The organism is Embleya sp. NPDC001921, from assembly GCF_053594475.1.
In genome coordinates this window covers 56,617-114,287 of the sequence record NZ_JBSFEO010000041.1, presented here as the reverse complement: position 1 = coordinate 114,287, position 57,671 = coordinate 56,617, and the positions used below count along the sequence as shown (strand labels likewise).

40 protein-coding genes and 1 pseudogene (2 of these 41 only partly in view) are annotated in these 57,671 nt (G+C 72.7%); 15 read left to right on the top strand and 26 right to left on the bottom strand.

What is annotated here, in order from left to right; all coding sequences use genetic code 11:
* Both ACWCPW_RS37610 and ACWCPW_RS37605 read right to left on the bottom strand, forming a co-directional pair.
* Positions 1 to 939: pseudogene (locus ACWCPW_RS37610) on the bottom strand (Fe-S oxidoreductase); its annotated part reaches 39 nt to the left of the window's first position; the annotation flags it as partial.
* Positions 940 to 1,228: 289 nt separating this feature from the next.
* Positions 1,229 to 1,906 (bottom strand): DUF4386 domain-containing protein, encoded by a 678-nt coding sequence (locus ACWCPW_RS37605; RefSeq protein WP_449766074.1) that lies wholly within the window; start codon positions 1,904 to 1,906, stop codon positions 1,229 to 1,231.
* Positions 1,907 to 2,110: 204 nt separating this feature from the next.
* Here ACWCPW_RS37605 and ACWCPW_RS37600 point away from each other — a divergent pair, with 204 nt between their 5' ends.
* Positions 2,111 to 2,803, top strand: coding sequence for a TetR/AcrR family transcriptional regulator (locus tag ACWCPW_RS37600; RefSeq protein ID WP_449766073.1), 693 nt, complete (start codon positions 2,111 to 2,113; stop codon positions 2,801 to 2,803).
* Between the two features lie 148 nt (positions 2,804 to 2,951).
* Here ACWCPW_RS37600 and ACWCPW_RS37595 read toward each other — a convergent pair whose 3' ends face one another.
* The 4 genes from ACWCPW_RS37595 to hglS all read right to left on the bottom strand — a co-directional run bounded on the left by ACWCPW_RS37595 (position 2,952) and on the right by hglS (position 10,195).
* Positions 2,952 to 3,509 carry a GNAT family N-acetyltransferase gene (locus tag ACWCPW_RS37595; protein ID WP_449766072.1) on the bottom strand — a complete coding sequence of 186 codons (558 nt, stop codon included), beginning with the start codon at positions 3,507 to 3,509 and terminating at the stop codon, positions 2,952 to 2,954.
* A 551-nt stretch (positions 3,510 to 4,060) separates the two neighbouring features.
* On the bottom strand, positions 4,061 to 6,796 hold the full coding sequence (locus ACWCPW_RS37590) for a tetratricopeptide repeat protein (RefSeq protein WP_449766071.1): 2,736 nt from the start codon (positions 6,794 to 6,796) through the stop codon (positions 4,061 to 4,063).
* Between the two features lie 405 nt (positions 6,797 to 7,201).
* The gene (gene amaB / locus ACWCPW_RS37585) at positions 7,202 to 8,740 is read right to left on the bottom strand and encodes an L-piperidine-6-carboxylate dehydrogenase (RefSeq protein WP_449766070.1); all 1,539 of its coding nucleotides are present in this window, start codon (positions 8,738 to 8,740) and stop codon (positions 7,202 to 7,204) included.
* Between the two features lie 54 nt (positions 8,741 to 8,794).
* Complete coding sequence (hglS, locus tag ACWCPW_RS37580; RefSeq protein WP_449766069.1) at positions 8,795 to 10,195, bottom strand: 2-oxoadipate dioxygenase/decarboxylase; 1,401 nt, start codon at positions 10,193 to 10,195, stop codon at positions 8,795 to 8,797.
* A 787-nt stretch (positions 10,196 to 10,982) separates the two neighbouring features.
* Here hglS and ACWCPW_RS37575 point away from each other — a divergent pair.
* Together ACWCPW_RS37575 and ACWCPW_RS37570 are read left to right on the top strand one after the other, a co-directional pair.
* Positions 10,983 to 11,870 carry a hypothetical protein gene (locus ACWCPW_RS37575; protein ID WP_449766068.1) on the top strand — a complete coding sequence of 296 codons (888 nt, stop codon included), beginning with the start codon at positions 10,983 to 10,985 and terminating at the stop codon, positions 11,868 to 11,870.
* 138 nt (positions 11,871 to 12,008) lie between these two features.
* Positions 12,009 to 12,608 (top strand): N-acetyltransferase family protein, encoded by a 600-nt coding sequence (locus ACWCPW_RS37570; protein WP_449766067.1) that lies wholly within the window; start codon positions 12,009 to 12,011, stop codon positions 12,606 to 12,608.
* 33 nt (positions 12,609 to 12,641) lie between these two features.
* Here ACWCPW_RS37570 and ACWCPW_RS37565 read toward each other — a convergent pair whose 3' ends face one another.
* From ACWCPW_RS37565 to ACWCPW_RS37525, 9 genes are all read right to left on the bottom strand, one after another.
* Positions 12,642 to 13,601: a LysR family transcriptional regulator gene (locus ACWCPW_RS37565; protein WP_449766066.1), complete on the bottom strand. Its 960-nt coding sequence runs from the start codon at positions 13,599 to 13,601 to the stop codon at positions 12,642 to 12,644.
* 306 nt (positions 13,602 to 13,907) lie between these two features.
* On the bottom strand, positions 13,908 to 14,756 hold the full coding sequence (locus tag ACWCPW_RS37560; protein WP_449766065.1) for a hypothetical protein: 849 nt from the start codon (positions 14,754 to 14,756) through the stop codon (positions 13,908 to 13,910).
* Between the two features lie 498 nt (positions 14,757 to 15,254).
* Entirely contained in the window at positions 15,255 to 15,698 is a 444-nt protein-coding gene (locus ACWCPW_RS37555; protein WP_449766064.1) for a nuclear transport factor 2 family protein, read from the bottom strand.
* Positions 15,699 to 15,795: 97 nt separating this feature from the next.
* Positions 15,796 to 16,989, bottom strand: a complete 1,194-nt coding sequence (locus tag ACWCPW_RS37550; protein ID WP_449766063.1) for an amidohydrolase family protein — start codon at positions 16,987 to 16,989, stop codon at positions 15,796 to 15,798.
* On the bottom strand, positions 16,986 to 17,990 hold the full coding sequence (locus ACWCPW_RS37545; RefSeq protein ID WP_449766062.1) for an ABC transporter ATP-binding protein: 1,005 nt from the start codon (positions 17,988 to 17,990) through the stop codon (positions 16,986 to 16,988). The genes ACWCPW_RS37550 and ACWCPW_RS37545 overlap by 4 nt, the downstream gene beginning before the upstream one ends.
* Positions 17,987 to 19,015 (bottom strand): ABC transporter ATP-binding protein, encoded by a 1,029-nt coding sequence (locus ACWCPW_RS37540; RefSeq protein WP_449766061.1) that lies wholly within the window; start codon positions 19,013 to 19,015, stop codon positions 17,987 to 17,989. The genes ACWCPW_RS37545 and ACWCPW_RS37540 overlap by 4 nt, the downstream gene beginning before the upstream one ends.
* Before the next feature lie 5 nt (positions 19,016 to 19,020).
* Positions 19,021 to 19,935, bottom strand: coding sequence for an ABC transporter permease (locus tag ACWCPW_RS37535; protein WP_449766060.1), 915 nt, complete (start codon positions 19,933 to 19,935; stop codon positions 19,021 to 19,023).
* Positions 19,932 to 21,053 carry an ABC transporter permease gene (locus ACWCPW_RS37530; protein WP_449766059.1) on the bottom strand — a complete coding sequence of 374 codons (1,122 nt, stop codon included), beginning with the start codon at positions 21,051 to 21,053 and terminating at the stop codon, positions 19,932 to 19,934. Before ACWCPW_RS37530 ends, ACWCPW_RS37535 begins: the two co-directional genes overlap by 4 nt.
* The gene (locus tag ACWCPW_RS37525; RefSeq protein WP_449766058.1) at positions 21,034 to 22,656 is read right to left on the bottom strand and encodes an ABC transporter substrate-binding protein; all 1,623 of its coding nucleotides are present in this window, start codon (positions 22,654 to 22,656) and stop codon (positions 21,034 to 21,036) included. The genes ACWCPW_RS37530 and ACWCPW_RS37525 overlap by 20 nt, the downstream gene beginning before the upstream one ends.
* A 465-nt stretch (positions 22,657 to 23,121) precedes the next feature.
* Here ACWCPW_RS37525 and ACWCPW_RS37520 point away from each other — a divergent pair, with 465 nt between their 5' ends.
* The 5 genes from ACWCPW_RS37520 to ACWCPW_RS37500 are packed head-to-tail and all read left to right on the top strand — an operon-like array spanning position 23,122 to position 27,855.
* A complete protein-coding gene (locus ACWCPW_RS37520; RefSeq protein WP_449766057.1) occupies positions 23,122 to 23,658 on the top strand; it encodes a helix-turn-helix domain-containing protein in 537 nt (178 codons plus the stop codon).
* Positions 23,659 to 23,710: 52 nt separating this feature from the next.
* Positions 23,711 to 24,631 (top strand): dihydrodipicolinate synthase family protein, encoded by a 921-nt coding sequence (locus ACWCPW_RS37515; RefSeq protein ID WP_449766056.1) that lies wholly within the window; start codon positions 23,711 to 23,713, stop codon positions 24,629 to 24,631.
* Positions 24,631 to 25,800, top strand: a complete 1,170-nt coding sequence (locus ACWCPW_RS37510; RefSeq protein ID WP_449766055.1) for an NAD(P)/FAD-dependent oxidoreductase — start codon at positions 24,631 to 24,633, stop codon at positions 25,798 to 25,800. Before ACWCPW_RS37515 ends, ACWCPW_RS37510 begins: the two co-directional genes overlap by 1 nt.
* 13 nt (positions 25,801 to 25,813) lie before the next feature.
* Positions 25,814 to 26,335, top strand: coding sequence for a (2Fe-2S)-binding protein (locus ACWCPW_RS37505; RefSeq protein WP_449766054.1), 522 nt, complete (start codon positions 25,814 to 25,816; stop codon positions 26,333 to 26,335).
* The gene (locus ACWCPW_RS37500; RefSeq protein ID WP_449766053.1) at positions 26,335 to 27,855 is read left to right on the top strand and encodes an FAD/NAD(P)-dependent oxidoreductase; all 1,521 of its coding nucleotides are present in this window, start codon (positions 26,335 to 26,337) and stop codon (positions 27,853 to 27,855) included. Before ACWCPW_RS37505 ends, ACWCPW_RS37500 begins: the two co-directional genes overlap by 1 nt.
* A gap of 149 nt (positions 27,856 to 28,004) precedes the next feature.
* On the opposite strand, the gene ACWCPW_RS37495 is transcribed toward ACWCPW_RS37500, so the two are convergent.
* The gene (locus ACWCPW_RS37495; protein WP_449766052.1) at positions 28,005 to 28,907 is read right to left on the bottom strand and encodes an aminotransferase class IV family protein; all 903 of its coding nucleotides are present in this window, start codon (positions 28,905 to 28,907) and stop codon (positions 28,005 to 28,007) included.
* A gap of 186 nt (positions 28,908 to 29,093) precedes the next feature.
* On the opposite strand from ACWCPW_RS37495, the gene ACWCPW_RS37490 reads away from it, so the two are divergent.
* A complete protein-coding gene (locus tag ACWCPW_RS37490; RefSeq protein ID WP_449766051.1) occupies positions 29,094 to 30,032 on the top strand; it encodes a helix-turn-helix transcriptional regulator in 939 nt (312 codons plus the stop codon).
* A 243-nt stretch (positions 30,033 to 30,275) separates the two neighbouring features.
* Here ACWCPW_RS37490 and ACWCPW_RS37485 read toward each other — a convergent pair whose 3' ends face one another.
* Positions 30,276 to 30,917, bottom strand: coding sequence for a hypothetical protein (locus tag ACWCPW_RS37485; RefSeq protein WP_449766050.1), 642 nt, complete (start codon positions 30,915 to 30,917; stop codon positions 30,276 to 30,278).
* Positions 30,918 to 31,385: 468 nt separating this feature from the next.
* Positions 31,386 to 32,774, bottom strand: a complete 1,389-nt coding sequence (locus tag ACWCPW_RS37480) for an aminotransferase class V-fold PLP-dependent enzyme (RefSeq protein ID WP_449766049.1) — start codon at positions 32,772 to 32,774, stop codon at positions 31,386 to 31,388.
* Positions 32,775 to 33,306: 532 nt separating this feature from the next.
* On the opposite strand from ACWCPW_RS37480, the gene ACWCPW_RS37475 reads away from it, so the two are divergent.
* Entirely contained in the window at positions 33,307 to 34,548 is a 1,242-nt protein-coding gene (locus tag ACWCPW_RS37475) for a sensor histidine kinase (RefSeq protein ID WP_449766048.1), read from the top strand.
* Between the two features lie 90 nt (positions 34,549 to 34,638).
* On the opposite strand, the gene ACWCPW_RS37470 is transcribed toward ACWCPW_RS37475, so the two are convergent.
* Positions 34,639 to 36,777 carry a serine/threonine-protein kinase gene (locus ACWCPW_RS37470; protein ID WP_449766047.1) on the bottom strand — a complete coding sequence of 713 codons (2,139 nt, stop codon included), beginning with the start codon at positions 36,775 to 36,777 and terminating at the stop codon, positions 34,639 to 34,641.
* Between the two features lie 252 nt (positions 36,778 to 37,029).
* Between ACWCPW_RS37470 and ACWCPW_RS37465 the strand changes: the two genes are divergently transcribed.
* Positions 37,030 to 38,706 (top strand): FAD-binding dehydrogenase, encoded by a 1,677-nt coding sequence (locus ACWCPW_RS37465; RefSeq protein WP_449766046.1) that lies wholly within the window; start codon positions 37,030 to 37,032, stop codon positions 38,704 to 38,706.
* Between the two features lie 664 nt (positions 38,707 to 39,370).
* Positions 39,371 to 42,196: a BTAD domain-containing putative transcriptional regulator gene (locus ACWCPW_RS37460; protein WP_449766045.1), complete on the top strand. Its 2,826-nt coding sequence runs from the start codon at positions 39,371 to 39,373 to the stop codon at positions 42,194 to 42,196.
* A gap of 159 nt (positions 42,197 to 42,355) precedes the next feature.
* Here the strand turns inward: ACWCPW_RS37460 and ACWCPW_RS37455 are convergent, their stop codons facing one another.
* From ACWCPW_RS37455 to lanKC, 3 genes are all read right to left on the bottom strand, one after another.
* Positions 42,356 to 44,281 carry an FAD/NAD(P)-binding protein gene (locus ACWCPW_RS37455; RefSeq protein WP_449766044.1) on the bottom strand — a complete coding sequence of 642 codons (1,926 nt, stop codon included), beginning with the start codon at positions 44,279 to 44,281 and terminating at the stop codon, positions 42,356 to 42,358.
* A gap of 10 nt (positions 44,282 to 44,291) precedes the next feature.
* A complete protein-coding gene (locus ACWCPW_RS37450) occupies positions 44,292 to 46,094 on the bottom strand; it encodes an ABC transporter ATP-binding protein (protein ID WP_449766043.1) in 1,803 nt (600 codons plus the stop codon).
* A gap of 254 nt (positions 46,095 to 46,348) precedes the next feature.
* The gene (gene lanKC, locus ACWCPW_RS37445) at positions 46,349 to 49,072 is read right to left on the bottom strand and encodes a class III lanthionine synthetase LanKC (RefSeq protein ID WP_449766042.1); all 2,724 of its coding nucleotides are present in this window, start codon (positions 49,070 to 49,072) and stop codon (positions 46,349 to 46,351) included.
* Between the two features lie 1,089 nt (positions 49,073 to 50,161).
* On the opposite strand from lanKC, the gene ACWCPW_RS37440 reads away from it, so the two are divergent.
* Together ACWCPW_RS37440 and ACWCPW_RS37435 are read left to right on the top strand one after the other, a co-directional pair.
* Entirely contained in the window at positions 50,162 to 51,148 is a 987-nt protein-coding gene (locus tag ACWCPW_RS37440) for an aldo/keto reductase (protein ID WP_449766041.1), read from the top strand.
* Positions 51,149 to 51,290: 142 nt separating this feature from the next.
* Complete coding sequence (locus ACWCPW_RS37435; protein ID WP_449766040.1) at positions 51,291 to 52,784, top strand: amidohydrolase family protein; 1,494 nt, start codon at positions 51,291 to 51,293, stop codon at positions 52,782 to 52,784.
* A 219-nt stretch (positions 52,785 to 53,003) separates the two neighbouring features.
* Here ACWCPW_RS37435 and ACWCPW_RS37430 read toward each other — a convergent pair whose 3' ends face one another.
* The 3 genes from ACWCPW_RS37430 to ACWCPW_RS37420 form a co-directional block, all read right to left on the bottom strand.
* Complete coding sequence (locus tag ACWCPW_RS37430) at positions 53,004 to 54,311, bottom strand: sensor histidine kinase (protein WP_449766039.1); 1,308 nt, start codon at positions 54,309 to 54,311, stop codon at positions 53,004 to 53,006.
* A gap of 429 nt (positions 54,312 to 54,740) precedes the next feature.
* A complete protein-coding gene (locus tag ACWCPW_RS37425) occupies positions 54,741 to 55,547 on the bottom strand; it encodes a CmcI family methyltransferase (protein WP_449766038.1) in 807 nt (268 codons plus the stop codon).
* Between the two features lie 76 nt (positions 55,548 to 55,623).
* Positions 55,624 to 56,007, bottom strand: a complete 384-nt coding sequence (locus tag ACWCPW_RS37420) for a MerR family transcriptional regulator (protein ID WP_449766037.1) — start codon at positions 56,005 to 56,007, stop codon at positions 55,624 to 55,626.
* Between the two features lie 147 nt (positions 56,008 to 56,154).
* Between ACWCPW_RS37420 and ACWCPW_RS37415 the strand changes: the two genes are divergently transcribed.
* Positions 56,155 to 57,087, top strand: a complete 933-nt coding sequence (locus tag ACWCPW_RS37415; protein WP_449766076.1) for a hypothetical protein — start codon at positions 56,155 to 56,157, stop codon at positions 57,085 to 57,087.
* Here ACWCPW_RS37415 and ACWCPW_RS37410 read toward each other — a convergent pair.
* Positions 57,064 to 57,671, bottom strand: the 3' portion of a protein-coding gene (locus tag ACWCPW_RS37410) for a TetR/AcrR family transcriptional regulator (RefSeq protein WP_449766075.1). The gene runs 34 nt beyond the window's last position; the window shows 608 of its 642 coding nt (coding positions 35-642); the start codon falls outside the window, past its right edge — the gene reads right to left on this strand; its stop codon occupies positions 57,064 to 57,066. The two genes, ACWCPW_RS37415 and ACWCPW_RS37410, sit on opposite strands and share 24 nt — an antisense overlap.

Genomic DNA, 57,671 nt, shown 5'->3' with positions numbered 1-57,671 from the left:
CCACGCCGGACACTGCGACTGGCACCGACCACACTCGGTACACGTGGAGAAGTCCAGCAGACCCTTCCACGTGAAATGCTCGATCTGCGACACCCCGAACACCGCGTCCTCGGCCGGGTCCTCGAAATCGATCACCTCGCCACCCGAACGCATCGGCGCCAACGCACCCAACGCGACACCACCATCGGCATCACGCTTGAAGTAGATGTTGAAGAACGCCAGGAACCGATGCCAGGCCACACCCATACTCGGCTTGAGTCCGATGGTGATCGCCCACGTCATCGAGATGACGATCTTGACCGTGGCGACGATGTAGATCAGGTTCTCCAGGGTGCCGTCGGAGAGGTCCGCGAACGCGACCACCAACGGGTAACTCACCCAGTAGCCCGGCTCGTACGCGTCTACTCCGGCCAGCGCGCCCTCCAGGCCGCGCAACATCATGATGCAGACGCCCACCGAGCCGACCACGAACTCGACGAAGTACGCCTGGCCGAAGTTGGATCCGGCGAACCGGCTCTTGCGACCGGGCCGGCGCGGGTGGGACGACTGCCGGATCGCGATCAGCACCAGGATGCCGACGATGGTCATCAGGCCCATGAACTCGGTGAAGACCTCGAACACGTCCCAGTGCCCGAGGCCCCACAGCGCGAATTCCGGCGAGAAGAGTTGGCCGTACGCGTTCACCAGGGTCAGGATGAGTGCGCCGAACCCGACCATCACGAACCAGTGCGCGGCGCCGACGACGCCCCAACGGAGCATCCGGGTGTGCCCGATGGTCTCGGTGAGCATCGTGCGCAGACGCGTGCCGGCCGCGCTGGTCCGGCCGCGCACGGGCTGCCCGAGTTTGACGAACGAGTGGATGTAGGCGGCGGTGCGCCCGAGTAGGGCGAACCCGATCACGCTGATCAGCAGCGAGATCACGATCCCTGCGAGTTGCATGCTGTTCGGCTCCTCCGGTGGGACGTCCCTTCCGGGGCGTGTATCGGCCGACTGGGCAAGGCCGCTCAAGGCGCCCTACCCACTGGTAACTTGACCATTGCGTCGATGATATCGGCCCGCCCGACACCACCGGCCTCGCGGGTTTCGCCCGCTTCGCCCGACCCGCGCCGCACGCTCCGATCCGACCGGCCGGCTCGCCAGTTGTGTGACGCACCGTCAGATCAGTCAGCATGCATGCTGCCATGCCGAAGCGCCGAAATCCGCAACAGGTCCCGGCATCGTGCCGTGATCACCCGGGAACGGGATCGAAACCCTTGGCGATCAACCGGACGGCGAGCGCCAACTCCCAGGCGAACACCGGAATCGCCGCGATCGACCCCACTTCGGAGACCTGCTCGTAGAGCCCGAACAACACCGCGGTCGCCGAGACGCAGATCAACGGCCCCCCGATCAGCCCCAGGACGGCGATGGGCCTCGGCACGAGCCGCGAGCCGTACATCAGGGCCGCCAGCACCACCGAGTTCGCCCCGAGGACGAAGTTGGGGCCGAACAGAAAGGCCCAATCGTGGATCGCCACGAGGGACTCGCCGACCAGCGCGGCGGCCGGGGCATCGGCGTCCGGGGTTCCCGCCAGGTCCTGTCGCAACGTCACCACCGAGAGCAGGCCGAGGGTGCCCACGACGATGATCGCGGCCTCGAGAAGGCGTCCGCAGACGTAACCCAGGGCCGCCCCTTCGTGCCGCCGCTTGATCACCGGGTACAGCGTGACCGCGCTGCCGATGATCGCCATCACCAGGACCAGTTCGCACAGCGCCCCGGCGAACACGCGACCGTCGGCACCCGCGCCGACGACATACCGCGAGCCGTCCAGGACGGGCTGATAGAGCAGCACACCCGCGATCGCGGCCACCTCGGTGACGAGGAAGAACACACCCGCGACTATCGCGGTCCTTCTGGTCGAGTCCACGCGGACTCCCTTCCTGCATGTTTCCGAACTTCCGGATTTCCGGGGCATCTCGGATGTCGCGGACTTTCCTCGGCGCCCGGCCCTCGGACCGGCCCGACCCGCCCGAGGTGTACGTCGTACACCTGTGCTCAAGCTAGGCGTACGCCGTACACTCGTCAAGCACGAAAGCCGGTCACCGATCGATCACCGGGGAGAATTGCCGAGATGGTCCAGCAGCCGGAGACCACCCGCCGGGTGCCCCTGAGTCGGGATCGCGTGTTGCGCGCCGCCGTCGCGCTCGCGGACGAGGGCGGGATCGAATCGCTCAGCATGCGCAGGCTCGCCCAGCAACTGGGCGTGGTGCCGATGGCGCTCTACAAGCACGTGGCCAACAAGGAAGAGTTGCTCGACGGCATGGTGGACGTCGTCGTCGGCGAGATCGATCCCCCGGATCGCGGATCGCACTGGCGGGAAGCCGTGCGCGCGCGGATCCTGTCCGCGCGCCGGACGCTGCTACGCCACCGCTGGGCGGCCCGGGTGATCGAATCCCGAGCCAGTCCGACACCGGTGGTGCTCGAGTACATGGACTCGGTGATCGGGATGTTTCGGCACGGCGGCTTCTCCGTGGACCTCACACACCACGTGATGCACGCGCTCGGCAGCCGCATGTGGGGCTTCACCCAGGAGTTGTTCGACGAGTCGCCCGATCCGGACGCGCGGGCGCCGTCGGCCGTTGCGCACGAGATGGCGGAGAAGTACCCGCACATCGCCGAGATGGTGATGGCCAAAGCCCACGACGCGTCGTCCACCGTCGGTCCGGGCTGTGACGATCAGTTCGAATTCGAGTTCGCGCTGGATCTGCTCCTGGACGGCTTCGACCGACTTCACCGGCGGGGATGGACGTCCGCCGGGAGCTGATCCGGACGCGATCCCGGCCAAGGGCGTCTCTCGGCAGGGGCACCTGCGGACAGGTGCCCCTGCTCGGGGATCGCGGGCGGGAATCGCGGGCGGTGTCCTGCGGGTTCGCGCGCCGATGCCGAAGCCGATGCCGGTTCGGCCCCTGTGGTTACCGGGTTTCGTGGACGGCCGGCCACTCGGGGGCGAGGACCGACCAGATCTCGGTGTCCTGCCGGACGCCTCGATATGGGTAGTTCTGCCGCTGGACTCCTTCCCGGCTCATGCCCAGGCGCTTGGCCACGTTGATGCTCGGGGTGTTCTCGGCGGGCACCAGCCACTCCACCCGGTGCATGCCGCGTTCCCGGATCGCCCAGTCGATGATCACCCGGGCCGCGCGGGTGGCCAGTCCGCGACCGGCGACGGTCGGTTCCAGCCAGCAGCCGGCCTCGCAGTTGCCCGCGGCCACGTCGAACCTCGGGAACAGCACGCCGCCCACGAGGAGCCCGTCGACCCAGATGCCGTACACCCGACCGGCGTCGGCGGCGGTCTTGTCCGCGTACGCCTGGAGCCACTTCCGTGCGGAATCGAGGTCGGCCGCGGCGTCGGGGAGGCCGACGTATCGGCCGATGAAATCCCGGCCGCGGTCGATGTGGGCGAGGAACTCCTCGGCCCGCCAGGGCTCCAATGGCCGCAACTCGGCTCCGTCATCCAGGGATATCGCGAACATTCTCGTCCTTCCGCAATGACCGTGCAGGATTGCTGATCAACCATTCGGATCCTAGCGCCGAGAGCGGAGACCTTCACGGATCTCGGCGGGAAACTGCTCGGGGGAGCCGTGCGGGTGGGCCCGCCGGTGGCTGTTTCGGCAGCTCGCGGGGGTGCGGTCACCTCCGGTTCGGCTCCGTGGCGACTCCCGGAGCGGGGCGAAAATGCGATTACCGAACGAGGTGAGCAAATGCGGATGATATCTCTGCCGGTGCGCCGGAATACGCGCCCGAGCCCCAATTTCGTGTGCGTGACGCCCAGCGGAACCGAATGGGAGTATTTACGAAATCCCAGTCCCGACCGGGGTGTTCGGTGGTTCTTCCCACGCGAGGGGCGGGAGGATTTGCGTATGCCGAATTCTCCGACAACGCGTGGATGGCGGAGGTGACGGCGGGCCCGGCCCCTGGAAACCGCCCTGCGGCCGGGCCCACCCATCAGCGGCCCGCTGTCACCCCGACCGCCGCACGCACGTGTGCGCTTGCCGCCACCCGCCGGAATGGATCCTCGGCCACCTCACAACGCCGGAGCCTCCTCGACCACCGCATCACGACCGACCACGAGGCACACTCGCTCGATCGCGGAAGCCGCGCCCGCCTCCCCCGCGTCGAACGCCCGGCGGAAGAACGACAGCGCTTCCTCGTACCGACCGACCCCCTCACACAAACGACCGAGCCTGTTCAGGGCACCGACGTCACCGGCGTCGACGGCACGAAGGAACTGCACCTCGGCCTCCACGATCCGGCCGGCCTCCTTGTACAGGACGCCGAGGTCGGTCATGGCCTTGGTGTCGCCCGCGTCGGCCGCGCGACGGTACTGCTCCTCGGCCTCCACGATCCGGCCGGTCTCCGCGTACAGGAAGCCGAGCATGCGCATGGCTTCCGTGTTGCCGGCGTCGGCGACACGAAGGATCGGTTCCTCGGCTTCCGCAGTACGCCCAGCCTCCTTGTACAGAATGGTGAGGTTGGTCATGGCACCGATGTGGCCCGCATCCGCAGCGCGACGGTAGGCCTCCTCGGCCTCCTCGACACGCCCCGCCTTCCCGCACAGGACACCGAGGTTGAACATGGCCGCGGCGTCACCGGCGTCGGCCGCACGGCGGAACTGCTCCTCGGCCTCCGCCATCCGCCCGGCCTTCCGATACGTGCTGCCGAGCACACACATGGCTTGCGTGTCACCCGCGTCGGCAACCGGAAACAACAACTCCTCGACCTCCGCGATACGCCCCGCCTCTTCGCACAGGATCGCCAGGTTGACGACGGCACTCCTGTGACCCGCAGCCGCAGCACGGCGAAACAACTCCTCCGCCTCCGCGGTACGCCCCGCCTCTTGACACAGACAGCCGAGGTTGAACACGGCAGCGGCGTCGCCGGTGTCCGCCCCGCGGCGGAACAACTCCTCGGCTTCCTCGGTACGCCCGACCTCTGCGCACAGGTAGCCGAGGTTGAACACGGCCGCGGCGTCGCCGGTGTCGATGGCGCGGCGGAAACGTTCCTCGGCCTCCTCGGTACGCCCGGCCTCCATGTAGACAAGCCCCAGGCGGTTCATCGCTTTCGTGTCACCGGCGTCGGCGGCACGGCGGAACAGCTCCTCGGCCTCCTCGGTACGCCCGACCTCTGCGCACAGGACGCCGAGGCTGAACACGGCACCGGTGTCGCCGGCGTCGGCGGCGCGCCGGAACTGCCTCTCGGCTTCCGCGATCCGCCCGGTCATCCGGTACCGGCTGCCGAGCACGCGCAGGGCTTTCGTGTCACCGACGTCGGCGACACGAAGGAACAACTCCTCGGCCTCCTCGCCACGCCCGGTCTCTTCGTACAGGACGCCGAGCTTGTACATGGCATCGACAACACCCGCATCGGCCGCGCGTCGCCACTGCGCCTCGGCTTCCGTGATCCGCCCGGCGTCCAAGTGCAGGTCGGCGAGGTGGTTCATGGCACCGGCGTGGCCGGCGTCGGCGGCACGGCGGTAGGCCTCTTCGGCTTCGGCGGTCCGGCCGGCCAGTTCGGACAGGACGCCGAGGTTGAACATGGCAACGCTGTCGCCGGCGTCGGCCGCCCGGCGGTACTGCTCCTCGGCTTCGGCGGTGCGTCCGGCCTTCAGGTACATGACACCGATGTTGAACATGGCTTTGGCATCGCCGGCCTCGGCCGCGCGGCGGTATTGCTCCTCGGCTTCCGCCGTACGCCCGGCCCGATGGTGCAGGACGCCGAGGTGGTACACGGCACGGGAATTGCCGGCGTCGGCCGCACGGCGGAAAACCTCCTCGGCTTCCGCGATTCGCCCCGCCTCCGCGTACAAGATCCCCAGGGTGTCCATGGCCGTCGGGTCGCCGGCTTCGGCGGCACGGAGGTACTGCTCCACGGCGTCCGCCGTGCGCCCGGCCTCCAGGTACAGCGCACCGAGGTTGTACATGCCCGAGGAGTCACCGGCGTCCGCGGCGCGGCGGTATTGCTCCTCGGCTTCCGCCGTACGGCCGAGCCTTCCGTACAGGACGCCGAGGTTGACCATGGCATCGGTATCGTCGGCCTCGGCGGCGCGCCGGTATAGCTCCTCGGCTTCCGCGATCCGGTCGGCCCGTTCGTACACGAAGCCGAGGTTGAACATGGCTCTGCGGTTGCCCGCGTCCACGGCGCGGCGGAACTGCCGCTCGGCGTCCGCCGCGCGCCCGGCGTCCAGGTACAGGACGCCGAGGTTGTACATGGCGAACGCGTCACCGGCATCGGCGGCGCGGCCGTACTGCACCTCGGCTTCCGCCGTACGCCCGACCCTTTGGTACAGGACGCCGAGGTTGAACATGGCAACGCTGTCGCCGGCGTCGGCCGCGCGGAGGTATTGCTCCTCGGCTTCCGCGTTCCGTCCCTGGTCCGCGTACAGAAGGCCCAGGTTTCCCATCGCCCGGGGATGGCCCGCGTCGGCGGCGCGGCGGTAGAGCTCCTCTGCTTCGGCGGTCCTGCCGGCACTGCCGTACAGGTCACCGAGGCCGGTCATCGCCCGCTCGTGACCGGCGGCCACGAGGGGCCGGTACAGCGTCTCGGCCTCGGCGGGACGTCCGTGGTCCCGCAACCAGCGGGCGAGGTCGCAGACGTGCTCGGCATCGCCGCCCTGTGCCGCGCGGCGGAGTCGCTCCTCCTGCTCGCGGTCCGTGGTCGGCGCGTTGGAGAGTCGGCGCAGCGCCTCCGTGTACGCGATCTCCTCGGTCGCCGCCAGCTTCCGGGCCGCGCGCTTGAGCCCGTTGGATCCGTATCTCGTCACAGCTCATCCGTCTCCGGCGGGTACCCCACGCCTCCGCCGACGAGTACTCGGAGCTGGGAGAAGGCTTCCACCGCGGGCCCTTCGAGCCTTGGCCGACAATGCCGTCCCTGGCGTGGGCAGGGAATGGCAACGGCGATCGGCCTGCGCGTCCGGCCGAAGGCCAGGTTAACTCGACCTCCCGGCCGATTTGTAGCCTCGACCGCCGATGTGCGCGAAGTGGCCAATCGCCGGCGCGAAACGAGTCGGGCCGGCCGGGTGGTGTGTCGAGTGCGCGGCGAGGAGGAATCGCCCTGGGGCGTGTCTTCGATCCCCCGCCGAGCTCCACGACGCCCGGCACCGCATCCGCCCTTCGGGCTCCTCGCCGCGCTCACGCCGCGGAGCCCGAAGGGGGATCGAAGGCACGCCCTAGCCGAAGTCGACGCCCTGGGCGAGCGGGAGTTCGTCGGAGTGGTTGACCGTGTTGGTGGCCCTGCGCATGTACGCGCGCCAAGCGTCGGATCCGGATTCGCGTCCGCCGCCGGTCTCCTTCTCGCCGCCGAACGCGCCGCCGATCTCGGCGCCCGACGTGCCGATGTTGACGTTGGCGATGCCGCAGTCGGAGCCGTCCGCGGCGAGGAAGCGTTCCGCCTCGCGTTGGTCGCGGGTGAAGACGCTGGAGGAGAGGCCCTGTGGCACCTGGTTGTTGAGGTCGATCGCCTGGTCGAACGCACGGTAGGTGAGCACGTAGAGGATGGGCGCGAAGGTCTCCTCCCGCACGATGTCGGTCTGCCCGGGCATCCGGACGATCGCCGGTCGTACGTACACGGCGTCGGGCGCCTCCGGGCGGGGCAGGTGCTCGCCGCCGACCACCACCTCGCCGCCGTCGGCCCGGGCCCGCTCCAGCGCGGCGTCCATCGCCGCCCCCGCCGCGGCGCCGATCAGCGGTCCGACCAGGGTGCTCTCCGCCAAGGGGTCGCCGATCCGCAGCTCCGCGTAGGTCCGGGCGAGCCGCGCCACGAGTGGCTCGACGACGTCCTCGTGCGCGATCACCCGGCGCAGGGTGGTGCAGCGTTGTCCGGCGGTGCCGGCGGCGGCGAAGACGATGCCGCGTACCGCCAGGTCCAGGTCGGCCGACGGGGCGACGATCGCGGCGTTGTTGCCGCCGAGTTCCAGCAGGCAGCGGCCGAATCGGGCGGCGACGCGAGGGCCGAGCTCGCGGCCCATGCGGACCGAACCGGTCGCGCTGACCAGCGCCACCCTCGGGTCGTCGACCAGGATCTCGCCGACCGCACGACGACCGAGCACCAGGCGGTGCAGGTCGCTCGGCGCCCCGACGTCGACGGCCGCCCGGGAGAGCAGCGCTGCGCAGCCGAGGGCGGTGAGCGGGGTCAGCTCCGACGGTTTCCACACCACGGCGTCGCCGCAGACCAGCGCGAGCGCGGTGTTCCACGACCACACCGCCGCCGGGAAGTTGAAGGCGGAGATGACGCCGACCACGCCCAGCGGGTGCCACGACTCGGACAGCCGATGGCCGGGCCGTTCCGAGGGCATGGTGCGCCCGTAGAGCTGCCGGGAGAGGCCGACCGCGAACTCGCAGACGTCGATCATCTCCTGAACCTCGCCGCGCGCCTCGGTCCGGATCTTGCCCGCTTCCAGGGTGATCAGCTCGGCCACGTCCTCCCGGTGCTCGGCGAGCAGTTCGCCCAGGCGTTTCACCAGTGCCCCGCGCACCGGCGCCGGTGTCGTGCGCCAGGTCTCGAAGGCCCGCCGCGCGGCCGTGACGGCCTCGCCGACCTGCTCCGGCGTCGAGGAGGCGAGCCTGCGCAGCACGCCGCCGGTGATCGGGGTGCGCACGACCAGATCCCCGGCGTCGGGTCCGGGCGCCACCCCACAGCGGCGCAGGCACGCGTCGGCTCGCGCCCGCAGCCCCTCGGTGTCGGGGAGGCGGGTGGCGGAATCGGGCATGTCGTCTCCTGATCGGGGCCGCGGCCGGTTCGCGGCGTCGCGGGTGTGCGGGAATCACGCCGGTGCGGCGGGCGGCGCTGCCAACTCGGTGCGGGCCTCGGCGAGGGACGTGTCCCGCTGTGCGGCGTAGAGGTCGACCGGGTCCTGTACGGGTCGTCCGATGGTCTCCGCAAGCCAGGGCCGGTCGTAGTGCGTTCCGGAGCGGGTGGCGTCCCGGGTGCCCGCGTCGGTCAGGTTGGATTGGAAGATGCCGGCGGCGGAGCGCGGCAGGAAGTCCTCGTACACGATCGGCTCGGCCTCGATCCAGCCTTCGTCCAGGAGCGCGGCGAGGTCCCGCGGCGGCTGCCGGTCGGTCGGGCGTCGCTCGGGTGCGGTCGCCCGGTAGGTGAAGAACGCCTGCTCGTTCACCGCCAGTTCGCGCTCGGTGCGGGGGAAGCGCGCGGTCCAGACCTCACGCGCGAGCTCGGCTCGGTCCGCCGCCGTGACCCCGGCGGCCCGCCGGTCGGTCTCGGTCATCAGGTCGTCGTACAGCGCCCGGCCGGTCGTGGTGAGCGCGATGCCGCGGGCCTCGACCTCGCCGAAGCGCACCCGCAGTGTCCCGAACTCCGTGCCGCCGTCGGCGGAGCGGAACCGACGCTTCTCCTCCAGTGCCCGGAAGGAGGTCTGCCGCAGCAGCACGTCGGGTCCGTCCCAGCGGGGTGGGCCCTGGATCTCGTCGATCATGGTGATCCCGCGCCGGCCCATCTCCGCGTAGAGCCGGTCGATGTCCAACACCCGCGGCGTGAGGTGGTTGATGTGTGTACCGCTCACCCCGCCGATGTCCGCGGCCACCGCGGACACCCGGGCCAGTTCCCGGTACCAGGCTCCGTCGATCGGGTCGGAGGACAACCGGAAGGCGTCGACGGCCAGGGTCAGGAATCGTTCGGCCGGCTCCGGGTCGAGCCCGCCGTCGCGCTCGGCCCGATCCGCGAGTTCCAGGAGCTCGGCGGGAAAGAGTTCGCGCCGGGCGAGGAAGGCTTCCAGCCGTGCCTGGAGATCCTCGTCGAAGAAGCGGCGGTCGGCGGTGGTGAGCAGGGAGGTGAAGACCCGGAAGGGATTGCGGGCCAACTCCGCCGGTTCGGTCGGCCGGAACGCGGTGGACACCACCGGTACCGAACTGCTGCTCGCCTCGCGCAGGTCGTAGAAGCCGACCGGACGCATCCCCATCGCGCCGAAGATCGCCGCGACCTGCCGCAGTTCGCCGGGCGTGCCGACCCGGATCGCCCCGTGCCGCTCCGCCGCGACCCGCTCCACGCCGCCGAGTCGGCCGGCGTCGCCGTCGACCCGCGAGACGTCCTCGTTGATCTCCGCGACGGCGGCCGACAGCGTGGTGTAGGCCGGGACTTCGGTCCCGTACATGTCCGACAGACGGCGGGCGAAGGCGGCCCGCAAGCGCCAGGCGGGTACGGTCCCCATGAGTTCTCCTCGATCGGTCGGCGGCCGGAGCCGGGTCGGCGCCGAGGTCGAGACCTCGCGCCGTGGATCATCAGACCTCCCAGTCGTACCCACGCGCCGGGCGTGCGCACTCCCACCATCTCGCCGCCACGTCCGCCCCGGCGCACGCCACGCCCGCGGGCCCGGCCGTGGTGCTCCGACCGGGCGAAGCGATCGCGACGCGGCGGCCTGGCGGCGACTTCGCGGCGAACGCGCGGCGCCGGCACCGCACGGATTTGACAAGACACGGAGAGTGCGCCCTCGCGCAACGGGGATTTGTCGCTTGAGCGACGACCAGACAATCACCGAAGGCCTTCGAGCGAGCAAAAACCCGTGCACCATCGATCAATTTCGCTCTTCGGCGGCCCGATGCCCGGAACAGGCATCCGGACACGCGTCGGCGGGGTCACTCGCAGGGGTGATGGTTCGCCTCGTTGGGATGAATGCGCGACGGTCGGCGTGTGTCGGGCACGGGAGCCTCGTTATCCGCTCCGGAGCCGATCCGCGACCCACGCGCTTCGACTCGAGGAAGCACCCGGGGCCGGCCTGCGCACGCACCGACTTCGGCGGTCGTACGAACCAGGAGCCGATCACGCCACGCACGTCGAAATCCGCATCCGGCCCCGCCCCGCACGACGCACCGCGGTCCGCCCCCGTCCGTCCGCGCCCCGTCGTCCTCGCGGCCGCCGCCCTCGGCGCCGCCGCCGTCGGCATCGCCGTCGCCTGGACCCAGGCCGCCGGCCAACCGCGATCGGGCACCCTCGTGCTCGTGCTCGCGGCCGTCTCACTCGTCGTACTCGCGCGCTCCAAGCTGGGATCGACGCCGCCGCGGCTGACCGCCCAGGGTCTCCTGGCCATCGTCGTGGGGACCCTGCAGACCCTGTCGTACCCGCCCGCGGCCACGCCCGCCCGCGCCTTGTCGTGGCTACTGCTCGCCTTCCTCGCGATCGCCCTCGCCATCACCGTAGGGGCCGCGGTCCGGCAACTGACCGTCCTCGTCCGCATCGAGGGCGCGTGCGCGCGCCGGCTGCGCACGGCCCTGGACACGTGGTTGATCGGCGCCTCGGTGCTCGCCCTGGGCCAGGCCCTCGCCCGCCACTGCGCCGCCGGCGAACACCGGCACGAACCCACCGCGGCGACGTGGGTGATGGCGGGGTGGTTGTGCGTCGACATGCTGCTGTTCTGCCTGGCACCGGTACTGTGCGCCCGGCCCGTCCGAGGACGCCGAGCCGCCGCGACCCTGGTCGCGCTCGTACCCGCCGTGGTGATCGGCGTCGAGGGCCTCGACGCGCTCGGACACGCGACGGCCACCTGCACGGATCGGCTCTCGGCGGCGACCCGGATCGCCGGGATGCTGATGATCACATTCGGGGCCTGCCTGTGCACCGGCACCCGAACCGCGATCACCGTGCGCTGCCGGGCGGCCACCGGTGCGCTGACCGTATGCGTCCCGGTGCTCGCGTGTGTGGCCATCGTCTGCGTCCACGCGCTCGCCGGCCACCGACCCGACCGGGTCACCCTGGGCATCGCCGGTTCCATCGTGGTCGCGTTGTGGATGCGCCAATGCCTGACCCACGCCCGCAACCTGCGGCTCGCCGAGCAACTCGCCGCCCGCAGGCCGCACATCCCGCGCCAGACGACCCGGCGAACGCGCTGACGAACACCGCCGCCGGATCGCCCCGAACACGCCGGCGCAACCGCCTCGGGCCACCCGGCACGCGCCGGGCACGACGCCCGCCGCCGCACCTCGGGCCGGTGTACGCCCGCGGACGTCGACTCGCGAGAATGGGCGACCATGGCACCGAAGATCGAACTGCTCCTGCCCACCGATGCCGACCCCCGGCTGCGCACCGAGGTCCATCACGTCTTTTACGAGGTCGCGCGTCTCGGTGGCGCGATCGGCTACCTGACGCCGCCGGCCAAGCCCGCCACCGACGCCTGGCTCGAGGACGCCCTCGCCGCCGTCCGGGCCGGCGACGCCGCGTTCGTCGTCGCCCTGGTGGACGGCACCGTGCGGGCGACCGGCCTGTGGCGGCGCAGGCCCGAGCCGGTCTTCGCGCACACCGCCGAGGTGGAGAAGGTGATGGCGCACCCGGCCGGCCGCGGCCTGGGCCTGGGGCGCCTGCTGATGACGGCCCTGATCGCCGGCGCGCGCCGGGCCGGAATCGAGACCCTCGCGCTGGGCGTCCGGGGCAACAACCACGGCGCGATCGAGTTGTACGAGGAACTCGGCTTCACCGTCTGGGGTCGCCTGCCCAACGTCATCGAGATCGACAACGAGCGCTTCGACGACATCCGGATGGCCCTCTCCCTCGGCCACGGCCCCGACGTCGTGCTGCGCGGATCCACGCCCGGCGGACCGGGCTCCTCGCCCCGGCGCCCGCTCACGCCCTGAGCGACCCGAGACCGCGGCTCGGCCCCGCCCGACTCAGGACGGCGCCGACGCGGACTCGTCGTCGGCGCCGCGGGGCGCGGCGATCGTGCCGGGTACCGCGAGCCCGGGCGCGATCTCCAGGATGACGTCGGCGAACGCCCGGATCCGCGTGTCGGCGTCGTCGCGGGAACGCCACACCAGTCCGTGCTCGATCGGCGGCATGTCGGGAGCCGGGACGAAACAGACCTCGGGGTGTTGGTACAACAGCGGCAGTTGTGCGTCACCGGGCACCATCGCCCGCCCGGCGGCGACCTGCGCCAGTGCTTGGGTGTACGTGGCGCACGGTTCGCCACGCCGCCCGATCGCCCGGCCGGCGGGAGTCCGGCGGGGCGTATGGAAGTCGGCCCAGGCCGCGGGGACCGAATCGTCCATGGTGACGAACGCCTCCCCCGCCAGATCCTCGAACGAGAGCGCGTCGCGTGCCGCGAGGCGGTGCTTCGCCGGCAGTGCCATGTACCTGAGGCTGCGCGTGATCACCGGGCCGATCGTCAGGTCGGGCTCGTCGACCGGCAGCGTGATCAGCAACAGATCGGCGCCGCCGTCGCGAAGTTGTCCCACGTGATGGTGCAGGAGGGTCTCCACGACGTGCACCGCGCAGTCCGGATTGCGCCGCTCGAAGACCTCTCGCGCGGCGGTCACGAAGCGCCCCGCCTGGATGCCCATGAATCCGACGGTGAGCGTGCCGGTGATCCCGCGCCCGGCGAGTTCCGCGCGGTCCATCGCGCGCCGGATGCCCTCGTACAGCGGCACCAGGTCGTCACGCAGCCCGCGTCCGACGGTGGTCAGCTCGACCCGCCGACTGGTGCGCTCGAACAGGGTGACGCCGAGACGGCGTTCGATCTTCTTGATCGTGGTGCTCACCTGCGCAGTCGACACGTACAGGCGCGTGGCGGTGCGCCCGAAGTGCAACTCCTCGGAAAGGGTCAGAAATATCTCCATCTCCGCGCGTTCCATCGTCCCCGCCCATTCCCCCGGATCCATCACCTGACGTAGACAATCCTGCCGCATCGTTCACACAGCATGAACAATGGGGGCATCGGTCGCGAGGGAGCGGGCGGGCGACGGCCACGGTGGCTCGCGCGCTCGGGTGTTCACGCGGCTCGCCGCTCCGCCTCGGCCCGGGGGCGGGTGGTGGCGACCGGCACGGCACCGGCCCGGTCGCGCGGGCGGTCGGGCGGCTTCCGAGCGCCGTGCGGTTGCGCCGGTTTCGGGAATGCGACAGGGGCCCCGACGGCGGTCGGGGCCCCTGTCACCGCTTGCTCAGCGGACCAACTCGCCCGCCCCCGGCAGCCGGCGCTCCGGGACCAGGGCATCGAAGCGCTCCGGACCCCCCGAGGCACCGATGCCCCGACGGCTGGGCTGTTTCCGGACCCGGCCGAGGTACGTCGCCGCGCAGCCCACGGTGATCAGGCCCGCCGTCGCGATGATCAGAGCGTGCGGGTCCAGCCAGTCGGTGGGGCCGTCGGCGGGCCGCCGGGACGCCAGGTAGGTCGCGATCGTCGCGCAGCCCGCGACGAAGGACGTCGCCCGTGCGGTACGACCCGCCTTCACGGCCACCACGCCGGCCAGGAACAGGCAGACCACGGCCAGCACCATCAACCACGTTGCCGCGAAGGGTGGTTGACGGATGCTGGACGGGATCAGCGCGGCGGACGCCAGGCCCCCGACGGCCAGGCCGGCGGCCATCGGCCATCGCAGGTCCACTCCGGCGACCACCCCCGACCCGGTGAACCAGGGCCTGCCGCGCGGCTTGCCCACGGCCGATCCGAACTGCGCCCGCGCGGCACCGGCCGGCCCGGGAGGCTCCCCCGCACGCGAAGCCGGCTCCTCGGTCCTGGGCTCCGGAGGGCGTCGGCCCTGCTCGGCATGAGTGGGATCGCTCAGCAGCTCCGCGAGCTGCACGAGATCGCTGACCGGTCGCTTCAGCGCGGCCTCGCGCAGGGCGTCGTCGGCACTCACCCCGGAGCAGTCCTCGATGATCGCCAACATCCGCGCGACGTCCGGTACGGGTCGGTTGACCACCGCCAGCCGCAGGAGTTCGTCGGCCGGGCGCGCCGGTGGGACGACTCCGACGGGAACGGACGGGGCGGGGGCGGGGGGACGCGGCACGGCCGGAGCGGGTGGGGCCGGCACGGACGGATCGTGGACGGACGGTTCGTGGTTCGGCGGCGACGAGGGATCGAAACGCGACAGAGGGGACGGGGAATCGAGGTGGGGCGGGGGTGCCACCGACTTCGAGTCGGACGAGAATGCCATGACGCTATCTCCAAGGTCGACCTGCGGAACCGTCGCCGGCACGCGATCGCATCGAACGCGTCCCCGAGCACCGGACACCCTCGTGTACCCGACGTCCGAAAACTCACTCGATCGTGGTGGGGGCGCACGCGTCACGGGTGCACCCGCGCCGGCGCCCGGCACGATCGCACGCGGCCGTTCGGCCTCTGCCCCACCTGCGGTCTTGTTCCTCGGCGTTCCTTCGACTGGCCGAGCGCACCACCCCGCGCCGCCGCGCTCCCGGCGGTTTCCGAGCGCGGTCGGGGGGAGCGCGTCGGCGGGCGCCCGATCGGCTCCCGGGAACGACCCGATGCCGGCCGGGCGTCCCCGCGCCTACGCGAGCAGGTCCTCGTGGTTGTGCACCACCAACCAGGTCTGCTCGAACCGTCGGGCCACCGCCGTGTTGCGGATGTGTTCGGCGGGCGGCGTCGAGCCGTCGGCGGCGGGAGCGAAGTCGACCCGCAGCGTGTAGCGGGCCAGCGCGGTGTCGCCCCAGACGTCGATCACCTCGTCGCTCGCGTGGATCCCGGTGACCACCGGCGCGTCCGGGCCGACCGGTCGCGCGGCGCGGATCCGGTCCAGGTCGGCCCGGCCGAAGAGGAGTTCCGGCGCGGACGAGTCCCAGATGGTGGCCTCGGGGTGGATGCGGGCGTCGATCCGCTCGCGGTCGCCGGCCGTGAAACCGGCGTAGATGTCGAGCAGGGCGCTCCAGACGGCGGCGCGGTCCTCGGCCGACCCTGCGGGTCGGTGCGTGTCGCGCGGGGCGGCGTCGGTCATGGCACGAATGTCCTTACGTCGGGAGTGGGTCGGGTCGCGGACGCGGCGACGGGTGGGGGCCGGCGAGGTGTACCCACCGGAAGGCGTCCGCGACGGGTCAGGCCGCCAGGTCCTCGCGGACGATCCGGCCGCCTTGCATCACGAACGACAACCGGCCGAGCGCCGAGATGTCGTGCAGCGGGTCGCCGTCGACGGCGATCAGGTCGGCGGTGAAGCCGGGCGCGACCTGTCCCAGGCGGTCCTCGGCCTTCACCAGCCGTGCCGCGGTGGTGGACACCGACTGGAGCACGCGCAGGTTGTCCAGGCCACCCCGGGCCATCAGGAACATCTCGTACACCGCCGCCGGCACGCCCTCGACCAGGTCGGCGGGCGGGATGTCGGTGCCGTTGACCAGTTGTACGCCGGCCGCCACCGCGCGGCGGAAGCTCTCCTGATGCGGTTCGATCGCGTTCTGCGCGTTGGCGATCGAGGCCTCCTCGAAGCGGTTCTCCCGCATCCAGCCCACCGAGTTGGTCACGCACAGCGTCGGGGTCACGAACGCGCGCCGGTCGGCGAGCAGCCGCGCGGTGTCGTCGTCGAGCGCGTAGGCGTGCTCGAAGGAGCGCACGCCCTGGGCCAGGGCCGCGCGGATCGCGGCCGACTCGCCGGAGTGGGCGACCACGTACGCGTCGTGCTCGTGGGCGGCCTTGACCGTGGCGGCGATCTCCTCGTCGGTCATCTCGGCGTGTTCGAAGTCCTCCCCCTCGCGGGCCAGACCGGAGTTGATGAAGATCTTCAAGTGGTCGGCGCCGGCGGCCAGTTCGCCGAGTGCGGCGCGGTAGAAGCCGTCCGGGCCGCTCGCGTAGGAGCAGTCCGCGCCCTCGCCGTGCCCGTGCGGCGTGGACAGCGCACGGCCGGCGCCGAAGATCCGCGGCGCCCGGATCCAGCCGCGCCGTTGCGCGTCGCGCAGCACCAGGTCGATCTGGTTCTGTTCGTGCACGCAGCGCAGCGTGGTGATGCCGGCCCGCAGCGCGTCGTGCGCGCGCTGGGCGGCGCGGAACGCGGTCAGACCGGGCGACTCGTCCTCGCGCGTGTCGGAGAACGGGAAGACCACCGACAGGTGCGAATGGCAGGAGATCAGCCCCGGCAGCAGGTACCGGCCGCCCAGGTCGTGCGCGTTCGCGTTCGGCGGCAGTGCGGCGCGCACCTCGGCGATGGTCGAGTCCTCGACCCGCACGCTGCGGTCGCGCAGCACCTCGCCCGTGACGACGTCGACGATGTGACAGTTGGTCAGCCACACGAGTGCGCTCACCCGACTTTCTCGAGGTTCGGCGCCAGGACGGAGCACGCGGCACGCCGGCGCGGAAGGAACTCGACCAGTGCGGGTTCCTCGTGGGCGCAGGCGTCGACGGCGATCGGGCACCGGGGGTGGAATCGGCATCCGGCCGGCGGGAAGGCCGGGTCGGGCACGTCGCCGGGCAGGTCCACGGGCAGCTCGCCGCTGCCGTCGGCGCGCGGTACGGCCGCGATCAGCGCCTTGCTGTACGGGTGGCGCGGCTCCGCCCAGACCTGGTCGGTGGGACCGCTCTCCACGACGGTGCCCAGGTACATCACCGCGACCGTGTCGGCGATCTGCCGCACGATGGACAGGTCGTGCGAGATGAACAGCATGCCCACGTTGCGCTCGCGGGCCAGTTCGAGCAGCAGGTTGGCCACCGACGCCTGCGCGGAGGCGTCCAGCGCGGCGATCGGCTCGTCGGCGACGATGCAGGTGGGTTCGGCGGCGAGCACCCGGGCGATGGCGATGCGTTGGCGCTGGCCGCCGGAGAACTCGTGCGGGAAGCGGTCGGCGAACTCGCCCGGCAGGCCCACTCGTTCGAGTAGTTCTCGGGCCACGCCGCGGCCCTTCTCGCGGGTACCGCCGGCCAGGACCACGGCGTCGGAGATCTGTTCGCCGACCCGGCGGCGCGGGTTCAGCGACGCGTACGGGTCCTGGAAGACCATCTGCAGGCCGCGTTGCGTCGTCGGGCGTGAGCGCAGTCCGAGGGGGACGACCGGGCGTCCGTTGAACTCGACGGCGCCGGAGGAGGGCTTGAGCAGGCCGACCGCGGCCTTGCCCAGGGTCGACTTGCCACAGCCGGATTCGCCCACCAGACCGACCACCCGGCCCGGTTCCACCCGCAGGCTCACCCCGGCCACGGCGCGCACGGCGGGGCGACCCGGCGAGCGGTAGGACACGCTCAGTTCGCGCAGTGTCAGCCCGATGTCCTTGGAGGTGACGGCGATGGTGGAGGTGACGGAGGACAGGGTCATCGGCTATCCACCTTCGAAGCGGCGACGGCGAGCGGGTCGATCGGGCAGGCCCCGGCGTGGGTGGGGGTCAGCGCCAGCAGTCGCGGGCGCTCCTGTCGGCAACCGTCCACCGCGTGCGGGCAGCGCGGGTGGAACGCGCATCCGCTGGGTGCCCGGCCCAGCTTGGGCGGCGCGCCGACGATCGGCACGAGTGCCGCGGTGCCGCCGTCGGGGTGCGGCAGTGCGTCCAACAGGCCCCGGGTGTACGGGTGTCGCGGTTCGCGCAGCACGTCCGCGCGCGGCCCGCTCTCCACGATCCGGCCCGCGTACATCACGCTCACCCGATCGGCGAGCGCGGACATCACACCGAGGTCGTGCGTGATGATCAGCACCGACAGGCCGTTCTCCCGGCGCAGCCGGTCCAGCAGGCGCAGAATGCCCGCCTGGACGGTGACGTCGAGCGCGGTGGTGGGCTCGTCGGCGAGCAGCAGCGCCGGGTCGCAGGCCAGCGCGATGGCGATGGCGATGCGCTGGCGCATGCCGCCGGAGAACTGGTGCGGGTAGCGGCGCAGCGCCCGCTCGGGGTCGGGGATGCGCACCGTGGTGAGCAGTTCCACCGCCCGGGCGTTGGCCGCGCGCTTGTCCAACTTCTTGTGGTGGCGCAGGTGTTCGGTGAGTTGTTTGCCGATGCTCAGCATCGGGTGCAGCGAGGTCATCGGGTCCTGGAAGACCATCGCGACCCGGTTGCCGCGCAGGTCCCGAACCTGACGCGGGGTCATGGTCAGGACGTCCTGGCCCTCGACGAGCATCCGCCCGCTCGCACTGCCGCCCTGGGGCAGCAGCCCGAGCAGGGCGAGCGCGGTCATCGTCTTGCCGGAGCCGCTCTCGCCGGCCAGGCCGACGATCTCGCCGCGGCCCACGGTCAGGTCGACGCCGTCGATGGCGCGCAGTCGTTCGCCGTCGGGTCCGGGCAGTTCGACGACGAGGTCGCGGATCGCCAGGAGCGGTTCGTCGGCGGCGACCGGCGGGGTCGGGGTGTCGTTCATGTCCGTCACTTTCGGATCGCCCGTGCCGTACGCGGGTCCAGCGCGTCCCGCAGGGTGTCGCCCAGGAAGTTGAAGGCGAGCACCGAGAGCAGGATGGCCGCGCCGGGGAAGACCGCGACCCACCACGCGTCGAAGTTCGCCGAGCCGGCGTTGACCATCGCGCCCCACTCGGCGGCGGGCGGTTGTGCGCCCAGGCCCAGGAAGGACAGTCCGGACAGCAGCAGGACGGCGTTGCCCAGGTCGAGTGCGGCGAGCACGGCGACCGGGCCGGCCAGGTTGGGTCGCAGGTCCACGGCCAGCACCCGCCATCCGGAGGCGCCCAGGAGTCGGTCCGCCTGGACGAAGTCGGATTGACGCAGGGTCAGCACCAGCCCGCGGACCACGCGGGCGTAGGTGGGCCAGCTCACGATCACCACCGCGAGCACGGCGTTGGTGAGGTTGGGGCCCAGTGCCGCGACCACGGCCATGGCCAGGATGATCGCCGGGAAGGCGAGCACCAGGTCGGCGCAGCGCATCACGACCATGTCGATCCAGCCGCCGAAGTAGCCGGCGACCGCGCCGAGCACGGTGCCGATGACCATGGCGAGCACGACCAGCAGCAGTGCGAGCGGCAGCGAGATGCGGGTGCCGTGGATGACCCGGGAGAGGATGTCGCGGCCGAGTTGGTCGGTGCCGAACCAGTGTTCGCCGGACGGCGACTGGTACTTGGGCCATTTCTGGGCGAGCGGGTCCTCGGGCGAGATCACCGACGCGAAGATCGCCGCGATCAGGAAGACGCCGATGATGACCAGGCCGGTCATGGCCAGGGGGCTGCGCCACGGCGACTTGCCGGGGCGGCGCTTGCGTCGCGGGGCGGGGTCGTCCGTGCCGGTGCGGTCGGCTCCGAGCCGATCGCCGAGGAAGAGGCGCGTGGCGTTCACGAGAGGCGAATCCTCGGGTCGATGACCCCGTAGAGCAGGTCCACGAGGAGGTTGATCACGACGTACACGACCGCGACGAACAGGCAGACGCCCATGATGGACGGCAGGTCCAGGTTGAGCGCGCTCTTGTACGCGTACTGGCCCAGGCCCGGCCAGGACAGCACGTTCTCGACCAGGACGGTGCCGGCGAGCATGCCACCGAAGGTGAGCCCGGCGACGGTCAGGATCGAGGTGAGTGCCGGTCGCAGCACGTGCCGGCGGATCACGGTGGACTCGGGCAGGCCCTTGGCCCGGGCGGCGCGGACGTAGTCGTTGCCGAGGGCTTCCAGGACCGCGGCGCGGGTGAAGCGGGTGAGCACGCCGATGTTGAACGCGGCCAGCACGCACGCGGGCAGGATCAGCCGGGAGAAGGCCTCGCCGAAGGTGCCCGTGTCGCCGGTGAGCAGCGAGTCGAGCGTGTACAGGCCGGTGATGTCCTGGGGTGGGATGGCGCCGGGTGACAGTCGCCCGCCGGCCTGGATCCAGCCGAGTTTGAAGGAGAACAGGTAGAAGGCGACCTGGGCGAGCCAGAACACCGGCATGGACACGCCCGCGAGGCTGACGACGCGGATCACCCGGTCCGGCCAGCGGTTGCGGGTGACCGCCGCGACGATGCCCAGTCCGACGCCGATCACCAGGGCCAACACGATGGCCACCAGGGCGAGTTCGAGGCTGGCGGGGACCCGGTCGGCCAGGTCGTCCCAGACCGGTCGGTGGGTCTGCTGGGAGGTGCCCATGTCGCCGTGCAGCAGGTTGTTCAGGTAGGTGCCGTACTGGGAGGGCAGGGACTCGTCGAGCCCGTTCTTCGCCTTGAACGCGGCGACCGCGGCCGGGTCGTTCTGGGCGCGGTCGCCGAGGTTGGCGGCGACCGGGTCACCGGGCACCGAGTGGGTGAGCACGAAGGCCAGGATCGTGATGCCCACGCACAGCAGCAGGCCGACGGACAGCCGCACCAGCACGAAGCGGGCGAAGGGATGGGAGCCGCGCGCGGCCCGGGGGCCGGGGGCCGCACCCTTGCGGGGTGCGGCCGTCCGGGGGGTGCCGCGGTCGACCGTGGGGTCAGCCGAGCTTGTCGACATCGATGTACCAGATCGGGTTGTAGTGCAGGTTCTTCACCGAGTTGTTCGCGGCGATCACCTGTGCGGGCTGGAGGAGCGGGATGAACGGGCCGGTCTTGTTCATCGCTTCCTGGAGCTGCTTGTAGAGCTGGACGCGTTCGGCGTCGGAGGTGGCGACCTTGGCCCGCTGGGCGAGGGCACTCACCTCGGCGTTGCCGTCCGCCTTCCAACCGGCGCGCTTGGCGACCAGTTCACCCGGGGTGAACGCGAGGTAGTCGCTGGCGTCCGGGTAGTCGGCCTGCCACCACCAAAGGCCCATCGCCTCGGTGCCGTTGCGGTAGGAGTCCAGCGCCGTCTGGGTGGGGGCCGGCTTGAGGTTGACGGTGATGCCGACCTCCTTGAGGTTGGCCTGGACCCGCGCGCCGAGGTCGCCGAAGTTTATCCCGTTGATGGTCACGTCGGAGGCGTAGTACAGGTCGACGCTGGGGTTGTTCAGGCCGGCCCGGGCCAACGCGGCCTTGGCGCGCGGGACATCGCGCACGATCGCCTTGGCCGGGTCGAGCGCGCCGGTGAAGAAGCCGGGCACGATCCCGGCGGCCTGCGCGGAACCGGCGCCGGCCACGTCCAGCAGGCTCTTGTAGTCCACGCCGTAGCGCACCGCCTCCTGGAAGTCCTTGTTGGAGGTGGTCGGCGAGATGGCCGGGTTGTCGTTGGTGAACAGGAACGCGGTGGTGGGCGTGGGCTGTTGCAGCACCTGCGCCTGGCCCTTGACCTTGACCGCCTGGTCCGGCGACATGTCCAGGGAGACCTGGCTCTCGCCGCTGAGCACGTTCAACTGCTGGGTGTTCGCGGGCACGTTGCGCACCACGACCTTGGCGTACTTGGGCTTGGCGCCCCAGTACTTGTCGTTGCGGGTGAGGATGACCTCACTGCTCACGTCGTACTTGGTGATCTTGTACGGACCGCTGCCCTGCGAGTCGCTGTTGAGGAACTGCTCGGCCTTGTCGCCCTGGTCGGCGCCGGCCGCGTCGGTTCCGCCGTGCGCGGCGACGGTCGTGGAGTTGACCACGCCGAGCGCGGGGGTGGCGATGCGGAACGGCAGCGCGGGGTCGGCGGCCTCGGTGGTCAGCACCACCGTGTGCTCGTCCTTGGCGGTCGCGGTGACGCCGTCGAGCAGGAAGGCCGGGTTGCCCTTGAGGTTCTTGACCCGGTTGAACGAGAACACCACGTCCTTGGCGGTCACCGGCGAGCCGTCGGAGAACCTGGCCTCCGGGCGCAGCGGGAAGGTGAACGTCTTGGCGTCCGGCGCGGCCTCGTAGGACGCGGCGAGCAGCGGCACCGGCTTGGTCACGTCGCCGCCCGCGAAGGTCAGCAGCGTGTCGTAGACGGGACGGGTGACCAGGATCCCGGTGGGCTCGAACGTGCGGCCGGGATCGGCGGTCTTGAGACTGAACGAGGTGTCGACGACGAGCGTGCCGCCGCCTTCCGCGTCGCCGGACTGCTTCTTGGCTCCGCCGCACGCGGCGAGCATCAAAGCGGCGGCGACGGTGACCGCCAGTGGGGCGGCGGCCCGGCGTACGGCCTTGGCCCGGCGACTGTCCCCGATGGGGTGATTGCCCTGCATGGCGCACCTTCCTCGAGCCACCCGATCGGCCGATGACGGAACCGAGTGTTTGATCTGGCTGAACGGTGGGCTCGAAAGTAGGCGTGGCCGAGCGTGATGGTCAATGACTTTCTCGGCCGTCTCGGAATTTGGGACCAAAGATCATTTCACCGTGATCGAACGTCCACATGGAGCGACGATTTTTCGCCTTGATAACGGTTTGATGACTGCTCAGAGCCCTCTCGGGGACCTCCTGGACGTCATCTGCCCCACCCGTCGGCGGCGTTGGCCCAGGCACTCGGATGTCGGGATCCACCCGGTCCACCCCGCCGGCCATCACCCGGGCGGCGCAGTGATCTTGACGGGGAGTCAGCTTCGTGCCTATGTTCGCCCCGAAGCGTTCAACCACATTGAACACGTCATGAAGCACAAGCCAGGATCCGCGAGTCGAGGGTGCTCGGCACCGGAGCGAACGGGGATCGGACCATGCTGGGTGACCGACTGCGCGAGCTGCGCCAGGCACACGATCTGACCTTGCGTCAGTTGGCCGTCCAAGCCGGGATCTCGGCGGGCATGCTCAGTCAACTGGAGAACGGCGCCGCGGAACCGAGCCTGAGCACCCTGCGCAAGCTCGCCCGCGTCTTCGACACCTCCATCGCGACCCTGTTCGACGATCCGGACGTACCGCGCGTGGCGGTGACCACGCGCGAGCGGCGCATGCGGCTCGGCGCGGCCCGCCAGCACATCACCTACTCCAGGCTCACCCCCGGATCGGGCGATCTCGAAGTGCTGGAGGCCGACATCGAGCCCGGCCAGGCATCCTCCGACGAGCCGTACAGCCATCCCTCCACGGAATGCGCCACCGTGCTCGCCGGCCGGCTCGACGTCGAGGTGGACGGCCGCGTCCACCACCTCGAGGAGGGTGACGCGATCACCTTCGACTCGCGTCTGCCGCACCGGTTCGTCAACACCTCCGACGCACCCGCGCGGCTGCTCGTCGCGGTGACGCCGCCGATGCCGTAACCGGCGCCGCGTCACCCGGATCCCGCGTTTGTGCCCCGAAAGGACCGAGGGCATGGACCGCACCACCGTCGACTGGCACGGCTACATACCGGCCGTGACAACCCCCTTCACCTCCCAGGGCGACCTCGATCTCGCGGCTTGGGACGAGCAGTTGGAGTGGTTCGCCGCCGAACGCGTCGACGGCGTGATCATCGCCGGCACCACCGGCGAGTGGTACACCCTCACCGCGACCGAACGCGCCGCCCTGTTCACCCGCGCGGCCCGCCGGGTGCGTGGCCGCTACACGCTGCTCGGCGGTTGCAACGCCTACACCGCGTCCGCCGCGATCGCCCACGCCCGCGCCGCGCGCGCCGCCGGCCTCGACGGCATCCTGCTCACCCCACCGCCGTACGTGGTGCCCAACCCGCGCGAGACCGCGGCCTTCTACCAGGACGTGTCCACCGCCGTCGACATCCCGATCTGCGTGTACAACTGGCCCCGCGGCACCGGCCTGGACCTGGACACCGACACCCTGTGCACGCTGGCCGAGGTGCCCAACGTGGTCGCGATCAAGAACTCCACCGGCGACTTCGGCGCCTTCGTCAAGGGCCTGATCGCGCTGCACGACCGGGTGCGCTACTTCGGCATCACCACCGACCAGGTCGGCCTGGCCCTGATGCGCGGCATCGGCGGCGACGGCCTGATGGGCGCCGGCGCCGTGCTCGGCCGCGACCACGCCGCGTTCTTCACCCACCTCGCGGCAGGCGACGAGGCCGCCGCGCTGGCCGTCGGCGCCCGCGACCGGGTGCTGATGCGGGCCTGGTTCACCGCCGACTACGGACCCCGCTTCGGCAGCGCGCCGGCCATCCTCAAGCACGCGCTCACCCTGCGCGGGGTGCCCGCCGGCCACCCCCGCCGCCCGCTGCTTCCGTTGAGCGTCGCCGAGGCCGACCGGGTACGGGCCACCGTCGCCGAACTCGGGCTCCTGGCCTGATGAACCGCACCGAAGTCCTGGTCGTCGGCGGCGGGTTGCTCGGCTGCGCGCTGGCCTACCACCTCGCCCGCGCGGGCGCCGACGTGCGGGTGATCGAGAAGGATCAGCTCAACCGGCACGCCTCCGGCCAGAACGCGGGCAGCCTGCACTTCCAACTCGAGTACCGGATGATCCAACACGGCCCCGCGGTCGCCGCGCGCGCCGCCGAGGCCCTGCCGCTGCACCTGGACGCCATGCGCTCGTGGGCCGCTCTGGAGGACGAACTCGGCGAACCGTGCGGCGTGCGCCGCGGCGGCGGCCTGATGCTCGCCGAATCCCCCGAGGACATGGCCCTGCTCGCGCACAAGGCCCACTTGGAGCACGCACACGGACTCGACGTCGAACTGCTGGACGCGCGCGCCACCCACGAACGTGCCCCCTACCTCTCCGATCGGGTGATCGGCGCCGCCTGGTGCCCCGGCGAGGGCAAGGCCGACCCCCGCCTGGTCACCCACGCCTACGCCCGCGCCGCCCGTCGGCACGGCGCCCGGATCGACACCGGCGTGCGGCTGACCGCGCTGCGCCACGACGGGCGGCGGTGGCTCGCCGAGACCGCCGGCGGTCACCGCCTGACCGCGAACGCGGTCGTGGTCGCGGCCGGCGTGTGGACCGGCGAGGTCGCCGCGATGGCCGACATCCGCCTGCCCGTGGTGCCCGTCGCGCTCACCATGACGGTCACCGCCGCCACGCCGCCGCTGATCCCGCACCTGGTCCAGCACGCCGGCCGCCGACTCTCGCTCAAGCAGACCCGCGAGGGCAACGTGCTCATCGGCGGCGGCCGGGCCGCCAAGTTCGTCCAGCACGCCGGCGCCCTCGACCTGGACGCGCGCCCGGAACTGCGCCTGGACTCGGTGTTCGCCGGCGCCGACGCCGCCCGCGTGGTGCCGGCCGTCCAGCGCCTGCCGGTGCTGCGCGTGTGGTCGGGCGCCACCTCGCTGGCCCCCGACCAGCTCCCGCTGCTCGGCCCCGTCCCCCGCCGTCCCGACTTCTACGTCGCCACCGGCGGATCCGGCTTCACCCTCGGCCCCACCTACAGCCGCCTGCTCGCCGAACAGGTGCTCACCGGCAGCACCGGTCTGCCCCTGGACGACTACTCCCCCGCACGGTTCGGAGCACTGAACTTTGTCTGACCACCCGGCACAGGTGTCCATCACGCTCGACGGCCGGCCGCACACCGTGCCGTCCGGCCGCTCGCTGGCCGCCGCCCTGATCGCCACCGACCGACCCGTCACCCGCTACGACCGGGCCGGCCGCCCCCGCGCCCCCTACTGCGGGATGGGCGTGTGCTTCGACTGCGCCGTCACCGTCGACGGCACCCCGCTGGTCCGCGCCTGCCAGGAACCGGTCCGCACGGGCATGCGCGTGGACACCGGCCGCGTGGCCGGCACGGACGCGCGGGACGGGGCCGGCGCGCACGCGCGGGACGGGGCCGGCGCCGGCACGCGAAGCGAGCGCGGCACGGGCACGCCGGACGAGAGCGGCACGGAAGCGCGGAACGAAAGCCACACGGGCACGCCGGGCGAAGGCGGCACGGGCGCGCCGGGCGAAGGCGGCCAGGAAGCCGTCATGGGTGTGCGGGACGACACCGGCGCGAAGACGCGGGACCATACCGGCCGCGAAGCCCGCGCGGACATGCGCGGCGACGCCCGCCCCGAGGACGTGTGATGAGCGTCGTCGAACCACAGGTGTTGATCGTCGGTGCCGGTCCGGCCGGCCTCGCCGCCGCGGTCACCGCCGCCCACCACGGCGCGCAGGTGCTGGTCGTCGACGAACAGGCCCGCCCCGGCGGGCAGATCTGGCGCCGACCCGACCCCGGCGCGGGCGGCCCCGACCCGCTCGCCGGTCCCGCCTACACCGCCGGCCGCGCGCTGCTCGCCCGGGCCGCCGCCCATCCGCGGATCACCTTCGCGCACGACACCACCGCGTGGGGCGTCTTCGGCACACGCACCACCCCCGACGGCTTCGCCGCGCCCCCCGGCACACCCGTGCCCGAGGGTCCCCGGGTCGCCGTGCACGGCCCCGGCGGGGTGGAAATCCTGCTCCCCCAGGCCCTGTTGCTCACCGCCGGCGCCTACGACCTGCCGGTTCCCATGCCCGGCTGGACCCTCCCCGGCTTCTTCACCGTCGGCGGCATCCAGGCCCTGCTCAAGGGCCACCACACGCTCGCCGGGCGCCGCATCGTGCTGGCCGGCGCGCACCCGCTGCTGCTGATCGCTGCCGCGCAACTGGTCCGGGCCGGCGCCGACGTCGCCGAAGTCGCCTTCGCCCAGGGCCTGCCCGGCCCCGCCGAGCTGACCCGCGCACTCGCCGCGCTGCCCGGCAACCGGGCCAAAGCCGCCGAGGGCATGGCCGCCGTGCGCACCCTGCGGCAGGCCGGCGTACCGATCCGCGCCCACACCCTGATCCTGCGCGCCGAGGGCGCGGACCACGTCACCGGCGCCGTACTGGCCCGGGTCGATCGGAACTGGCGGCCCCTACCCGGCACGGAGCGCACCGTCGCCTGCGACACGGTCGGCACCGGCTACGGCTTCGTCCCCTCCACCGAACTGGCCCGCCAGGCCGGATGTGCCGCGACCTGGAACGGCCCCGCCGGCGGCTGGGTCCTGGTCCACGACCGCGCCATGCGCACCACGCTCCCGCACATCTGGGCAGCCGGCGAACTCACCGGCATCGCCGGCGCCGAACACGCGGTCGCCGCCGGCCGACGCGCCGCGCTGGACATCTGCCTCAGCCTCGGCATCCTCACCACCGCCGATCACGACCGGGAACTCCCGGCTGTGGAACGTGAATTGGCCACGACCATGCGAATGGCCGAACTGCTGGAACACACCTGCGCCCCCGATCGCGCCGCGCTGAACGCACTCGCCGAGGACGACACGCCGCTGTGCCGCTGCGAGGAGGTGAGCTACGGGCAGATCCGCCGCACCCTGCGGGACAACCCCGGCCTGGGCACCGCCGACGCGGTCAAACTCCTCACCCGGGCGGGCATGGGCCCCTGCCAGGGCCGCATGTGTGGGCCCGCCCTCGTCGAACTCCTGCACCAGGACACCGACATCCCCCGGGAAACCCTCGGCCCCTTCACCGCCCGCCCCCCGATCAAACCCGTCCCGGTGGCAGCCCTCGCCGAAGCCCACGACGCCACCACCCGCATACCCACACCGCCGATCGACACCGACATGTCCTAGCGCCTGCCCTCCGTCGACCCGTGCTTCGCCACTACTTCGCCAACTCCCCTGCGCATCACGGGGATTCATCGGCGCCACCGCCGCGCGGTTGGGCAGGCGCAGCGCGGGGCCGAGACAGGGCTCCAGCAGCGGGGACTTCACGGTCCTCCTCACGGCGCGGTGGGCGGCTCGGCCCGGTAGGCGCGGTGCAGCAGATCCATGAAGGCCGGCGACCCGGGCAGGGACACGTCGCCGATGCGGAGCACCTCGACACCCGGCGTCCACGAGTTCATCACCACGGCCGCGGTCAGCGTCGGCAGGTCGGCGAGCGTGATCTCGCGGACCCGCTGCGGCACGCCGAGGCCATCCAGTTGCCGACGGACGACGGCCATCGTGGTCCCGCCCAGCACCTCGGCCTCGGGCCAGATCACCTCGGCACCATTCCAGAACGCCAGGTTCCAGATCGTCGCCTCGCCGAGCCGGCCCCGCCGGTCGACGAAGGCGGCGTCGTCGAAGCCACGCGCCACGGCCCGGCGCAGATAGTGGGTCTTGGCCACCTCGCCGACGTGCTTGATCTCCGGAAGCACCCGCTCGTACTCGACCACGTCCAGCGTCAACGGCCCGGTCGGACCGGTCGCGGGCGGGTCGACCCGGACCAGCACGTCGGGGTCCGCGTCGCCCCCGGTCGCGGTGAACTCGCCCACCGGCGAGTACATCGTTGCCGTCAGCGAAGCGTCGGCCGGACCGGCCGCCAGCGCCGCGCGCAGGTGGGACCGTACCCGGTCGTCGGACTGCGCCCGCCCGAACAGCCGCACCGAGGCGCTGCGCAGCCGGTCCAGGTGCAGGTCGAGGCCCCGGATCCGGCCCCCGCGGACCTGCATGGCGGTGAAGTGGGCGTAGCCGGCGAAGGCCAGCGGCGCCAGTTCCTCGGCGGTCGCCGGCCGGCCGTTGCGGTGTGCGACCGGGGTCGCGCGCACCGGTGGGGTCGTGCCGCCGGGTGTCCGGTCCCGGGGTGTCCGGTCTTGCCGTGTCGTTGTGGCGGACGGCTCGGTCCACACGGTGTCGGTGCTCATCGAAAGTCTCCCCGGATCGTGGTCGGTCGCCCCCACCGGCGGCTCGCTCGGAGGGGGTGGCCACGAGCCTGCCGCACCTCGGCCGGGTCACCCAGAGCCCTGTTCGGCATACGACCGGTGGTCCTACCACTGGCAGGGTCAGGCTCGCCCACCCTCGCGGTCGTACCACCGGAGGTAATGAACGACATGCACGATCGGCCCGACAGCACGGCGGCGGAGGCGGCGGAGGCGACGGATCTCGGCGGCGAGCCGATCGATCCGCGTGCCGAGATCAGTGAGTTCCTGCGCAATCGCCGCTCCCGGTTGCGACCGGAGGATGTCGGCCTGGCCGGCTCGACCGGGCGACACCGACGCGTACCGGGACTGCGCCGCGAGGAACTGGCCCAGTTGGCCGGCGTATCGGTGGCCTATCTCACCCGGCTCGAACAGGGCAGGGGCCACAACGTGTCGGAGGAGGTGTTGGACGCGGTCGCCCGCGCCCTGCGGCTGACCGACGCCGAGCACGCGCACCTGAACCACCTCGTCCACTGCCGGCACCGCAAGCGCACCTCACCGCCGGCGCGGCAACAGGTGCGCCCCGCGCTGCGGGGGCTGCCGGCCTCGCTGGAGACGGTGCCCGCGTACGTGACCGGGCAGCGCACGGACATCCTCGCCTGGAACCCGATGGCGGCGGCCCTGTTCGGCGACTGGGACCGGTTGCCGGCCCGGGAGCGCAACTGGGCGCGGCTGGTGTTCCTGCGGCCGGACCAGCGCGGGTTGTTCGTGGATTGGGAGGCCAAGGCCGCCGATATCGTCGGCGCCCTGCGCTTGGACGCCGGCTGCCACCCGGACGATCCGCAACTGTCCGCGCTCTTGGGTGAACTCTCGGTCAAGAGCGAGGAGTTCCGCTCCCTGTGGGCCAGGCACGACGTCAAGGAAAAACACCACGGCGCGATACGCCTGCGGCACCCGCTGGTCGGCGACCCGGCCCTTTCCTTCGAATCCCCGCGCCTGCCCGACGACACCGAACAGTCACTGACGATGTACCACGCCCAACCGGCCTCGCCAACCTCGCAAAACCTGCGCCTGCTGGCCAGTTGGGGCGCCGACACCGCCACGAGGGAAGAACCGGCGCCACGCTCCTGACTCCCTGCGAACACCCTGAGCCGGACCGACCGCCGCGTCCGCGGCGTTGCCGTACGGCAACGACTGCCCGAACCGCGCCGAAGGACGGTTGACGGACTCCGACCGCCGGTGTGGTGCGGATCGTGCCGACCGCGCCGGCCCGGGCGACCGAATTCGCCACCCGTGTCGCTGATTCGACGATCCGGCCGGCTCCGGCGTGGGCTCTCGTGGGAGGGTCCGCGCCCCGCGCGGCCGTGGCCGGCGTCAACCGGTGGTTGATCTCGTACCACTTCCAGGGCGAGGAAGGAGCAGGCCGGTCGCCAGGGCTTCGGCGTGCGCTCGGCCGGGGCAGGCGTGCGGGCCGAGGCCGAACGGAGCCTGGGACAGGTCCACTTCCACCGGTGTGCCGTCAGGGGCGATCCGACGGGTCAGCGGAACCGGTGGATCCGCACGCCCGGCGGACAGGTGCGCGACCAGGGCCTTGGTCGCGTCGCAGGCCTGGACGAGCAGGCCGATGCGGTTCGCGGTCGCCTCGTCGGCGACGCCGCCGCAGGCTCGCACCAGGCGGGACAGCGCCTGATCGGCGGCCTCGGTGATCGTGGTGTGCGGTTGGTAGGACTTGGCCACCACGGCGACGTCGTCCGCGATGTCGGTGGGTAGGCCGAGCGCCTCGGCGAGCACTTCGACCGGGCCCGCGGCGCCGGCCGACGCGCGCTCCGACAGCGCCTGCGGATCGACGCGGGCCAACTCGGCGACGACCAGGGCACGCCGGCGCTCGTGCGCGGTACCGCATGCGAACCGCGCCACGGACGCGCGCAGCCAGGCCACACCTCCCGGCGGCGCGTGGGGCACGGACGGAACGGTGTAGGCGGGATCGGCCAGTACGGCGGGGCTTCGCAAGGTCATGGGCCCATCCTGACCCCGGGACAGTACGGCGCCCGCCGAAACGTCGACGCCGTGCCCGCGCCCGCGCCCGTGCCCGCTACCCGATGCCGAGCGCCGCTCGATTCCACCAACTCGTCGAGCAGGCCACGGACATCGTTCTGGGCGCGGTCATGCGTCGCACACTCCTGGTCGGATCGACTCCCCCGTCGGTCCGATCCTCGGCGACCGTGCGGCGGCGCGCTTCCAGGATTCGGCCAACGACTGTCGAACTCCCGCCCCACGCGACCGAACGGGTCCCACTCCCACGCGACCGAACCGGTCCGGGCCCGTGCGACCGAACCGGTCCGGCCCCCTACGACCGAACCAGTCCGGGCCTCTGCGACCGAACCGGTCCGGGCCCCTGCGACCGAGACCGGCCCGCCCCACGCGGCCGAACCGGGCCCGCCCGAGCGCCCGCGCCGTGCCGCGGCCGAGTGTGCGTGCTCGACGTCAGACGGCCGATTCGACCGGCTGGGGGTGCGATGGCGGACCGGGCGGCCGGCATCGGCGTGGTGCCGTCGCGGCCAGGGCGGTGACCCGCTCGTGCACCCGCTCGACGTGGGCCGCGGCGTCCGGGCGCAGCAGGGCACCGCGCAGGACGTGCGCCTCGTTGCGATCGGCGACCGCGCGCGGGTGTCGGCGTACGAAGTCCAGGACGCGCACCGGCGACGTGCTCAGGTGGGCCGGGTGTTCGGTGCCTCCGGTGTCGGCGCGCAGCATGTGCCGGCCGGCCGCCGTCACGGACGACATGCGCGGGTGGGGCTCGCCGGTGAGGGGCACGAAGGTCAGGATGTCCAGTTCGGGTTCCTGATACAGCATCAGCTCCGGCTCGGCGTCGATCAGGTCGCGCCAACGGCGGGCGCCGCGCAGGCCGGTCACGAGCACCTCGCCCAGGCCGTCCGGGGTCGGCGGCAGCACGCGCAGGGTCAGCCACAGCGCGGCGGCCGGGCCGCCGGGCCGGGCACGATCCAGGTCGAACACGCCGGGGTGCCGCCGCGCAACGGACCCGGCCTCGTCGCCGTCGCCATCGCCGTCGCCGTCCGCGGCGCGCACCAGCAGTACGCCGCACGGGTTCGGGTGCAGGCCCTGTCGGTGCGGGTCCACGACCACCGAGTCGCACTCGGCGATGGCGCGCAGGTGCCGGGCGACGGGCGTGCCGCGGAGCTCGTCCGCGTCCGCCAGCAGGGTGAAGAACCCGCCATAGCCGGCGTCCACGTGCACGCGCACGCCGTGCTCGTGGCACAGCGGCAGGATGTCGGCGATCGGGTCGACCGCCCCGAGCGTGGTGGTGCCGGCGGTGACCACGACCGTGCCGACGCGTTCCCTGCGCAGGACCGTCACGAGCGCGTCCGGATCCATCCGACCGGCGGTGTCGACGGAGACGGAGTACGCCGGAACGCGCAACAGCTCGCACATACGTTCGTGGGCGCCGTATCCGTCGGCGCTGTGCGCGATGCCGACCTCGGGGTGGGCCTCGCGGGCCGCCCTGAGGGCCTCCAGGGCGGCGATGTCGCCGCCCGAGGTGAGCTGCCCGTGCCACGTGGCCGGGCCGAACATCCTCGCCAGGTCGGCGACGACCTCGTCCTCCAGTGCGGCGGTGGTCGACTCGTCGTCGAACGCCCGATCCTCGGGATCGACCAGCGTGGCGGCCAGCAGCCCGAGGAGCGCGGCCCGATGCGGCGGCCGGACCAGGTGCCCGGCGTAGGCCGGATGCGAGAACGGCCGGCCGGCCCGCAGGTGCTCCGCCAGCACCGCGTGCCGCGAGTCGTCGCCGGCCTGCGCGTCGGCCCACGCGGACCACGTGTCGAATGCCTCGGTCAGCCGGCCACGGGTGTCCATGATGTCCCTCCGAATGCAGCGGTTGACGGGGCGCCCGGCGGGTCGGCTCCCGCGCCACGCGCCCGTCGTCCACGCGTCGGGACAGCCGCGCGAGGATCGGGTCGAGCGGAACGCGGAATGCCGCATCACCGGCGCAAACCGGACAGCAAGAGTTCCCGACCCGCCGGCGATCATGCACACGCCTCACACCCGGATGGCCGCCGACGCGCACCCGGACGGCCGCCGACCCATCCCCTCCCGAGCGCGCGGGTCGCCGGCCCCGCCCTCGGCGTCGCGAGCGGGAAGTACCGGAACCCGGGACCTCGGTCCGGGCCGGTCGCCGGGGCAGGACTCGAGTCCGGGGTCGAGATCGTCAATGCGGCGGTCCGCACGGGCCGCCGAAGGCGGTGGAATGGAGGACGACTGCGTTCTCGCGACAACCACCCCTCGTCGACACGCGGCCGACCGGCCGAACGGCTCTCCTGTCCGTCGACCACCGACCCGGCGACCGCCGACACGGCGACCACCGACAACCAGCCAAGGAGGCCCGAGGATGGGGTCCGATCATCCGCCGGCGCTCCCGGCGGCGACCGGCGACGGCACCACCGCACGCCGACGCGTCGCGCGGCACGCGCGAACGCGGCGCCGGGTCACGTCCTTGTCCGCCCACCGCAACGAGTTGTTGCTGGTGATCGCCTCCGCCGCGCTGGATGTGCTCGCGTACGTCACGGCCGAGGAGTTCGACCCCGACCCGGCCTTGTTGGGTCCCGGGTTCGCGCTGGCGGTCCTGGGTTCCGCGTTCCTGCCCTTTCGCCGCCGGTACCCGCGGGCCGTACTCGTCGCCGTGGCGGTGGTGCAACTGCTCTTCACGTTGTTCACCGACGCGTCCGCGCACAGCTACGGCTGCGCGCTGATGATCGCGGTGTACACGGTGGCCCGGTATCGCCGCCCCCTCGACATCGGGCTCGCCGCGGCTGCGGCGATGGCGGTCCAGGTGGTACGGGCGGCGCGCGGCACGGAAGCCTTCGCGGCGACCGTCGGCGGCACCCTGGGGGCGACCTGCCTGGTGATCGCGGTGGGCGTCGGCACCGCCGCGTGGCAGCAACAGCTCGCCATCAACCGCAAGTTGCTCGCGGATCGGGCGGTGACCGAGGAACGGCGGCGAATCGCCCGCGAGTTGCACGACATCGTGGCGCACCACATCACCACGATGTACCTGATGTCGGGCGGCGCCCGCGCGACATTGGACCGCGACCCCGAGACGGCCAAGGAGGCGCTGTTCACGCTGGAGCAGTCCGGCCGCACCGCGCTGGGCGAGATGCGCCAGTTGCTCGGTGTACTGCGCAGCACCGACGCTCCCGAGGAGGCTCCCTCCGAACCCCAGCCCGGTATGCGCGAGATCGATCGGCTGATCATCGAGTCGCGCGCGGCGGGACTGCCGATCGACTACGAAGAGGTGGGCGAGCGGCGGCCGTTGCCGCCCGCGACCGGTCTGACGTTGTATCGGGTGGTCCAGGAGGCGCTGACCAACACACGCAAGCACTCCGGCGACGCGCGGACGTGTGTGCGGGTGCGGCATCTGCCCGACCGGGTCGTGGTCGAGGTGATCGACGACGGCGCGGGCGGCCCGTCGTCCTCGACCGGCATCACCGGCAGCGAATACGGGCTGATGGGCATGCGCGAGCGGGTGACCCTGCACGGCGGCACCCTGGAGGCCGGACGCCGGCCGGAGGGCGGGTTCCGGGTCGTCGCCGACGTGCCGGTGCCCGCGAACGAGCGCGACCGGGTCGGGTGAGGACGGACGGCGCGCGCCCTGGACCGGTCGCCGCCCACCCTCCGGGCCCACCCGGCGGAGGCGGCCCGAGCCGGGGCCGCCGTCGTCCGGTCAGGCGCCCTCGCCCGTCTTCGCGTCGAGCGCGTACAGCGCGCCGTCCGTCGTCCCCGCGAACACCATCCCGTTCGCCACGACCGGGGCGTTCTTGATCTCGCCGGTCGTGGTGTGCTTCCAGCGCACCACGCCGGTGCCGGCGTCCAGGGCGTACAGGTTGCGGTCCTCGCTGCCGGCGTAGACGAGGCCGTCGGCCACCGCCAAGGCCCCGGGGATCCGCCCGCCCGGGGCGGTGGTCCAGCGCACCTCACCGCTGCGGGTGTCCAGGGCGATGATCGCGCCCTCCACGCAACCGACGTACAACGAGCGGTCGTTCGGCGCGAGTCCGGTCGAATTGCGGTTGCCGAGCGGATATTCCCAGGACATCTTCCCGGTGAACGTGTCGAAGGCCCGCACCGACTCGGAGACGTCGGGATCGACACCGGCGTGGAAGCCCTTGCCGTCGGCGAAGACCAGGTGGGCGAAGGGGATCCCGGTGATGTCGACGGACCAGTCCGGCACACCGGTGATGTAGTCGATCGCGAACAACCGAGGTTCGCCCGAGACGGTGCGGCCGGTGCAGAACAACCGCCCATCGCCGGCCACGGGGTCGAACGGGCCGTTGCCGGGGGGATCGAAGGTCCAGATCCTGGCGCCGTTCTCCGCGTCGAGACCGTAGAGGCGCCCGTCCCAGCTTGCCGCGACCACCACGCCCTTCCACGTCGCGAGCGCGTCGTGCACCGCGTCGTTCGTGGCGAACTCCCATCGTTTCGCACCGGTCCGGGCATCGAGCGCGTAGACCACACCGCTGTTGCGGCCGCCGGCGTAGACCACCCCACCGGTGGTGATCGGGGTGCTCAGCACCTGGTCCGTGGGGTACTCCCAAAGCTTGACGCCGGTTGCCGCGTCGAGCGTGTACAGCTTGTCGAGGGAGCCGACCACGTGCACCAGACCGCCGGAGACCAATGGGCGTTGCAGCAGGCCGTCCGGGTAGAAGGACCAGCGTTGCTGCCCGGTCGCGATGTCGATCGCGTACACGTGCCGGTCCTTGCTGGTGATGTACGCCGTGTCCGCGACGATCACGGGTGAGTTGTCGATCTCTTCCCGCACGGCGAACCGCCGGCCGGCGCGCTTGGGTATCGGTGCGGCGGCGGGCGCTCCGGAGGACGTTCCGGCCACCGGCTTGCCGGAGTCGCCCGGCCGAGGACCGCCTCCCGTGCCCGTGCCGGTGTCACGGTTGTAGATGCCCAGCCCCACGGCGGCGCCCACGACGCCGAGTCCGGACAGGAGCACCCCGCGCCGCGAGAGCGCCCTCGGCCGCAGCACCACGGTCGGCGCGAGGGCGTCCGTACCGTCGGCGAACGGCTGGAGCAGGCGGGCCACTTCGGCGGCGTCGCGCGGCCGGTCGGCGGGTTTCTTGGCCAGCATCCGCAACACGAGCGCATCCAGCGCGGCGGGCACCTCCGGGCGGACCCGGCTCGGCGGATCGGGCGCCGTCCGCAGGTGGGCGTACATCAGCGCCATCGGCTCGCCGGTGCCGAACGGCTTGGTACCGGTGAGCAGTTCGTGCAGCACCCAGCCGAGCGAGTACAGGTCGCCGCGCGCGTCGCCGGAGTTGCCGCGCACCCGCTCGGGCGGCATGTAGGCGAGCGTGCCGATCAGACGGGTCGACTGGCGGGTCGCGGCGGCGTGCCGGGCGATGCCGAAGTCGAGGACCTTGACCACGCCGTCCGGGGTGAGCATCAGGTTGGCGGGTTTGAGGTCGCGGTGCACGACCCCGGCCCGATGTGCCGCGTGCAGGGCGACGGCGGCCTGGGCGACCCGGTCGGCGGCGACCGAAACGGGCGGTGGACCGTCCTCGCGCAGCACCCGCGCCAGGTCCCGGCCCTCGACGTGCTCCATCACGAGGTAGAGCGTGCCGTCGGCGTCCTGTCCGACGTCGTGGACGGTGACCACGCCGGGATGGTCGACCCCGCCGGCGGTCCGCGCCTCGCGCAGGAACAGCGCGGTCTCGCCGTCGTCCGCGCCGGTGTACAGCAGCTTGACCGCGACCCGGCGGTCGATCATCAGGTCGCGGGCGGCCCACACCTCGCCCATGCCGCCGCGACCGAGCAGGGTCGTCAGTTCGTAGCGTTCCGCCAGGACCCGAGCCGTCATCCGCCTGGTTTCCCCCGTCCGCTTCCCGATCCGCCCACCGGGATCCGGGATTCCGGCCGCATCCTATGGGGACCCGCCCGCGCGGCACGAGCGGCGATGCCGGGCACCCGAGCCGGCCCGGTGTGCTCGGCGCCGCCATGCGGCGCCGCGGCGCGGGTACCCTCCTGGGAACTTCGGCGGATGGAGCGGGGCACCGCCGAACACCCCGTCCGGGTCGCCGGTTCGGCGGCACCGACCCAAGGAGATCGCACAGTGGACGCTGACGTCATCGTCGTCGGGGCCGGGCTCGCCGGTCTGGTGGCCGCGCACGAACTCACCGCGCGGGGGAGGCGGGTCGCGCTGGTCGACCAGGAGAGCCCGGCCAACCTGGGTGGGCAGGCGTTCTGGTCCTTCGGCGGGCTCTTCCTGGTCGACTCGCCCGAGCAGCGGCGCCTGGGGGTGAAGGACTCCTTCGAACTGGCCTGGAACGACTGGCGCGGCAGCGCCGGGTTCGACCGGCTCGACGACGAGGACTCCTGGGCGGTGCGCTGGGCTCGCGCCTACGTCGAGTTCGCCGCCGGCGAGAAGCGCTCGTGGCTGTCCGGGCTCGGCATCTCGTTCCTGCCCACGGTCGGCTGGGCCGAGCGCGGCAACCTGCGCGCCGACGGGCACGGCAACTCCGTACCCCGTTTCCACGTCGCGTGGGGCACCGGCCCCGGGGTGTTGGAACCCTTCGTGGAGTTCGCCCGGCAGGCCGCCGCCGACGGACTGCTCACCTTCCACCACCGGCACCGGGTGGACGAGTTGATCGTCGACTCCGGCGGCGCCCGAGGCATCCGCGGTTGCGTGCTCGCCCCCGACCGCGCGCGCCGGGGCGTGCCGACCAACCGGGACGAGATCGAGGACTTCGAACTCACCGCTCAGGCCGTCGTCCTGACCACCGGCGGGATCGGCGCCGACCACGACCTGATCCGCCGCCACTGGCCGGCACGGCTGGGCACCGCGCCCGCGAGCATGGTCACCGGCGTACCCGCGTACGTGGACGGGCGGATGCTCGACATCGCCGCCGCCGGCGGCCTGCGGGTGGTCAACCGGGACCGCATGTGGCACTACACCGAGGGCCTGCGCAACTGGGACCCGATCTGGCCCGGCCACGGCATCCGGATCCTGCCCGGCCCCTCCTCCCTGTGGTTCGACGCGCTCGGACGGCGGTTGCCCGACCCCTGCCTGCCCGGCTACGACACCCTGGCCACGCTCCGGCACCTGCGCACCACCGAGGACCTCGCGGGCCACGACCACTCGTGGTTCGTACTCACCCAGAAGATCATCGAAAAGGAGTTCGCACTCTCCGGTTCCGAACAAAATCCCGACATCACCGGCAAGGACCGGGTGGGCTTCCTGCGCACCCGCCTGCTCGGCAAGGGCGCACCCGCCCCGGTGGAGGCGTTCAAGCGGCACGGCGAGGACTTCGTCGTCGCCGACACCCTGGAGGAACTCGTCGCCGGGATGAACCGCACGACCCCCGAACCGCTGCTGGACGCGGCGCTGCTGCGCCGCCAGATCGAGGCCCGTGACCTCCAGATCGCCAACCCGTACGGCAAGGACTCTCAGGTCCAGGGCATCCACAACGCCCGCCGCTACCTCGGGGACCGGCTGGGCCGGGCCGCCGCGCCGCACCGCGTCCTCGACCCCGCCGCCGGCCCGCTGATCGGCGTCAAGCTGCACATCCTCACCCGCAAGACCCTCGGCGGCATCCAGACCGACCTCGAATCGCGGGCCCTGGGCCCGGACGGCCGGCCCGTCGAGGGCCTGTACGCGGCCGGCGAGGTCGCCGGTTTCGGCGGCGGTGGCGTGCACGGCTACAACGCCCTGGAGGGCACGTTCCTGGGCGGCTGCCTGTTCAGCGGCCGGCACGCGGGTCGCGCCGCGGCCCGCGCCACCGCCACGTAGCGCGGCGGCCGCGCACCCGCGGCGCCATCGCGGCGGCGAATCCGTCGATGGCTCAAAAGGGTTCGGGATAGGTCGAATCCGTCATACGAGTGTGGACAACACGTGGCACCGACAGCGCCGTCCCGTCCGACCGGGCGGCACGACGCGGCCACCGGCGTGCGGAGCGTTCGGCACGCCGGCGGCCGCGCCGTGTTGCCGTTCACCCGGGGCGCGTCATCCGGCCCGCCCTCCGGGGCCACCCCTGTGTGGGCTGCCGGGCCGGGTCGCCGATCGTGCGGGAAGTGACGGCCCGGCTTCGCGGTTGCCGGAACCCCGGCCGCGCGCCGACACACGGCCGTCCCAGGCTGTCCGGGACATGTTCGGGACGGGTCGGACGGGATTCCGGCCTTCCCCGGCCGGACGGTTCGGTCCCAGGATCGGCAGCGCACGACCGACTCGTTCGCCGATCCGGAGACCCCATGACCCCGAACATCCGGGAACTCGCCTCGATGGCGCGCACCCCGCACCGCCCCTCCCGTCCACTCGACCCATCCGCCCCCGACCGCACGCGTCCACCCCACCGTGCGTGTCCGCCCGACAGGACCCGTCCGGCCCGTCGCACGTGTCCCGGCGGCGTCCGCGTCATCGCGGGCGCCGCCGGCCGAGGGTTATCCGGGAGGCGCGGATGACCCCGGAATTCGCACTCCTGGGCGGCATCGAGGTCCGGATCGACGGAGCGCCGGTCGATGTGGGCCACGTGCGCCAACGCTGCGTGCTGGCCGTGTTGTTGGTCGAGGCCAACCGCCTCGTACCGATCGAGCGCATCGTCGAGCGGGTCTGGGGCCATACTCCGCCGCATCGGGCCCGCGACACGCTCTACAGCTATCTGTCCCGGCTGCGCCGACGACTGGCCGTCGCCGAGGTACGCATCGCCCGCCGTCCCGGCGGCTATCTGCTGGAGGCCGACCCGTCCGCCGTCGACCTGCACCGCTTCCGCGACCTGGTCGCCCGGGCCCGCCGCACGGACGACGACGGCCGCGCCGCGTCCGCCTGGGCGCAGGCGTTGGACCTGTGGCGCGGGGACGCCTTCACCACCGTCGACACGCCGTGGTTCAACGCGCTCCGCGAGGCCCTGCATCGCGAGCGCTATCAGGCCGAGTTGGACCTCGACGACCTGCGACTGCGACTCGGCGACCACGCCGCGATGTTGCCTCGGCTGGCCACCCGGGCCCGGACGGATCCGCTGGACGAGCGCTTGGCCGGGCAACTCATGCTCGCCCAGTACCGCAACGGCCGTCCCGCCGACGCCCTGGCGCACTACCAGCGCCTGCGCCGGCGGTTGGCGCACGAACTGGGCACCGACCCCGGCCGGGACCTGCGGCGGCTGCACCAGGGGATCCTCACCGCGTCGCCCGGCCTCGCCGTGCCGGCGCGCGCCGACGCCGAGGTGGCCCTCCCCGCGACCCGGGCCCCGATCCCCCGGCAACTCCCGCCCGCTCCGGCCGGTTTCATCGGACGAGCCCGCGCCCTGGCCGACCTGGACCGGGTACTGGGCGAGCCGCGCGGAGCCGGCGACGCCGTCGCGATCGCGGTGATCGGCGGCGCCGGCGGCATCGGCAAGACCTGGCTGGCGCTGCACTGGGCGCACCACCATGCCGACGCCTTTCCCGACGGACAGTTGTACGTCGACCTGCGTGGCTTCGTACCCAGAGGGCAACCCGTGTCGGCCGGCGTCGCGGTGGGCGCCTTCCTGGACGCCCTCGGTGTCGACTCCGCGGCGATCCCACCGGACGAGGCGGGACGCGCCGCGCTCTACCGCAGCCTGATCGCCGACAAGCGCGTGCTGATCGTGTTGGACAACGCCCGCGACAGCGCGCAGGTCCGACCGCTGCTCCCGGGCGGGCCGTCCTGCGCGGTGCTGGTCACCAGCCGGCGCCGGCTCACCGGTCTGCTCACCGCACACGGCGCCCAGTCGCTGTCCCTGGACGAGCTCGACCCGGCCGAGGCACGGGAGTTGCTGCGCGGGCAGCTCGGCGCGGCGCCGGACGCCGAGCCGGACGCGGTGGCCGCGCTCGTCGAGCACTGCGCCGGCCTGCCGCTGGCGCTCGGCATCGTCGCCGCCCGCGCCGCCGCCCGTCCCGGTCGCCCCCTGGCCGAGGCGGCGGCCGAACTGCGGGACTGTTCAGGCCGGTTGGACGCGCTGGACGTGGACGACCCCACCGCGGACGTGCGCGCGGTGTTCGCCTCCTCGTATCACGCGCTGGCCCCCGCGACGGCGCGCGTGTTCGAGTTGCTGGCACACGCGCCCGGGCCGGACATCGGCGTGCCGGCGACCGCCGTGCTCACCGGCCTGACCACGGCCCGGGCCCGGACCCACCTGCGCACGCTGGAGGCGGCGCACCTGGTCCGCGAGCACGTCCCGGGACGACACCGCCTGCACGACCTGGTCCGGCTGTACGCCATCGAACGGGGTCGGCGGGGCTCGGCCGGGCAGCGGTGCGATCCGGAGCTGCGCCGACTGGTGGACTTCTACGTCGACGCCGCACGCGCGGCCGATCGGCGGCTGTCCGCGTCGCGGCCCACCCGCTCGGCGGGCCGCTCCGAGGCGCCCGCTTCGGTCGTCTTCCGGGACGCCGCCGCCGCGATGTGCTGGTTCGACACCGAACACGCGTGCCTGCGGGCGGCGCACACCCTTGCGATCGAGCGCGGGTTGCCCCATCGAGCCTGGGAACTGGCCCTGTTCCTGGATACGTTCCACTGGCGGCGGGGCCATCTGGCGGCGCGGCGCGAGATGTTGCGGGCCACGCTCGCCGCCGGAGTCCCGCAGGACCTCGCCGCCCGCGCGCACGCGCATCGACTGTCGGGGCGCGCGCACGTGCCGGCGGGCGAGCACACCGAGGCGCTGCGCCGGCTGCGGGAGGCGCTCGCGCTGTCGGTGACGATCGGTGACGAGGACGGTCGGGCGAACGCCCATCTCCTGCTGGCCGGCGCGTGGGAGCGACAGGGCGACCACCGGCAGGCGCTGATGCACGCGGAGCAGGGCCTGCGGATCCACCGGGCGTACGCCCAGGCTTGTCTGCGCACCCGGAGCCGGCCGGCGGATCCGCGCGGGGAGGCGGCGGCGCTGGGCGCGGTCGGCCGATATCACGCCCGGTTGGGGCAGACCCGGTTCGCCCGGGCCTACTGCGAGCGGGCCCTGACCCGTTGCCGGCTGCACAACTTTCCGGACGGCGAGGCGGACGCCCGGGAGAGTCTGGGCGAGCTCGCCGAACACGAGGGGGAGTATGCGCTCGCGCTGGAGCACTACGGTCGGGCGCTGGCCCTGCGCCGGCGACTCCTGGACGCCTTCCGCGAGGCCGACACGCTGGCCCGGCTCGGCGAGGCGCACCTTGCCCTCGGCCGGATCCCCCAGGCCCGCGACGCGTGGCGGCAGGCGTTGGGCCTGTACCGGACCCAACAACGCGACGAAAGCGCCGACCGCCTCCGGCATCGCCTGACCGACACCGCCTGACCGGCACGGGGCACGATCGCGGCCGACCCGCCGCGTCCGCCGCGCGCGAGGCCCGGGAGGATCCGCGTGCCGCGGCGACTCCCGGGCCTGCTCCGAACACGCGCGACTCGTCCCGGTGTTCGCATCGCGCCGCGCGGCGTCCGGACTCGAATCACCGACTCACCCGACCGCCGAAACGCCGGCCTCGGCGGATGCCCGCGCGGTGTCCGCCCGCCGTCCCAACTCGTGCAGCGCCTGTCGGGCCACCGCGTCGCTGTGGCGCAGAAAGCCCGCGTCACTCCCGGGACGGGGAAAGTCGCCCGGATCGAGGAAGAAGCGGGCGGGATGCGCGCTGCCGTCGCGACGTTTGACCCGGTTCTCGATCGTGTCCACCATGCCGTTGGGGTGCCGCGTGCCTCGTACCGGGTCGACGCGCGTCTGCTCGCGGAGTTCACCGCGTTCGATCAGCCGCACGAGCAGCGAGTCGTGCACTCGGCCCAGGTCCCGCCCGGGCAGTCGGGCCTCGATCAGCGCCCGGGTGCGCAGCACCGTGTCCACGCTGGTGGAGCGGGCCTGGAACTCTCCGTCGCGGACCGTGACTTCGAGCCCGGCGCCGATGGGGTGCACGATGCCGGCCCGGATCAGGGCCAGGAGTTGTTCCAGGCGCGGACCGGGCGGGCCGCTGGTGCGGAAGCGGCAGAAGTCGAAGAACTCGGGCAGTCCGTGGGTGGCCGAACGCGGCGAGAGTCTGCCGTCGCGCAGCATCGGCAACAGTGCCTCGGCGATCGCCGAGAGCGCGTGATAGACGGCCAGATGCGCGCTGTGCCGACAATCGCGCCCGCGTTCCACGTCGGCGGCGAGATAGTCGATCATCCACCGCCGCAGGGCGCCGGCATCGGCGAAACGGCGGCCGGTGAGCGGCCGATCGAGTCCCTCGAGGTCGATCCGGTCCCGCTCGTCGGGCACGGCCGCTTCGACGAGTTCCCGGTACTCGGGGGTGTTCCAGGCGGCCCCTTCCAGTGCGGCGAGGAAGGCGCCGGGGTCGGTGGCCAGCCGCCCGGGATGCGAGCGCGCCAGTTCGCGGTAGCCGGCCCCGGCCAGTTCACGGGCGATCGACGGCCACAGGTCGGTGACGAAGTCCGGTACCCGGCCGCCCGATGCCTCGGGCACCAGACAGCGCCCGACCCCCGGCAACGGGCCGGGCAGGGTGTAGCCGAACTTCGACCGGTAGGGCACGCCCCGGCGGGACCCGGCGTGGATCACGGGTTCGCGCCCGGAGGGCTCGTAGTGCAGTTCGCCCGAGGCGTCGCGCCGAAAGCGCCCGCCCCGCCCCTCGGTCAGGAGCACCATCGTGTCGATGAACGCCAGGCCGAGGCCGCGCAGCAGCACGGGTTCACCGGGGCCGATTCGGGCCGCCGCTCTCTCCGGGTCCGAGGTGGTCGGCAGATAGGTGAGCCGGTGCCGCACGGCCTTCTCGGCCAACGCGTACTCCTGCGGGTACGGGTCCACCCGGAAGTTGCCCTGCGCGTGCACGACCACGTCCACCTCCAGCGGGTCGCGCCCCTCCAGCGAGATCCGCTGCCGCCCGGTGGGCAGGTCGCGGACGTCGAGCGCGGCCGCCGCGTGCACGTGTACGCGCACGTCCGGCGCGGCGGCGGCCACGGTGCGGCGAAAGACCCAGGCCAGGTAGTCGCCGACCAGCGCGCGGGTGGCGAACCAGCCGTCGTGCACGCGGGCCGCCTCCGCCCGCGTGTTCGGGCCGGGCCGGAATCCGCGCGGATGCGGCTCTTCGCCCCGGGCCAGGTCGCGGGCCCACCGTGCCAGGGTCGGGCCCGGCACGATCGGGCCCCGGCAGGTGACGCTCGCGTCGGTGAACAGCGTGCATTCGTCGGCCCTGGTGTTCGACCACAGCAGCGCGGACTGGCGACGGCGCCAGACCCGCCCGCCGCCGGGCGGGTACGGGTCGATCACGTGGATGTCCGGGCGCAAGCCCGGCACGCACCGCGCCGCGTTCGCGACGACCCGCTCGAGGACCGATGTCCCGCGTGGTCCCGCGCCGATGATCGCGATACTCGGTACGTGCGCGCGGTCCGGCGCGTCTGTCATGGCGCCTCCTTCAGGCGATGAGCAGTTGGCGGGCGGCCAGGTCGCGGTACAGGGGGCTGGTGTCGACCAGTTCGTGGTGCCGGCCGACCGCCGCGACCCTTCCTCGGTCCAGCACCACGATCCGGTCGGCGTCGACCACGGTGGCGAGCCGGTGCGCGACGATCAGCATCGTGTGCTCGGCGGATACGGCCCGGATCGCCTCGCGGAAGGCGAACTCGTTGCGCGCGTCGAGATTGCTGGTGGGCTCGTCGAGGAGCAGGATCGGCGAGGCGGTCAGCAGCGTGCGGGCGATCGCCAGCCGCTGGCGTTCTCCACCGGACAGCAGCACACCGCTCTCGCCGACCTCCGCGTCCAGGCCCAGCGGTGAACGCTCCACGATGCCGGCGAGGTTGACCGCGTCGAGGATCGTGAGCAGTCGCGCGTCGTCCGCCTCGGGCGCGGCGAGCAGCAGGTTGTCGCGGATCGTGCCGGCCAGGACGGGCGCCTCCTGCTCCACATAGCCCAGTCGCGCGCGCAGCAGGTCGCGCGGCAGCTCGCGGATGTCGATCCCGTCGAGGCGGATCGCACCGGCGTCCACGTCGTAGAAGCGCTCCATCAGCGCCAACACGGTGGACTTGCCCGCGCCCGACGGTCCGACCAGCGCGGTCCGGGTGCCCGGCGCGATGTCGAAGGAGACGTCGCGCAGCACCGGTTCGCCGGCGCGATAGCCGAACGTGACGTGCTCGAACGTGATCGCCGACGTGCCCGCGGCCGGCAGTGGGGCGCCCGGGTGTTCGATCGTGTGGGCCCGCGCCGCGACGGGCCCGGTGGGCACCGGTGCGGACGGGTCGGCGACGTGTGTGTCGCCGGCCGTTTCGGTGGGCAGGCGCAGCACCTCCTCGACCCGTTGGATCGCGCCCAATCCGGTCTGGAGCTGGGTGTACGCGGTGATCACCTGGCCCAGCGGGACGACCAGAAAGAACAGGAACAGCACGAACGCGACCAGATCGCCCACGGACAGCGTGCCGTCGGCCACCCGGGTCCCACCCACGCCCAGCACCAGCAGGAACACACCGTGCGTCGCGATGTGCGCGATCGGCGCGACCAGCGCCTGAAGCCGGGCCAGCCGCAGTCCCGAGGCGTAGGCCAGCCGGGCGCTGCGGTTGATCGCCTCGGTCTCGCGCTGCTCGGCGCGGGCGGCACGAATGGTGCGGACCGCGCCGATCGCCCGCTCCAGGCCGGAGGCCATCTCGCCGAGGCGGGCCTGGGCCTGCTCGGACACCGGGCGGGTTCGGCCGCTGATCAGCATCGCACCCAGCAGCGCCGCCGCCAGTCCGCCGCAGGTGACCGCGAACAGTACGGGGTCCACCAACAGTGCCGCGGTGGCCGCGCCCAGGATCATCAGCGCGCCGGTGGCCAGTTCGAACAGGCCCGCGGTGACCACGAGTCGCAACAGCGCGCTGTCCGCACCGATCCGGGACAGCAGGTCACCGGTGCGGAGCCGGTCGTAGTCCGCCACCGGTAGCCGCAGCACATGCGCGGTCAGCCGTTCGCGCACCGACAACACCAGCCGCTCGGCGGTGCGCACCAGCAGGTACTCCCGAATTCCGTTGACCAGCGCGGCCCCCAGCAGCAGCGCGCCCAGCACCAGCGCCGGAGCGACCGTCGAGCGGGACTCCTCGATCGCGGCGATCACCGATCGGATCAGCAGCGGTTGCAGCAGGGTCCCGGCCGCGGCGATCAGCGACAGGACGCCGGCCACGGCCATCACGCCCACGTGGCCGCGCAGGTATCGAAGCAGTTCCCGGGGCCCGACCCGAGGCGTCCGGCTCATCGCGGGCCCACCGCGAGGATTGGCATGGTCGATCCACCCGCTTTCGTCCCCAAGGGGGATTCGTCCGTTGCGCCACCGGCCGGGGTGCGGGATCGATGGATCCCGCACCCCGACACGGTCACGCTTCGATCAACAACCCAGGCTCGCCCAGCTGCACGCGCAGCAGATCGAGGTCCAGCCGCTCGCGAAGCCGTCCTCGGAGCCGATTTCGGACTGCATCTCCTGCAGTCCCAGCACGAAGTTCGACATGGGGTTCACCTCCCTCCGGAAGTCGCGGTGATGGTGTCCTCGAACCGGTGTCCCGTCGTACCGGGGACCTCGGCCGAGAGTTCGGGGTGGGCCTTCGCCCAGGACGCGGAGCCGAGGAAGGGCAACAACTCGGCGGTGCGTCCGGCCAGCACGTTGATCAGGCGCAACACGCCGGCGGATCCGGTGGCCAGGTCGAGCGAGGCGCGCAGGTTCTGCTCGCCGGGGAAGACGAGCCCGTGCTCGTCCGCGAGCGCGTACAGGTCCAGCGCCGCGACACCCGCGTCGACGCGCTCGGCGAGGTGCGCCCGATCCGGTCGCGCGCCCGACTCGCGCAGCGCGCCGACCAGTCCGGCCCTGCCGTTGAACAGCCCGGCGCCGACGCACACGTCGTCCGCGCAGGCCAGGGCCAGCGACGGTACGGCGGCGGCGATCCGGTCGTCGTGTTCGTGGCCCAGGATCAGGTCGCCGACCAGTGCCACACCCGCGCTGCCGGTGGCCAGGTAGGGCAGGACCCGCCCGCCGTTCCTGACCTGGAGGCTGCCGTCGGGCAGGGATCGGCACTGGTCGAGGTCGCGGTGCAGTGCCGCGACGGCCGCCTGTAGCCAACGCCTTCGACCGGTGACCTCGAACATCCGCAGCAGGAACAGCGCGGGGCCGGACCAGCCGTACATCAGTCCGCCGGAGAAGTTGTCCACGGCGTTCCCGGCGCGGTCGCGCAGCAGTGAGCCGGCTGCGGCGGCGTGCTCGCCGATGCTGAACACCCCTTGGCCGACCGCCGTTTCCACGGTCGCGGCCAATTGCTCCGCGTGCTCGAGCAGGTTCGGGTCCGCGGTTCGGCGATGGAGGTCCAGACTGGACAGGCCGATGCCGGCGAGTCCGTCGAAGAGCTTGATGCCGTGCACCTGCGGGACGCGGATCAGGCACCGTTCGTGGAACGCGAGGGCGGTGTCGGTGCGACCCAGGTTGTACAGCACGTGGCAGATGCCGGCCGCTCCGTCGTAGAGGCCGAAGCGCGGCTCGCGGCCCGCGCCGAGGTCGCGTTCGAGCCAATCCGCGACGCCTGCGAGTTCGCCGGCGTCCACGCCGGCGGTGTGCAGCGTGTCGATCACCCCGGCCGCGCCGAACGCCATACCGCCGCCGCCGTGGAAGAACTGGTTGATGTCGCCCGGGAACAGTCGATCCCGCCGATCGAGCGTGGCTCCCGCACGGATGGACGCGGTCAGCGCACTCGTGTGCCGCTCCCAGGATCCGGCAACCCCGGTGAAGGTCAGCCGCGCATCCGGTGGACGCAGTCCCGAGGCGGGTTCGACGGCGACGGTGAGCGCCCGGGTGAGCGGACGGACCACGTCGTCCGGGAGGTCCAGGCGCTGTCGCGCCTTGGCGACGAGCGCGTGCGCCTTGGCCGGGCACAGCGCCAGGAGGCTGTTCAACGGCAGGTACAGGAACAGCCGGATCGCGTTGAGCGAGTACAGGTCGGCGGCCTCGCCGCGCAGCACGTCCGGGGCGGCGAACCCGGGTGCGCCCAGCGGGCGGGGTCCGGGCGTGCCTTGCGGCTGCGCGGCCTCGAAGTCGATCAGTGACACGTTCAGTTCGTCGTCGATCAGCACGTTGCCCGGATGCAGGTCGTTGAACAGGTATCCCCGGGCGTGCACGGCTCGCACCGTGCGCTCCAATCGCTCGAGGATGTGCTCGACCGTCGCCGCGTACTCCGCGGCCGAGCCGTGCTCGCCGGGGTTGTCCGGGCTCGGGTAGTTCAGCGTGACCCAGGTCTGCAGCGAGATGCCCGGGACGTGGTCCATGGCCAGGAACTCGTGGCCGCCCAAGAGGTGGTAGTCGTGCGCGAGCGGGATGCCGGCGATGCCCTGCAGATCGACCAGGACCGCGTGTTCGCCGCGCAACCGCGCGGGCGCGTCCCGGCCCAGGCGGTCCAGGCCCGCGTGTGGCCTGCCCTCCTTGAGCACCAGTTCGGCGCGGTCGTGGAAGCGGCGAACCCGGTAGACCCCGCCGCCGTTCGAGAAGTGCAACGCGGAGAGCATCTCGTAGGGAAACTCCTCCGGCTGTTCACGACTGATCCGCGGCGTGGCCGAGGGAGCGAGGAAGTCGGGTATCTCGACCCAGTCCGGCACGGTGAACCGGGGTTCGCGATGGTCGGGCACCAGTACGCCGTCCGGCCGTTCGACGGCGGGCGTCCTCGTGCCGTCCTGCCCGTAGACGTGGCGCAGCGTGAATCCGCCGTAGCGGACGTACAACGGCCCCTCGTTCCAGCGCAGATCGCTGAGGATGTACGGGCCGGGCGAGCCGCCGATCGCGGCGTCGAGGTCGACGAGGGTACGGCGCAGCTCCTCGACGTCCCTGGGATAGAGGGTGAGGAACTTTCCGCTGCCCTCGCGCGGGGCGTACTTCCCGTTCCGTGCCTGGAGCACCAGCGAGTTGGGCAGGAACTTGACCGCGATCGCGTGCCGAAAGCAGTACGCGGTCACCTTCTCCAGCAGGTCGGCCGCGTTGTCGAGCGTGGCCGAGACGTGGATCTTCCAGCCCTGGGCGGGCAGTGGGGCCGCATCGGGCGGAGGCCGCAGGTGGGTCCACGGGCCCGCGGCCACCAGTTCCCACCCGGGCGGGGTGTCGACGAGCGTTCGGTAGTCGAGTTGGCCGGCGTCCGGCCGCAGCCGATCCGGGGAGTCGTAGAACCTCGGGTCCGCCAGACAGTAGGCCGGATACCGAACGTCCATCGGGGTCTCCTCTCGAACCGGGCGGGGCACGGGTAACCGGACGGGGCACGAGCACCGGCGGATGGTTCGGCCCCGGGGGGCCTCGGCCGATCCGCCGGGCCGGCGCCGAAGCGACGGACACGACGATGCGGGGTCGACCCTGAACAAACCCTGAACAGGCCTTGAGCAAAGCTGGAATCGGCTGGTCGGCGGGCGCGCGAACGGACACGCGAGGGGCCTTGCCGGTGCCCGGTACGGGGTCGTCGTCGGTGGCCCGGGCATGCGCGAGCCCGACCGGGCGATCCGCCGGGCCGGGCGCGTGGTTCAGGCCGCGGGACGGCGATCCCCAGGACCGGCGCGGCGCTCGGCCGGTCGTGGATCGGTGTCTCGCGCTACGGCTTCCATCGCGACGAGCTGTACTTCGTCGTGGCCGGCCGGCACCTCGCCCGGGGTTGCGTCACCGCCGCGGGCCGCGCGACGGAGACGGGGGTCGGCGGGTCCCCGAGCCCCGAGCCCCGGGTCGGCGGGTCGCCGGATCGCCGGATCGGCGGATCGGCGGATCGGCGGATCGGCGGATCGGCGGATCGGCGGCGAACGGCCGTGGTGGTAGATGCGCGGGCCCGCGGCCGGGTCGGCGGGTTCCGGGACGAGGGCGGACACGAGGCGGCGGCGCGGATCGGGCGGTTCGGTGGCCCCCAGCGCACCGGTACCGGCCGCACACGCCGCGGCGTTCGTGTCCATCCTCGTCCCCGTCGCCCCACCGGTGACTCGGCGTGCTCCCCTCCAGCCGCACGCGTGACACGTTTGTACGGGCGAGTCGCGCGATCCGCCTGACGTGGAACGCGCTGTCGCCATCCTCGCGAGCGCCGGGGGTCCGGCGATATCCCATATTTCTGGGAGCATTCGCGGGACTGCCCGCCGGCAGGGTCGACAACGTGTCCGCGTTCGCCGACTGGGCCCGCAGGCACGGCCAGTGGTCGGAGTATCCGAGTTGAGGACGCCCGACCCCCCGGGTTCGAGCCGGCCCGAGCGCTTGACCTGGAGCGCGCTCCAGGTTGTTGACTCCCGTTCGGGGCTCGGAGACCACGAGCCGAACCGGAGGGGAACACCATGAAGTACCGCACCATCGGAACCGATCCGTCCACCCGCCGCGAGGTGAGCGTGCTCGCCCTGGGCGCGATGCTCTTCGGCACCCGGACCGACGAGAAGACCTCCTTCGCGGTGCTGGACCGCTACGTCGAAGCCGGCGGCACCTTCATCGACACCTCCGACAACTACGCCTACTGGGAGGACGGCGGCCAGGGCGGCCAGAGCGAGGCGCTGCTCGGGCGCTGGCGGCGCAGCCGGGGTGTCGGCGACGAGATCGTGATCGCCACCAAGCTGGGCGCGGCCCCGCTCGCGCCCGGCACCGGATTCATCGACAACCCCGAGGGGCTGTCCGCCGAGACCATCCGCGAGGCCGCCGAGCGCAGCCGGGAACGCCTGGGCGTGGAGCGGATCGACGTGCTCTACGCCCACATCGAGGACCGGACCGTCCCGCTGCGCGAAACCGTCGAGGGCTTCGGTGCGTTGGTGGTCGAGGGCACGGTCGGACTGCTGGGGGTGAGCAACCACGCGACGTGGCGCGTCGAGCGGGCCCGCGCGCTGGCGGCGGCGGCCGGCGTGCCCGGCTACGAGGTCCTGCAGTACCAGCACAGCCTGCTGCGCCCGCGCTACGACATCTCCGACGCGCTGTTCGAGGACGGCAGCCTCGGTCACGCCGGGCCCGACCTGCTGAGCTACCTGCGGGCCGAGCCGGACCTGACCCTGGTCGCCTACTCGCCGCTGCTCGGCGGCGCCTACGTGCGCGAGGACAAGCCGCTGCCGCCGGACTACGACCACCCGGGCACGCCGGCCCGGCTGGCGGTCCTGCGCGAGGTGGCGAAGGAGACCGGGGCCACGGTGAACCAGGTGGTGCTGGCCTGGCAGTTGGGCGGCGCGTTCCCGATCGTCCCGCTCGCCGGCGCGTCCTCGGTCGAACAACTCGAGGAGAACCTGGCCGCGGTGGACCTGGAGCTGACCCCGGAGCAGCGCGGCCGTCTGGACGCGGCCCACTGACACCGGGCCGCCCGCCCACCCGTTCGGGACCCTTATCGCGATCGCACCCGTGGTGTGCTGGTCGCGCCGAACGAAGACGGCGCCCGGAATTGGGGCGGCCGGACGGATCCGCCCGGGCGTCGGCTGCCTAGTCTGTGGTCCCATGACGCAATCAGCCGCGCTGCCGTTCGGGACCCACGACTTCGTGCTGCGAGGCGGTCGGGTGCTCGACCCGGAAACCGGGCTCGACGCGGTGGCCGACGTGGGAGTGACCGCCGGCATGATCAGCGCCGTCTCCCGGGAGCCGCTCCGGGCCCCGCGAACGGTGGACGTGCGCGGTCTGGTGGTCGCGCCGGGCTTCATCGACATGCACAGCCACTCGCACGACGTGGCCGGCCACCGCCTCCAGGCCCTGGACGGGGTCACCACCGCGCTCGACCTCGAGGCCGGCCTGTCGCCGGTCGAGGAGGGCTACCGGCAGGCCGCCGCCGAGGGACGCCCGCTCAACTACGGCTTCTCCGCGTCCTGGTGCCAGGCCCGGATGACCGCCGTCGGCGGGCTTCCGCACGGTGGCGGCATCGCCGTCGCGCTCGCGCAGCTCGGCCACCCGGCCTGGCAGCTCGAGGGCGACGGCCGGCAGGTGGACGCGCTGCTCGAACTGCTGCGCCGAGACCTCGCCGCGGGCGCGCTGGGCATCGGCATCGTGGTCGGCTACGCGCCTCGGATCAAGCCCGAGGAATACCTCGCCGTGTCGCGACTCGCCGCCTCCGCCGGGCGCCCGACGTACACGCACGCCCGGCAACTGATCGAGGAGGAGGACGACACCCCCATCGACGGCGCGCGGGAGATCGCCCGCGCGGCGGCGGAGACCGGGGTGCACGCGCACTACTGCCACGTCCCGTCCACATCGCTGCGGCACACCGACCGGGTGATGCGGCTGATGGAGGACGTACGCGCCGAAGGCGGCCGGGTCTCCACCGAGGCGTACCCCTACGGCGCCGGCATGACGGCCATCGGCGCGTCCTTCCTGGCGCCCGAGAAGCTCGGCAGGGCGCACATCGAACCCTCCGACATCGTCTACGCCCCGACCGGGGAGCGTCCGGCCGACGCCGCGCGGCTGCTCGAGCTGCGGGCGGCGGATCCGGGCGGTCTGGCGATCGTGCACTTCCTCGACGAGAACGACCCGAACGAGCGCGCGTTCGTGGACCGGGCCCTGCTGCATCCGGGCAGCGTGATCGGCTCCGACGCGATGCCGTTGACCTGGATGAACGCGAAGGCCGACCCGATGGCGTGGCCGCTGCCGCCGAACGTGGTCACCCATCCGCGCACGGCGGGCACGTTCTCGAAGGTGCTGCGCCGTTACGTCCGCGAACTCGGCGCGCTCACCCTCATGGACGCCGTCGCGCGCGGCAGCTTCGGGCCCGCGCGGCTCCTCCAGGACAGCGTGCCGGTGATGCGCCGCAAGGGCCGGGTGCAGGCGGGATGCGACGCCGACCTGATCGTCTTCGACCCCGACACCGTCTCCGACCAGGCCACCTACGAGCAGAGCACCCGCCCGTCCATCGGGTACGCGCACGTCCTGGTCGGCGGCGTCCCCGTGGTCCAGGACGGCGTCCTGTGCCTGGACGCCCTGCCGGGCACCGCCGTACGCGCCTGACCGGGCCCGCCCACCCCGACGGACCGCGCCCCTCGCCGAGAGCGCGGTCCGTCGGCGCTCCCGCGCCCGGGAGGACCGGCGCGCGCCGCGCTCACCGTCCCGGCGCGCCGGCCCCGCCGTTTCGGTGCCGGGAGGCGGCCGCCGAGCGGGAGGGTTCGGGTGCCGGCTTCCGTGCGCCGCACGGCCCGGTGGTTCGGCCCCGTACGGCGACGGTCGCGGTCAACCGCCGCCCGCCGGCGACCCGGCGGTGAGCGGCAACGTGAGGTGGACCCGGAAGCCGCCTTCGGGGCGTTCGCCGGCCGACAGCGTGCCGCCCAGGATCTTGGCCCGCTCGCGCATGCCGATCAGACCGTGGCCCGGACCCGCGTCCGGACCCGACGTCGGACCCGGTCCCGGGCCCGGCCCCGGGCCGATTCGCGCTCGGGCCGCGTCGCGGCGCGGACCGTCGTTGGCGATGCTGACGCTCAGCCGGTCCGACAGGTGCCGGACCCGCACCTCGGCGCGGGTGGTGCCGGCGTGCTTGACCACGTTGGTCAGCGCCTCCTGGACGATGCGGTAGACGCACAGTTCCAGGCCCGGGGCCAGGTGCTTGGCGACGCCCTCGGTGGTCAGGTCCACCACGACCCCGACCGTGCTCATCCGCTCGGCCAGTTCCGCGAGCCGGTCCAGCCCCGGCATCGGACCGGCGGCACCGTCGCCGCCGGTGTCGCCGGTCCGCTCGCCGTCGACCCCGCCGTCCTCGTCGAAGTCGACCCGAAGCAGCGCCAGCAGGCGCCGCATCTCGTCCAACGCGTCCCGGCCGACGTCGCCGATGACGTCCAGCGCGGCGCGCGCGGCGCGCGGATCGGAGTCGAAGACGTACGAGGCCAGGCCCACCTGCACGGTGATCACCGACATGTGGTGCGCCACCACATCGTGCAGTTCCCGGGCGATCCGCACGCGCTCGTCCACGATCGCCCGCCGGGCGCGCTCCTCCTGCTCCCGCTCCAGCCGCGCGCTGAGCAGGATCAATTGCCGATTGCGCTGCGCGAGTCTGCGCATCGCGTCGCCGATCACCACCGCGGTCACCGGTACCAGGACCGCCTGGGCCAGCACCAGCGCCGGCGCCAGCCGTCCCTGCGCGCCGCTGAACGCGACGACCCCGCCGACGAGCACGGCCCCCGCCGCGGCGACCCGCGGCGGTCGTTGCCCGGCCAGGGTCACCAGCGCGATCACCGGCGCCCAGAAGTTCAGCGAGGGCTGATAGCCGGCGGCCAGGTACACCACGTACATCGACGCCGAGGCGATCAGCACCGGCACCGGGGCCCGTCGGCGCAGCGCGAGCGGCAGGCTCAGCGCGCAGGTGAGCAGGTACGCGGTGGCATCGAAGCGCGCCCACCCGGCCGGGTGGAACTGCTGCCCCGCCACACAGCCCGCCGCGGCCATCGCGACCGCCAGCACGACGTCCACCAGCCGATGATCCGGGCGCCACCGCACCGTGCGCGCGGATCCGCTCCTGGGCTCGGCCCCCGCCGAGCCGCGTGGCATGTCGCCGACCACCCGGCCTCCGGCTCTGCCGCCCACCGGCGGTACCCGTTCGCGCACGCTCTACCGACGCGCGACGGAGCCGACGATGGATCTCCCCGGGCCGGGCCCGACACCGCGCCCCGCGCGCGTCCCACCGCCGCCTACCGCACCCATCGCGGCTCCGTCTCCCCGTCGACCGCCCTGCGCCGTCGACCCCCGACAACGCTACGAATCCGGCGCGCCCCCGACATTCCCTCACCGGATGAGAAACGTGTGGAACTTCGGCGGTATACGCCGCGCGCCCTCCACCCACCGCGGTAGTCGCCCCCACCCGCCGCGGCCCCGGACGAGAGCCGACTCCCGAGCGCCGAGCCGCCCCCGCCGTCGGCGTCCCGGACCGGGTCCGCGATCCCCCGCCGCGTCGGCGCGGTCCGCGCGCCGACGGGCGGGTCACTCCCGCGCGGTGCGTTGGAGCCAGCCGTGCGGGTGACTGGTGACGCCGTACAGCTCCAGGTCCCGGCGCGTGGTGAACGCGCTGCCCTGCTCCGTGGCCAGCCAGTCGGTGACCGCGGGCACCACACCGCCCGGCATGCCGGGGGGACACAGGTCGGGGTCGTCGACGATGCCGTCCTCGACGACGAAGAAGCCGCCCTCGGGGACCAGCCGGGCGAAGTTGCGCAGCGCGGCCGTCGTCGTGGCGTACTCGTGCAGCGTGTCCTCGACGACCAGGCAGCGGGCGGCGGCCGGGACCAGGTCCGCGACCCGGTCGGCGACGCTCGGGTCGGTGATGTCGCCGGCCACCAGGGTGATCTCGCGGGCGAAGGACGGGTCGGCGTCGTGCAGCAGGGCGGCGACCCGCTCCTGGTCCAGGTCCACCGAGATCACCCGGATCCCGTCCGGGACGCGACCGTAGCCGGCCTGGGTGCGCAGCCGGTCGCGGAACCACAGTGCCGAGCCGCCCAGGTGTGTGCCCAGTTCCACCACCACCTGGGCGCGCGAGGCCCACAACACGTGCTCGAACACGCGCAGGTCCTCGGGGAACTTCTTGATCCGCAGCCCGGCGTACCAGTCACGGACGTGTTGGCGCCCGCGCGCCCGCCGGTACTCCAGGAGGGTGGCCCGGTGGTCGGCGGTGACGGTCGGCGGCAGGTGTCCGCCCTCGATGTGATCGGTGATGGTGATCCGCTCCTGTCCCGGTGCCTCGACGGGTTCGGGCGGCGGACCTGCGCTGTTCGGGTCGTTCCGGGTGGCCGCCATCCTTCCATTGAAGAGGCCGGCCCCGGTTTCGGCAGCCGGAAACGTGAAGTCGCGCCGTCGCCGGAGCGGGCGCCGCTCAGTCCGGCAGGATCGAGCGGTACCAGTCGATCTTGGCCCGCAGATGTCCCTGTTGGGCGCGCAGCAGCGCGATCTGTTCCTCGACCGCGTCGTCGTGCCGTTCCAGCAGCCCGATGCGCTCGGCCAGCGACTCCTGGTCGCCGGTGCGCGCCAGTTCGGCGTAGCGGCGCATGTCCGCGATCGGCATGCCGGTGTCGCGCAGGCAGCGCAGTATGCCGAGCCATTGCAGGTCGTCCTCGGTGAAGCGGCGGTGGCCGCTGGGCGCCCGGCCCACGTCGGCCAGCAGGCCGATGCGCTCGTAGTAGCGCAGGGTGTCCAGGCTGAAGCCGGATCGCTCCGCCGTCTCGGCCGGGGTCAGGTAGCCCGTCGCAGTGGTGGTCATGACCGCATTCTGCCCGCCGTCCACCCCGGAACGCGCTCACCTTTTCGAGCCGGGCGGCGGCCTCGCGCCGACGGCGCGTGCGCGGCGGGCCGGCGGACCGCCGGGCCGGTTGACCCTGACACCGTGTCAGGCGCTGTGCTGGGTCGCATGATCGCCTACAACGGCTCCGGGCCGTACTGCTACACCCATTGTCTGCGCATGATGCTCGGCCCGTACGCGCCGGATCCGGCCGTGGTCGAGACCCTCACCGGGTCGCCCTTCGGGGTGCAACTGGTCGGCGGCGAAACGCCGTTCTTCGACCCGTTCGGCTGGGATCCGGAGCTGGGACTGGCCGCCGCGGTCACCGCGCTGGGCTGGACCTGCGAGCGCGAGTGCGGCGGCACCGCGGACGAGGCCCTGGACCGGCTGCGCGCCGCCTGCGCCCGGGGACCGGTCCTGGCCGGGCCGCTGGATCTGGGACTGTTGACGTATCGGCCCGGCACGCCGGTGGCGGACGGCGGCGACCACTACGTGGTGGTGCTGGCCGCCGACGCGGACACCGTGCTCCTGCACGACCCGCAGGGGCACCCGTACGCCACGTTGCCCGCCCGGGAGTTCGCCGCCGCGTGGCGTGGCGCGTCGATCGCCTACCTGGACGAGCCGTTCGTGCTGCGCACGGGGTTCGTCCGGGTCCGCGAGGTCGCCGTCGCCGACGCGCTGCGCGGGTCGCTGCCCGCCGCCGCACAGTGGCTCGCCGGCCGGCCGGACCTGCCCGTGCCGCCGGGCACCCTCGGCGGCGCCGAAGCGCTGTACGGGCTGGCCGAGGCGGTGGCGCGCGGACTCGCCCCGCACGTGCGCACCCTGCTGGCGTCGTTCGCCGTCCGGGTCGGCGCGCGCAGGCTCGACGACGCGGCCGGGTGTCTGGCCGGGCTGGGTCTGGACGAGGCGGCGCGGATCGCCGGCCGACAGGCCGCGTCGGTCGGGGCGTTGCAGTATCCGCTCGTGGCCGGGGACGACCGGGCGCTGGCGGCCGGCCTGCGCGAACTCGCGCCCACCTACCCGGAACTCGGTCACGCCCTAGGTCGTGCCCTGGTCGGCTGAACCCGGGCGCACCGCGCCGCCGACGACCGCGTCCCACGCCGCCATCGCGCACGTCGCGACGCGCTCCAGGTCCGCGCGCGACGCGCCGTCGCGGGCTTGGACGGACATGCCCTGGATCACCGCGGCGTAGAAGGAGGCGACGCCGGCGGCGTCGACGCCGGGCGGGACGTCGCCGTCGCGCACGCCCTGGCACAGTCGCCGGGTCAGGTCGTCGATGCCCTCCTTGCGCACGCCGGCCACGTGCTCGCGCACAGGTGCGTTCGCCTCGGAGCAGTTCGTCGCGCACAGCACGATCATGCAGCCGCGCGGCTTGGCCTCCTCGGTGTACGCCCGCGCGTTGGCGGCCAGCATCGCCGCGACGGCGGCCCGCGCGGTCGGCTCCTCGACCAGGGCCCGCGTCACCGTCCGGCCCTCGGTGTCGCCGTACAGCCGCAGCGACTCGCGGAACAGTTCCTCCTTGGAACCGAAGGCCGCGTACAGGCTGGGCGAACCGATTCCCATGGCCGACGTCAGGTCGGTCATCGACGTCGCCTCGTAGCCCAGATCCCAGAACACCCGCATGGCCCGTTCCAGGGCCGCGTCCC

What these genes read in the sequence shown, in the direction of transcription:
- ACWCPW_RS37475 (WP_449766048.1), top strand. Translation starts at nt 33,307, where the DNA reads ATGGGGTCCGATCATCCGCCGGCGCTCCCGGCGGCGACCGGCGACGGC.
- lanKC (WP_449766042.1), bottom strand. Translation starts at nt 49,072, where the DNA reads ATGGACGTTCGGTATCCGGCCTACTGTCTGGCGGACCCGAGGTTCTAC.
- ACWCPW_RS37555 (WP_449766064.1), bottom strand. Translation starts at nt 15,698, where the DNA reads ATGACCGACGCCGCCCCGCGCGACACGCACCGACCCGCAGGGTCGGCC.
- ACWCPW_RS37415 (WP_449766076.1), top strand. Translation starts at nt 56,155, where the DNA reads ATGATCGCCTACAACGGCTCCGGGCCGTACTGCTACACCCATTGTCTG.
- ACWCPW_RS37600 (WP_449766073.1), top strand. Translation starts at nt 2,111, where the DNA reads ATGGTCCAGCAGCCGGAGACCACCCGCCGGGTGCCCCTGAGTCGGGAT.
- ACWCPW_RS37420 (WP_449766037.1), bottom strand. Translation starts at nt 56,007, where the DNA reads ATGACCACCACTGCGACGGGCTACCTGACCCCGGCCGAGACGGCGGAG.
- ACWCPW_RS37595 (WP_449766072.1), bottom strand. Translation starts at nt 3,509, where the DNA reads ATGTTCGCGATATCCCTGGATGACGGAGCCGAGTTGCGGCCATTGGAG.
- amaB (WP_449766070.1), bottom strand. Translation starts at nt 8,740, where the DNA reads ATGCCCGATTCCGCCACCCGCCTCCCCGACACCGAGGGGCTGCGGGCG.
- ACWCPW_RS37455 (WP_449766044.1), bottom strand. Translation starts at nt 44,281, where the DNA reads ATGACAGACGCGCCGGACCGCGCGCACGTACCGAGTATCGCGATCATC.
- ACWCPW_RS37540 (WP_449766061.1), bottom strand. Translation starts at nt 19,015, where the DNA reads ATGAACGACACCCCGACCCCGCCGGTCGCCGCCGACGAACCGCTCCTG.
- ACWCPW_RS37515 (WP_449766056.1), top strand. Translation starts at nt 23,711, where the DNA reads ATGGACCGCACCACCGTCGACTGGCACGGCTACATACCGGCCGTGACA.
- ACWCPW_RS37440 (WP_449766041.1), top strand. Translation starts at nt 50,162, where the DNA reads ATGAAGTACCGCACCATCGGAACCGATCCGTCCACCCGCCGCGAGGTG.
- ACWCPW_RS37530 (WP_449766059.1), bottom strand. Translation starts at nt 21,053, where the DNA reads ATGTCGACAAGCTCGGCTGACCCCACGGTCGACCGCGGCACCCCCCGG.
- ACWCPW_RS37485 (WP_449766050.1), bottom strand. Translation starts at nt 30,917, where the DNA reads ATGACCTTGCGAAGCCCCGCCGTACTGGCCGATCCCGCCTACACCGTT.
- ACWCPW_RS37430 (WP_449766039.1), bottom strand. Translation starts at nt 54,311, where the DNA reads ATGCCACGCGGCTCGGCGGGGGCCGAGCCCAGGAGCGGATCCGCGCGC.
- ACWCPW_RS37450 (WP_449766043.1), bottom strand. Translation starts at nt 46,094, where the DNA reads ATGAGCCGGACGCCTCGGGTCGGGCCCCGGGAACTGCTTCGATACCTG.
- ACWCPW_RS37545 (WP_449766062.1), bottom strand. Translation starts at nt 17,990, where the DNA reads ATGACCCTGTCCTCCGTCACCTCCACCATCGCCGTCACCTCCAAGGAC.
- ACWCPW_RS37470 (WP_449766047.1), bottom strand. Translation starts at nt 36,777, where the DNA reads ATGACGGCTCGGGTCCTGGCGGAACGCTACGAACTGACGACCCTGCTC.
- ACWCPW_RS37525 (WP_449766058.1), bottom strand. Translation starts at nt 22,656, where the DNA reads ATGCAGGGCAATCACCCCATCGGGGACAGTCGCCGGGCCAAGGCCGTA.
- ACWCPW_RS37480 (WP_449766049.1), bottom strand. Translation starts at nt 32,774, where the DNA reads ATGGACACCCGTGGCCGGCTGACCGAGGCATTCGACACGTGGTCCGCG.
- ACWCPW_RS37565 (WP_449766066.1), bottom strand. Translation starts at nt 13,601, where the DNA reads ATGGAACGCGCGGAGATGGAGATATTTCTGACCCTTTCCGAGGAGTTG.
- ACWCPW_RS37425 (WP_449766038.1), bottom strand. Translation starts at nt 55,547, where the DNA reads ATGGCGGCCACCCGGAACGACCCGAACAGCGCAGGTCCGCCGCCCGAA.
- hglS (WP_449766069.1), bottom strand. Translation starts at nt 10,195, where the DNA reads ATGGGGACCGTACCCGCCTGGCGCTTGCGGGCCGCCTTCGCCCGCCGT.
- ACWCPW_RS37490 (WP_449766051.1), top strand. Translation starts at nt 29,094, where the DNA reads ATGCACGATCGGCCCGACAGCACGGCGGCGGAGGCGGCGGAGGCGACG.
- ACWCPW_RS37520 (WP_449766057.1), top strand. Translation starts at nt 23,122, where the DNA reads ATGCTGGGTGACCGACTGCGCGAGCTGCGCCAGGCACACGATCTGACC.
- ACWCPW_RS37435 (WP_449766040.1), top strand. Translation starts at nt 51,291, where the DNA reads ATGACGCAATCAGCCGCGCTGCCGTTCGGGACCCACGACTTCGTGCTG.
- ACWCPW_RS37460 (WP_449766045.1), top strand. Translation starts at nt 39,371, where the DNA reads ATGACCCCGGAATTCGCACTCCTGGGCGGCATCGAGGTCCGGATCGAC.
- ACWCPW_RS37570 (WP_449766067.1), top strand. Translation starts at nt 12,009, where the DNA reads ATGGCACCGAAGATCGAACTGCTCCTGCCCACCGATGCCGACCCCCGG.
- ACWCPW_RS37510 (WP_449766055.1), top strand. Translation starts at nt 24,631, where the DNA reads ATGAACCGCACCGAAGTCCTGGTCGTCGGCGGCGGGTTGCTCGGCTGC.
- ACWCPW_RS37500 (WP_449766053.1), top strand. Translation starts at nt 26,335, where the DNA reads ATGAGCGTCGTCGAACCACAGGTGTTGATCGTCGGTGCCGGTCCGGCC.
- ACWCPW_RS37495 (WP_449766052.1), bottom strand. Translation starts at nt 28,907, where the DNA reads ATGAGCACCGACACCGTGTGGACCGAGCCGTCCGCCACAACGACACGG.